The 57,671-nt window shown below is 27.5% G+C and carries 59 protein-coding genes (2 of these 59 cut by a window edge); all 59 read right to left on the bottom strand.

What is annotated here, in order from left to right:
* On the bottom strand, window positions 1–122 hold the start of the coding sequence (locus AC11VW_RS13595) for a putative DNA-binding protein (protein WP_484301967.1). The gene continues 247 nt to the left of window position 1, outside the view; 122 of the gene's 369 nt are visible here — the first part of the coding sequence; it begins with the start codon at window positions 120–122; its stop codon lies off the left edge, out of view.
* Between the two features lie 148 nt (window positions 123–270).
* Window positions 271–1,647 carry a signal recognition particle-docking protein FtsY gene (gene ftsY, locus AC11VW_RS13590; RefSeq protein ID WP_484301966.1) on the bottom strand — a complete coding sequence of 459 codons (1,377 nt, stop codon included), beginning with the start codon at window positions 1,645–1,647 and terminating at the stop codon, window positions 271–273.
* Between the two features lie 90 nt (window positions 1,648–1,737).
* Complete coding sequence (gene smc, locus AC11VW_RS13585) at window positions 1,738–5,292, bottom strand: chromosome segregation protein SMC (RefSeq protein ID WP_484301965.1); 3,555 nt, start codon at window positions 5,290–5,292, stop codon at window positions 1,738–1,740.
* 26 nt (window positions 5,293–5,318) lie between these two features.
* Window positions 5,319–6,389 carry an elongator complex protein 3 gene (locus AC11VW_RS13580; protein WP_484301964.1) on the bottom strand — a complete coding sequence of 357 codons (1,071 nt, stop codon included), beginning with the start codon at window positions 6,387–6,389 and terminating at the stop codon, window positions 5,319–5,321.
* Between the two features lie 37 nt (window positions 6,390–6,426).
* Entirely contained in the window at window positions 6,427–7,128 is a 702-nt protein-coding gene (gene rnc, locus AC11VW_RS13575; protein WP_484301963.1) for a ribonuclease III, read from the bottom strand.
* A gap of 199 nt (window positions 7,129–7,327) precedes the next feature.
* Window positions 7,328–7,762 carry a CD1247 N-terminal domain-containing protein gene (locus AC11VW_RS13570; RefSeq protein WP_484301962.1) on the bottom strand — a complete coding sequence of 145 codons (435 nt, stop codon included), beginning with the start codon at window positions 7,760–7,762 and terminating at the stop codon, window positions 7,328–7,330.
* An 86-nt stretch (window positions 7,763–7,848) separates the two neighbouring features.
* The gene (efp, locus tag AC11VW_RS13565) at window positions 7,849–8,406 is read right to left on the bottom strand and encodes an elongation factor P (protein WP_484301961.1); all 558 of its coding nucleotides are present in this window, start codon (window positions 8,404–8,406) and stop codon (window positions 7,849–7,851) included.
* A 302-nt stretch (window positions 8,407–8,708) separates the two neighbouring features.
* The gene (locus AC11VW_RS13560; RefSeq protein WP_484301960.1) at window positions 8,709–9,215 is read right to left on the bottom strand and encodes a shikimate kinase; all 507 of its coding nucleotides are present in this window, start codon (window positions 9,213–9,215) and stop codon (window positions 8,709–8,711) included.
* Window positions 9,212–9,760, bottom strand: a complete 549-nt coding sequence (locus AC11VW_RS13555; RefSeq protein ID WP_484301959.1) for a hypothetical protein — start codon at window positions 9,758–9,760, stop codon at window positions 9,212–9,214. Before AC11VW_RS13555 ends, AC11VW_RS13560 begins: the two co-directional genes overlap by 4 nt.
* Window positions 9,750–10,172, bottom strand: coding sequence for a pilus assembly FimT family protein (locus AC11VW_RS13550; protein WP_484301958.1), 423 nt, complete (start codon window positions 10,170–10,172; stop codon window positions 9,750–9,752). The genes AC11VW_RS13555 and AC11VW_RS13550 overlap by 11 nt, the downstream gene beginning before the upstream one ends.
* 20 nt (window positions 10,173–10,192) lie before the next feature.
* Window positions 10,193–10,765, bottom strand: coding sequence for a hypothetical protein (locus AC11VW_RS13545; RefSeq protein WP_484301957.1), 573 nt, complete (start codon window positions 10,763–10,765; stop codon window positions 10,193–10,195).
* 22 nt (window positions 10,766–10,787) lie between these two features.
* Window positions 10,788–11,150 carry a hypothetical protein gene (locus AC11VW_RS13540; protein ID WP_484301956.1) on the bottom strand — a complete coding sequence of 121 codons (363 nt, stop codon included), beginning with the start codon at window positions 11,148–11,150 and terminating at the stop codon, window positions 10,788–10,790.
* Window positions 11,151–11,211: 61 nt separating this feature from the next.
* Window positions 11,212–12,069, bottom strand: a complete 858-nt coding sequence (aroE, locus tag AC11VW_RS13535) for a shikimate dehydrogenase (RefSeq protein WP_484301955.1) — start codon at window positions 12,067–12,069, stop codon at window positions 11,212–11,214.
* 55 nt (window positions 12,070–12,124) lie between these two features.
* The gene (locus AC11VW_RS13530) at window positions 12,125–14,596 is read right to left on the bottom strand and encodes a sensor histidine kinase (protein ID WP_484301954.1); all 2,472 of its coding nucleotides are present in this window, start codon (window positions 14,594–14,596) and stop codon (window positions 12,125–12,127) included.
* Window positions 14,597–14,623: 27 nt separating this feature from the next.
* Entirely contained in the window at window positions 14,624–16,573 is a 1,950-nt protein-coding gene (locus AC11VW_RS13525; RefSeq protein ID WP_484301953.1) for a sensor histidine kinase, read from the bottom strand.
* A 750-nt stretch (window positions 16,574–17,323) separates the two neighbouring features.
* On the bottom strand, window positions 17,324–17,974 hold the full coding sequence (gene sigK / locus AC11VW_RS13520) for an RNA polymerase sporulation sigma factor SigK (RefSeq protein ID WP_484301952.1): 651 nt from the start codon (window positions 17,972–17,974) through the stop codon (window positions 17,324–17,326).
* A gap of 88 nt (window positions 17,975–18,062) precedes the next feature.
* Entirely contained in the window at window positions 18,063–19,730 is a 1,668-nt protein-coding gene (locus tag AC11VW_RS13515) for a peptidoglycan D,D-transpeptidase FtsI family protein (protein WP_484301951.1), read from the bottom strand.
* Window positions 19,731–19,819: 89 nt separating this feature from the next.
* Window positions 19,820–20,449 carry a uridine kinase gene (gene udk, locus AC11VW_RS13510; RefSeq protein ID WP_484301950.1) on the bottom strand — a complete coding sequence of 210 codons (630 nt, stop codon included), beginning with the start codon at window positions 20,447–20,449 and terminating at the stop codon, window positions 19,820–19,822.
* A 37-nt stretch (window positions 20,450–20,486) separates the two neighbouring features.
* Window positions 20,487–21,413, bottom strand: a complete 927-nt coding sequence (locus AC11VW_RS13505) for a peptidase U32 family protein (RefSeq protein WP_484301949.1) — start codon at window positions 21,411–21,413, stop codon at window positions 20,487–20,489.
* Window positions 21,406–22,074, bottom strand: a complete 669-nt coding sequence (locus AC11VW_RS13500; protein ID WP_484301948.1) for an O-methyltransferase — start codon at window positions 22,072–22,074, stop codon at window positions 21,406–21,408. The genes AC11VW_RS13505 and AC11VW_RS13500 overlap by 8 nt, the downstream gene beginning before the upstream one ends.
* 104 nt (window positions 22,075–22,178) lie before the next feature.
* The gene (gene mltG, locus AC11VW_RS13495) at window positions 22,179–23,237 is read right to left on the bottom strand and encodes an endolytic transglycosylase MltG (protein WP_484301947.1); all 1,059 of its coding nucleotides are present in this window, start codon (window positions 23,235–23,237) and stop codon (window positions 22,179–22,181) included.
* Window positions 23,238–23,515: 278 nt separating this feature from the next.
* Window positions 23,516–24,841 (bottom strand): pyrimidine-nucleoside phosphorylase, encoded by a 1,326-nt coding sequence (locus AC11VW_RS13490; protein WP_484301946.1) that lies wholly within the window; start codon window positions 24,839–24,841, stop codon window positions 23,516–23,518.
* 125 nt (window positions 24,842–24,966) lie between these two features.
* Entirely contained in the window at window positions 24,967–25,779 is an 813-nt protein-coding gene (locus tag AC11VW_RS13485) for a purine-nucleoside phosphorylase (protein ID WP_484302010.1), read from the bottom strand.
* A gap of 25 nt (window positions 25,780–25,804) precedes the next feature.
* The gene (locus AC11VW_RS13480; RefSeq protein ID WP_484301945.1) at window positions 25,805–26,977 is read right to left on the bottom strand and encodes a phosphopentomutase; all 1,173 of its coding nucleotides are present in this window, start codon (window positions 26,975–26,977) and stop codon (window positions 25,805–25,807) included.
* A gap of 21 nt (window positions 26,978–26,998) precedes the next feature.
* On the bottom strand, window positions 26,999–27,874 hold the full coding sequence (locus AC11VW_RS13475; protein ID WP_484301944.1) for a tyrosine-type recombinase/integrase: 876 nt from the start codon (window positions 27,872–27,874) through the stop codon (window positions 26,999–27,001).
* 11 nt (window positions 27,875–27,885) lie between these two features.
* Window positions 27,886–28,491, bottom strand: coding sequence for a stage II sporulation protein M (locus AC11VW_RS13470; RefSeq protein WP_484301943.1), 606 nt, complete (start codon window positions 28,489–28,491; stop codon window positions 27,886–27,888).
* Window positions 28,492–28,552: 61 nt separating this feature from the next.
* Entirely contained in the window at window positions 28,553–29,080 is a 528-nt protein-coding gene (locus AC11VW_RS13465) for an NUDIX hydrolase (RefSeq protein ID WP_484301942.1), read from the bottom strand.
* The gene (locus tag AC11VW_RS13460) at window positions 29,052–30,149 is read right to left on the bottom strand and encodes a DUF3866 family protein (protein WP_484301941.1); all 1,098 of its coding nucleotides are present in this window, start codon (window positions 30,147–30,149) and stop codon (window positions 29,052–29,054) included. Before AC11VW_RS13460 ends, AC11VW_RS13465 begins: the two co-directional genes overlap by 29 nt.
* A 4-nt stretch (window positions 30,150–30,153) precedes the next feature.
* Window positions 30,154–30,978 carry a glycosyl transferase gene (locus tag AC11VW_RS13455; protein WP_484301940.1) on the bottom strand — a complete coding sequence of 275 codons (825 nt, stop codon included), beginning with the start codon at window positions 30,976–30,978 and terminating at the stop codon, window positions 30,154–30,156.
* A gap of 7 nt (window positions 30,979–30,985) precedes the next feature.
* Window positions 30,986–31,678, bottom strand: a complete 693-nt coding sequence (locus AC11VW_RS13450; RefSeq protein ID WP_484301939.1) for a glycosyltransferase family 2 protein — start codon at window positions 31,676–31,678, stop codon at window positions 30,986–30,988.
* Window positions 31,679–31,694: 16 nt separating this feature from the next.
* The gene (locus tag AC11VW_RS13445; protein ID WP_484301938.1) at window positions 31,695–32,570 is read right to left on the bottom strand and encodes a copper transporter; all 876 of its coding nucleotides are present in this window, start codon (window positions 32,568–32,570) and stop codon (window positions 31,695–31,697) included.
* Window positions 32,571–32,586: 16 nt separating this feature from the next.
* Window positions 32,587–33,708, bottom strand: a complete 1,122-nt coding sequence (steA, locus tag AC11VW_RS13440; RefSeq protein WP_484301937.1) for a putative cytokinetic ring protein SteA — start codon at window positions 33,706–33,708, stop codon at window positions 32,587–32,589.
* A 223-nt stretch (window positions 33,709–33,931) separates the two neighbouring features.
* Window positions 33,932–35,239: a CCA tRNA nucleotidyltransferase gene (locus AC11VW_RS13435; RefSeq protein WP_484301936.1), complete on the bottom strand. Its 1,308-nt coding sequence runs from the start codon at window positions 35,237–35,239 to the stop codon at window positions 33,932–33,934.
* Window positions 35,240–35,356: 117 nt separating this feature from the next.
* Window positions 35,357–36,184 carry a sporulation transcription factor Spo0A gene (spo0A, locus tag AC11VW_RS13430; RefSeq protein ID WP_484301935.1) on the bottom strand — a complete coding sequence of 276 codons (828 nt, stop codon included), beginning with the start codon at window positions 36,182–36,184 and terminating at the stop codon, window positions 35,357–35,359.
* Between the two features lie 125 nt (window positions 36,185–36,309).
* Entirely contained in the window at window positions 36,310–37,350 is a 1,041-nt protein-coding gene (locus AC11VW_RS13425; protein ID WP_484301934.1) for a SpoIVB peptidase S55 domain-containing protein, read from the bottom strand.
* A 100-nt stretch (window positions 37,351–37,450) separates the two neighbouring features.
* Window positions 37,451–39,133 (bottom strand): DNA repair protein RecN, encoded by a 1,683-nt coding sequence (recN, locus tag AC11VW_RS13420; protein ID WP_484301933.1) that lies wholly within the window; start codon window positions 39,131–39,133, stop codon window positions 37,451–37,453.
* 79 nt (window positions 39,134–39,212) lie between these two features.
* Entirely contained in the window at window positions 39,213–40,025 is an 813-nt protein-coding gene (locus AC11VW_RS13415; protein ID WP_484301932.1) for a TlyA family RNA methyltransferase, read from the bottom strand.
* Between the two features lie 17 nt (window positions 40,026–40,042).
* The gene (gene dxs / locus AC11VW_RS13410) at window positions 40,043–41,899 is read right to left on the bottom strand and encodes a 1-deoxy-D-xylulose-5-phosphate synthase (RefSeq protein WP_484301931.1); all 1,857 of its coding nucleotides are present in this window, start codon (window positions 41,897–41,899) and stop codon (window positions 40,043–40,045) included.
* 299 nt (window positions 41,900–42,198) lie between these two features.
* Window positions 42,199–42,636, bottom strand: a complete 438-nt coding sequence (locus AC11VW_RS13405; RefSeq protein ID WP_484301930.1) for a divergent PAP2 family protein — start codon at window positions 42,634–42,636, stop codon at window positions 42,199–42,201.
* A 9-nt stretch (window positions 42,637–42,645) separates the two neighbouring features.
* A complete protein-coding gene (locus AC11VW_RS13400; protein WP_484301929.1) occupies window positions 42,646–43,533 on the bottom strand; it encodes a polyprenyl synthetase family protein in 888 nt (295 codons plus the stop codon).
* A 2-nt stretch (window positions 43,534–43,535) separates the two neighbouring features.
* Window positions 43,536–43,751, bottom strand: a complete 216-nt coding sequence (xseB, locus tag AC11VW_RS13395; RefSeq protein WP_484301928.1) for an exodeoxyribonuclease VII small subunit — start codon at window positions 43,749–43,751, stop codon at window positions 43,536–43,538.
* 2 nt (window positions 43,752–43,753) lie between these two features.
* Complete coding sequence (gene xseA, locus AC11VW_RS13390) at window positions 43,754–44,959, bottom strand: exodeoxyribonuclease VII large subunit (RefSeq protein WP_484301927.1); 1,206 nt, start codon at window positions 44,957–44,959, stop codon at window positions 43,754–43,756.
* Window positions 44,931–45,917 carry a Kae1-like domain-containing protein gene (locus AC11VW_RS13385; RefSeq protein WP_484301926.1) on the bottom strand — a complete coding sequence of 329 codons (987 nt, stop codon included), beginning with the start codon at window positions 45,915–45,917 and terminating at the stop codon, window positions 44,931–44,933. Before AC11VW_RS13385 ends, xseA begins: the two co-directional genes overlap by 29 nt.
* Complete coding sequence (gene nusB / locus AC11VW_RS13380; protein WP_484301925.1) at window positions 45,898–46,401, bottom strand: transcription antitermination factor NusB; 504 nt, start codon at window positions 46,399–46,401, stop codon at window positions 45,898–45,900. Before nusB ends, AC11VW_RS13385 begins: the two co-directional genes overlap by 20 nt.
* A gap of 78 nt (window positions 46,402–46,479) precedes the next feature.
* On the bottom strand, window positions 46,480–46,842 hold the full coding sequence (locus AC11VW_RS13375) for an Asp23/Gls24 family envelope stress response protein (RefSeq protein WP_484301924.1): 363 nt from the start codon (window positions 46,840–46,842) through the stop codon (window positions 46,480–46,482).
* Window positions 46,843–47,066: 224 nt separating this feature from the next.
* Window positions 47,067–47,705 (bottom strand): SpoIIIAH-like family protein, encoded by a 639-nt coding sequence (locus AC11VW_RS13370; RefSeq protein ID WP_484301923.1) that lies wholly within the window; start codon window positions 47,703–47,705, stop codon window positions 47,067–47,069.
* Window positions 47,706–47,731: 26 nt separating this feature from the next.
* Window positions 47,732–48,277 (bottom strand): stage III sporulation protein AG, encoded by a 546-nt coding sequence (locus tag AC11VW_RS13365; protein ID WP_484301922.1) that lies wholly within the window; start codon window positions 48,275–48,277, stop codon window positions 47,732–47,734.
* A gap of 14 nt (window positions 48,278–48,291) precedes the next feature.
* Entirely contained in the window at window positions 48,292–48,873 is a 582-nt protein-coding gene (locus AC11VW_RS13360) for a stage III sporulation protein AF (protein WP_484301921.1), read from the bottom strand.
* A gap of 10 nt (window positions 48,874–48,883) precedes the next feature.
* Window positions 48,884–50,071 (bottom strand): stage III sporulation protein AE, encoded by a 1,188-nt coding sequence (gene spoIIIAE / locus AC11VW_RS13355; protein ID WP_484301920.1) that lies wholly within the window; start codon window positions 50,069–50,071, stop codon window positions 48,884–48,886.
* 14 nt (window positions 50,072–50,085) lie between these two features.
* Window positions 50,086–50,463 carry a stage III sporulation protein AD gene (spoIIIAD, locus tag AC11VW_RS13350; RefSeq protein ID WP_484302009.1) on the bottom strand — a complete coding sequence of 126 codons (378 nt, stop codon included), beginning with the start codon at window positions 50,461–50,463 and terminating at the stop codon, window positions 50,086–50,088.
* Between the two features lie 24 nt (window positions 50,464–50,487).
* On the bottom strand, window positions 50,488–50,685 hold the full coding sequence (gene spoIIIAC, locus AC11VW_RS13345) for a stage III sporulation protein AC (protein ID WP_438650120.1): 198 nt from the start codon (window positions 50,683–50,685) through the stop codon (window positions 50,488–50,490).
* Window positions 50,686–50,695: 10 nt separating this feature from the next.
* Window positions 50,696–51,217 (bottom strand): stage III sporulation protein AB, encoded by a 522-nt coding sequence (locus tag AC11VW_RS13340; protein WP_484301919.1) that lies wholly within the window; start codon window positions 51,215–51,217, stop codon window positions 50,696–50,698.
* The gene (spoIIIAA, locus tag AC11VW_RS13335) at window positions 51,207–52,175 is read right to left on the bottom strand and encodes a stage III sporulation protein AA (RefSeq protein ID WP_484301918.1); all 969 of its coding nucleotides are present in this window, start codon (window positions 52,173–52,175) and stop codon (window positions 51,207–51,209) included. Before spoIIIAA ends, AC11VW_RS13340 begins: the two co-directional genes overlap by 11 nt.
* A gap of 167 nt (window positions 52,176–52,342) precedes the next feature.
* The gene (gene fabF / locus AC11VW_RS13330) at window positions 52,343–53,578 is read right to left on the bottom strand and encodes a beta-ketoacyl-ACP synthase II (protein WP_484301917.1); all 1,236 of its coding nucleotides are present in this window, start codon (window positions 53,576–53,578) and stop codon (window positions 52,343–52,345) included.
* Between the two features lie 14 nt (window positions 53,579–53,592).
* Window positions 53,593–53,817, bottom strand: coding sequence for an acyl carrier protein (acpP, locus tag AC11VW_RS13325; protein WP_484301916.1), 225 nt, complete (start codon window positions 53,815–53,817; stop codon window positions 53,593–53,595).
* A gap of 226 nt (window positions 53,818–54,043) precedes the next feature.
* Window positions 54,044–54,793 (bottom strand): 3-oxoacyl-[acyl-carrier-protein] reductase, encoded by a 750-nt coding sequence (fabG, locus tag AC11VW_RS13320; protein ID WP_484301915.1) that lies wholly within the window; start codon window positions 54,791–54,793, stop codon window positions 54,044–54,046.
* Window positions 54,790–55,743, bottom strand: coding sequence for an ACP S-malonyltransferase (gene fabD, locus AC11VW_RS13315; protein ID WP_484301914.1), 954 nt, complete (start codon window positions 55,741–55,743; stop codon window positions 54,790–54,792). Before fabD ends, fabG begins: the two co-directional genes overlap by 4 nt.
* 15 nt (window positions 55,744–55,758) lie before the next feature.
* A complete protein-coding gene (gene fabK / locus AC11VW_RS13310) occupies window positions 55,759–56,688 on the bottom strand; it encodes an enoyl-[acyl-carrier-protein] reductase FabK (protein ID WP_484301913.1) in 930 nt (309 codons plus the stop codon).
* A protein-coding gene (locus AC11VW_RS13305) for a beta-ketoacyl-ACP synthase III (protein WP_484301912.1) crosses the window boundary here: on the bottom strand, window positions 56,681–57,671 show its 3' portion. It continues 14 nt past the right edge of the window; the window shows 991 of its 1,005 coding nt (coding positions 15–1,005); its start codon lies off the right edge, out of view; the stop codon is at window positions 56,681–56,683. The genes fabK and AC11VW_RS13305 overlap by 8 nt, the downstream gene beginning before the upstream one ends.

Here is a 57,671-nt window from a genome sequence, read left to right as displayed (position 1 = left end):
ATTTCACCTAAAGAATAATCTTCTTCATAATATAATGAAACTATTTCTTTTTGCTTTTCAGTTAATAATTCTTTGTATTGTTCAAATAATAATCCAATCTCAACCATTTTTTCTATATTCATTTGCTACACTTCCCAGTGACATACTGTAAAGGTTATTTACTTTACACATTGTATTTTATATCATATAGATCATCTTGTCAATAAATTAATTCAATTAGTTTCTAACTCGTTTATAGTATGTTGTTAACATTTTATTTTCAAATGCTAATTACTTCCCAAATAAAGCATCAGAAAATGCTTTTGCATCAAAATCTTGTAAATCTTCTACTTTTTCTCCTACTCCTATAAGCTTAACAGGAACATCAACTTCACTCTTAACCGCAATTACAACTCCACCTTTGGCAGTACCATCAAGTTTAGTTAAAACTATACCAGTTATATCTGCTACTTCCTTAAATGTTTTAGCTTGAACTACTGCATTTTGACCAGTTGTTGCATCCACTACTAATAATACTTCTCTTTTTGCTTCAGGGAATTCTCTATCTACTATTTTAAATACTTTTCCAAGTTCATTCATAAGATTAGCTTTATTATGTAATCTACCTGCAGTATCACAAATTAATAAATCTACATTTCTAGCCTTAGCAGCTTTAACAGCATCAAATATTACTGCTCCAGGATCTGCTCCTTCTTGGTGCTTTATTATATCAACATTACTTCTTTGTGCCCATACTTCTAATTGTTCTATAGCTGCAGCTCTAAATGTATCTCCTGCTGCGATTAATACTTTCTTTCCTTCTTGTCTATATCTATTAGCTAACTTACCTATTGTAGTAGTTTTTCCTACTCCATTTACACCTATCATAAGTATTATAGTTGGAGAATGTGTAACATCTAGTGTTGAGTTTTCATTGGTTAATATTTCTTCTACTATTGCTTTAAGTTCCACTCTTACATCCATTGGATTTGTAATACCCTTTTGTTTTATCTTATTTCTAAGTTGCTCTACTATATTCATAGTGGTATTTACACCAACATCTGCAGTTATTAGTATTTCTTCTAATTCTTCTAATAATTCTTCATCTACTTTTGTATATGATTTTAATACATCATCTATTCTATCTGTTATTCCTTGTTTAGCTTTTGTTAATCCTTGCTTTAATCTGTCAAATAGACTAGCTTTCTTTCCAGCTTCTTCTATTGGTTTTTCTACCACTTCTTGATTATCTATTGCTTCTTCATTTTCTGTAATTTCTTCATTCCCTTTTACTTCAATTATTTCTTCTTCGCTATTATCAAGTTTTTCTATATTTTCTTGTTTTTCAATAATATCTTCATTAACCAATTCTTCTATTTCAGCTTCCTCTTGTTTCTTATCTAATTCAACTAAATCTTCTTCTACTATTTCCTTGATGTTTTCTTCTATAACTTCTTCTTTTTGTTCTTCTACCATTTCTTCTATTTGTTCATTGTCAGAAGATATATTTTCCTTTTGATCTTCAACTTCAGAAACTTCATCTACTGTAAGGTTTTCTTTATTCTGAGTATCTTCTTCATTACTTTCAACTTCATTTAATTTTACTTCTTCTTCAATTTCTTTATTTTCTTCTTTTTTCTTACCAAATTTAAATAATTTTTTAAACACTTATTTGCCTCCTAAGTTTAATGCGACATTTATTTTTTATTGTATATGTAATTTATTAGCAAGTAGAATTTTTTCTACTTGCTAATAAATTTAAATTATGTCTGCTATATCTTGTGCTTCATCTAATTTTAAGCTTAAAACTTTAGATATTGCTTTTTCTTGCATAGTTACACCATATATATAATCTGATGCTTCCATAGTACCTCTTCTATGGGTTACAGATATAAATTGAGTATCTTTAGATAATTCTTTTAAGAATTCTCCAAACCTAAATATATTTGCATCATCTAATGGAGCTTCTATCTCATCTAATATACAAAATGGTGTTGGCTTCGCTAATAGTATCGAGAAAAGTATACTTATTGCTGTAAGAGCTTTTTCTCCTCCTGATAATAGATTTAAGTTCTTCATTTTTTTACCTGGTGGTTGAGCTGTTATTTCAATATCACTTTCTAGTATATTTTGCTTATCTAAAATAGTAAGTTCTCCGTAACCACCACCAAATAGTCTCTTATATACATATTTAAAATTTTCATTTATTTCATTAAATTTAACTATAAATTCAGATTTCATATTTTCCTCTAAATCTGATATAAGTTTTTCTATAGCTTCTATTGATTCCTCTAAATCTTGCTTTTGTTCACTATAAAAATCATACCTTTCTTTTACTTCTTCATATTCTTTTATAGAGTCCATATTTATGTTACCAAGACTTACTATTTCTCTTTTTAAACCTTCTAACAACTTCTTATCTATGTCTATAGTATCATCTTTAATTTCTATAGCTTGTTCTACTGTGATTTCATACTTTTCAAACAGTTTGTTAGTATAAGTTTCTTGAGTAGATTTAAATCTTTCCAATTTTCCTTGAATTTTAAATAAACTCTCTTTTAAATGTAGGTATTGTCTATCTGTAGTTTTTAATTCTCTATTTAAGCCTTCTAATTTTTGCTTTAAATCTTCTTTAGAAATTTTTTTATTTTCTAGGTTTTTACCATTATCTCCTAATTGTTTATTTAAATTTATTTTTTCTGTTTCTTCTATAATTATTTCTTCCTCTAGTTTAGAAGTTTCTACTTCTTGATTTTTCAAAGCTTCTTCTATATAATTTGATTTTTCTTTTAATTCTATATTTTCTTTATTAATTCTTTTTAAATCAGTTAATATATTTTCATATATTTGGTTATATTTTACTAATTCTAGGTTTAATTCGTCATATTTTAGCTTATCACTTTCATAAATACCATTTGATTCTTTATACTCTATGCTTAATTTTTCTATTTTTTCTTTATTTTGCTTATGCTTATTATCAAGCTCTAGTATATCTTTTTTAACTATATTTGTTTTTTCTAGTGTATATTTCAAGTTATAATCTAAACCTTGTTTTTCATTATCTAATTTATCAATATTAATTTGTAAAGATTGCATCTCTGCTTCTACTCTATTTATATGAGAGCTTTCAATTATTACAGTTTTATCAAGTTCTTTTATATCTTGATTTAACTGATTTATACTATTTCGTGTTACACTCATATTTTGGTTACATTCTTCTTTTTTATTTATTAATAATGTAATTTCTTTTTTAATCTCTTGAATTTTTTCAGAGTATTCACTTATAAGTCTTTTTCTAGATAGTATATTCCCATTAGTTCTAAAACTTCCCCCTGTTAAAGAACCTCCCGGATTTAATATCTCTCCATCTAATGTAACAACTTTATATTTATGATTTGTTTCCTTTGCAAATTTAATACCATCATCTATATTATCAATTACTATAGTTCTTCCAAGTATATTTTCAATTATATTTCTATACTTTTCATCATAAGATATTAAATCACTCGCCACACCTATAAATTTAGTATTAGACCTAATGTTTCTTACATCTATTTTATTAGATTTGATAATATTTAAAGGCAAGAAGGTTACTCTTCCTAAATTATTTTTCTTTAAATAATCTATAGCAAATTTAGCACTACTTTCATCACTCGTAATTATATTTTGCATGTATGCACCAAGTGCTGATTCTATTGCCTTTTCATACTTAGCATTCACACCTACAACCTGTCCTAATGCTCCATGTATACCTTGTAAGTTTTTATTCTTAAGAACTTCTTTTACGCCTTTATTGAAGCCTTCATTATGATTTTCCATTTCAATGTAAATACTAATCTTAGAGTTATAGTCGTTTAAACTATATTTATTATCTTGAACCTTTTTCTCTAATTCATTATTTATCATAATTAAATCATTTAAATTTTTATTTATTTCGATTTCTTTAATCTTCAACTTAACTAATTCTTCTTTTTTAGCTTCAAATTTAGACTTAGCTTCATTTAAATCTATATTTTTCCTACCTAGTTCATTATTTATTTCTTTTATATCCAAATCTATATTTTCTGTTCTAGAATTTATATTTTCCGTATTGGCAGTAAGAGTAGATAATTTACTACTAGCTTCTTGCTTTTTATTTAAAAGACTTATTATATCATCCTTTAAATTTTCTACATTGTTATTTATATCCTCAATTTTATCTTTTTTATCGCTATTTAATTCATCTAATGAACTTATCTTTTCTTCTAAACTATTTAATTTATCTTTATTTTCGACTTTTTTAACTTCTAAATCATTTATGATTTCATTGTTATTACTTAATTTTTCTTTTATTTCACTTAATTCTTTATAATTTCTTTCTATCTCATTTTTATGATTTTTTATTCTTTCATTGATAATATTTACTTGAGACTCTTTTTGAGATATTACTGATTTAATGCTATTTATGTAATCTTGAGCTTTATTAATACTTTCATCCATGTCTTCTATTTCTTTATTCGTATCATTAAAGCTTTTTTCTATGAGTAATTTTTGTTTTTCTATTTCATTAGATTGATTCTCTAATAATTGACTATGCTTATTTACTTCATCTAATTCTCTTTCTAATTCTTCTATTTCTCTTATATAGCTATTTACTTCCATAGTTTTTAACTTGTCACTAATTTCTATATATTTGTTAGCTTTTTCTTGCTGATTAAAAAGTGGCTTTAATTGGTTTTCAATTTCCACATAAATATCATTTATTCTCTCTAAGTTTTCCTTTGTATTTTTTAGATTTCTTTCAGCTTCTTGCTTCTTATATCTAAATTTAGATATCCCACAAGCTTCATCAAATACCTTTCTCCTATTTACAGGGTTATTACTAAGTATTTCATCAACTTTACCTTGCTCTATAATTGAATATCCATCTTTACCAATACCTGTATCTAATAGTATTTCTTTTATATCTTTAAGTCTACAACCTTTATTATTTAAGAAAAATGCACTTTCTCCATTTCTATAGGCTCTTCTTTTTATAGTGACTTCATTAAAGTCTAACTCTAATTTATTATCTGAATTATCTATTGTAAGAGCGACTTCGCAATAATTCATTGGTTTTTTAGTGTCAGTTCCTGCAAATATTACATCTTCGAGTTTGTCTCCTCTAAGACTTTTTATACTTTGCTCCCCTAAAACCCATCTAACAGCATCTGATATATTACTCTTACCACTACCATTAGGACCTACTATAGCCGTTATCCCTTCCTTAAATACGATATCCGTCTTTGTAGGAAAGGATTTAAATCCTTTTAATTCTAATCTTTTTAAATACAATTCTATCTCTCCCTTCAATGCTAAAACTAAAGGTTGTAAATGTTATATAAAGTTGCATAGATTTCCTTAAAATCAGTCTTAACTATTTTGTCATTATCTAATACAATTTCTAATTTATCTATATCAATATGTTCTTCTTGTGTTTTTAAATTTACACTTAACTCATTTTTCATATAAACACTATTACACTTTTTGTTTCCTATTATTTTAGATACATTTTTTTTATTTGTTTTTATTAATATATTACTTGTAACTTTATTTTCTATAACAATATGTTTTAAATAATCCTTTATCATCTCACCTTCAACTAATTCTCTAAATGCTGGATGATATGGACCATCAACTACTGCTTTTCCTAATTGTATATCTTCAGTAGCTTGTAGCCCTACTCTTATTACATTTATATTATTAACATAAAATAAAGCTAAAAGTTTCTTTACTATTTCTATACTTTCTTGTAGTGAAAATGGATTATATTCTTTTCTACTTAGTAAATCTTCTAAACCAGTTTCTTTAACTACTAATGTAGGATATATTCTTACACAGTCAGGATTTAGTTCTATAAATTTTCTAGCTGTATTTATACATTTTTCCTCTGTATCTGATGGTAATCCAACCATCATTTGAAGTCCTAACTGTATTTTATTTTCTTTTATTAGTTTAGAGCTCACAAATACTTCATTTGCTTGATGTCCTCTTATACTATCTCGTAAAACATCTTCATCAAGAGATTGTACTCCTAGTTCAATTATGCTAACTTTATATTCTTTTAACATAGAAAGTATCTCTTGGTTTATACAGTCAGGTCTTGTTGACATTCTAATATCATGTACAACACCCTTATCTACATATTCTTTTGCAATAGATAATAAACTTTTTTGTATATCTACATCTATTGCTGTAAAACTACCACCAAAAAATGCAATCTCAACAACAGCATCTTTATCTATTGTCGTCAAATATTCATCAACAATATTTCTTACATCATCACTTGTCATATCTGTACTTACACCTGTGATTTTTTTTTGATTACAAAATATACAATCATGAGGACATCCTCTATGTGGTACAAATATTGGAATTATTCTTTTTTTCATTTAACATCATCCTTTTGATAATATTTATTAATGTTATTTATACTATATCTTTTAATGCTATTCTTGCAGCTACTTGTTCTGCTTCCTTTTTACTTTTACCTTCTCCTACTCCTAATACTTCTTCATTTATACCAACTTGCATAACAAATCTTTTATTATGATCTGGACCTTTTTCTTGCACTAATCTGTACCATATATTGCTTTCGCCTTTTCCTTGTAACACTTCTTGAAGATGTGTTTTGTAATCTCTAAATATTTTTCCTTTTCTAGAGTCACATATTATATTTTCCATATAGCTTAGTATGAATTTTCTAGCACTTTCTAAACCGCCATCTAGGTATATAGCTGCTATAACTGCTTCAAATGCATCTGCAAGAATTGATATCCTTTGTCTTCCTCCAGTTGCTTCCTCTCCTTTACCTAATAGCATATGTTCACCAAGGCTTATTTCAATAGCTGCATCACTTAATGACTCTTCGCATACTATATTTGCTCTTAATTTAGTTAACTCCCCTTCTGGAAGATTAGTTTCTTTTTTAAATAGGTATTCACTCACTACTATACTTAAGACCGAGTCACCTAAAAATTCAAATCTCTCATTAAAATCATATTCTTTATTTTCGTTAGAATATGAACTATGAGTAAGCGCTTCTAATATATATTCTCTATTTTCAAATTTATAATCTATTATATTTTCAAATTCATCTATTATATCTGATATTGTTTTATTTATTTTCATACTACTACCTCCGAGTTAATTATCTCTAGATTATAGTGTACTATTTTTCTAGAAGTATTGCAAAATAAAATTAGTTTTATTCATGTCCTCCTCGATGTGGCTTAAAAATACGTTATAGTAATGTCGCTTATGCTATGACTTAAAATTTAGTTATAGAAAAGCCTATGAGATTTATATCTCATAGGCCTCTATTATTTATTTAATTTTCATCTAAATCATCACAACAATCTATACACATACTATCATCATCGTCATCCGCTGATAATATAATTGCTTGGCAATTTGGGCAAACTACATCAACTTCATCATCATATAGTAACTCTTCGTCTACTTCAACTAAATCTGCACAATTGGGACATTCCATTTCTATGAAGGTAAGTTCTTCATCTTCCTCATCATCTTCATCTTCATCTTCATATAGATCGTCTTCTACATCTGATAAATCTTCATCAATAGATTCTACATATTCTACTAAATCAGCTTGTTCTTCATCTAACTCTACTATCGCATCTGCAAAACTTTCTAAGACATCTACTATCTTGTGGATTATTTTTCCTTCTTTGGTTTCAGTGCTTATCTCTAATCCTTCAGCTAATCCTTTTAGGTATGCAACCTCTTCATATAAGTATTTCATAGATACCCCTCTCTTTCTTTTGTATATAAATTAAAAGCCCATACATCTTTATTATTAAGATATACAAGCTTTTTATACATAAATTCTTAAACTCTTGATAAATAATCTCCAGTTCTAGTGTCTATCTTTATTTTATCGCCTTGATTTATGAATAAAGGAACTTGAACAATTGCTCCAGTTTCAACTGTAGCTGCTTTAGTTACATTATTTGCTGTATCACCTTTTATTCCTGGCTCTGTTTCTACAACTTCTAATTCTGCAAAGTTTGGAGCTTCAACTTGGAAAGCTTTCCCCTGGTAGAATCTTATTGTAGCAACTTCATTTTCTTTTAAGAACTTTATAGCTTCTTCAACTTGAACATAGTTTAAAGGCACTTGATCAAATGTTTCTTCATCCATAAAGTAGTATAATTCTCCATCACTGTATAAATATTGCATTTGTCTTGTATCTATGTGAGCTTTAGGGAATTTATCACTTGGATTAAAAGCTTCTTCTCTTATTGCTCCACTTTTTAAGTTTCTGTACTTAGTTCTTACGAACGCTGCACCTTTCCCTGGCTTAACGTGTTGAAAATCAACTATTAAACATGGGTGTCCATCTTTTTCAAATGTTACGCCTTTTCTAAAATCACTTGCTGATACCATTTTTGTCCCTCCATATAAAAATAATTTTATGTTATTATTCTTTGGCAATACTCACGATTAAATCATTCATATTATATCTTATAATTAAAACTTCAATTTTAATCTGAGTCAAATACTTCCGTAAAATTTATATTTTACTAATATGTATATGTTATCACCATACCTTTTTCAATTATATATCCTATTGTAATCTTGTCAAGTTATATTAATATAATTAATTTATGTAATTTGACTTAATATAAAGTATTATTTACTCTCTACTATTTAATTACAAATTTTTACTATTATAATAATATCATATATTATGTAGTGTGAACAAGTATTTCACTAACTACTTCATTTATATTTTTATCATTTATATTTATTTTTATGTCATATATATTATTATATTGATCTAATCTTTTTTCTAAAAGATTATTTATTGTTTCATATATATTTTTACTTTCTTTTAGCAAAGGGCGTGTACCTATTTCTTTAGATACATTTCTTTGTATCTTCTCTGCGCTTGCATCTAGAAAAATGACTCTTTCTTCTCCTTTCAGTAGTTCTATGTTTTCTTGTTTTGTTATTATTCCACCTCCTGTTGAAATTACTATATTGTCTTCTTTTAGTAGTTCTTTTAGTAGATTACTTTCTAACTGCCTGAAATAATCTTCTCCACAGTCTTTGAATATATTAAATATAGTCTTTTGCTCTCTTTTTTCTATTTCATTATCCATATCTATAAACTTTGTATTAAGTTTACTTGATAATAATTTGCCAACTGACGTTTTTCCTGTACCCATAAACCCAATTAATATTGTCTTCATATATCATTTTCTCCCTCAAAATTCCTTACATTTACTTTAAATTCTGTTTGAAACTTTTCATCGTGCTTTGATAATTCTAATTTTATTTTTATAAATTTGCCTTGTTCATATATAGATATATACATATTATCTATATAATCTCCTATTTCATATCCTCCCTGCTCACTATTTCCCATACTATTAAGAGTATTTATAAAAAGCTTATTTGAATTTTTTTTCAAACTAATTTCTTTATTTTTTACATCTTTATCATTCATTCCATCTTTATATTTACATTTTATAGATGTTATATTTATTAAAACATCTTCACTTTCATAGTTCGGATATATTGTATTTACACTCATTACCCCTTTAGAATTACCTATTACGTCTTCTACGTACTTCTCCATTTCATTAGCTTGTTGCTGTAGTTCTACTTTATCTTCAAGTTTAGATTTAATATTATAACTAAAAAACAATGAATAGTATAATATGGATATTAGTATTAATATAACTGATAGTGAAACCACACTTTCTAAAAGTAAATATCCATTTCTATGTTTCATATTCACCTTCTTTCAAAAGCACTCTTCCACTTACAGGAACTATTGTTATTTCTTTTTTTATTTTATCGTTATATACTTTTATAGTTTGTCCTTTAGGATCTGGTGATCCATCATTTCTAAATACTATTTTACTTTGTCCATATTTTAAAGTTATATCATTGGGCAACTTAATTTCTTTAATATCATTTCCACTAGATCTTATCACGTAGCTACTACTTTCTTTGTCTTTTTTATAATATATATATGTACTTAAATCTCCTAACATATTGCATTTTCTTACATATCTTATATCTGAACAGAGTTGTTTTGTAAATGAATCTATTTGATGTTTATTTACATCATCTTTTGAAAAGCACAGTGTTGATATTAATAGCATTATACTTATTGTTATGACTAATTCTACTAATGTCACATTCCTTCTCTTTTCATATTTTATATCTCCTTGTAGTTATATACTATAACTGTTTCATTTATATTAAATTCTCTTGATTCCTTTTTGGATTCATATAGTAGATTCTTATCTAATATATCTAAATTTGTACTTTTTTCTTCTTTATCATCTTCTTTTACACCTTCATTTTTCTCACTGACTATTTGAGTAAAAAAAGGATTTTTTATTTTCACACTAGCTTGAAATTTTTTGATATAAACATCATCTTTGACCATACTTACAATGTCAAATTTTAAAAACCCATTTATATTGTCCACTTCTATTTTTTTCGGTATACTCACTAAAGTTCCATTCAGTTCACTTTTTGATATATCCTTTATGTTACTTAAAAAGTTATTTCCTAAGAAATAATTGTTAAATTCATCTTTATTAGAGGTATTTTGTAATATAAATTCAACTTCTTTTAGTATATTGCTATGTACTATATCAATAGTACCATAACCAGCTTCCTTTATATTAGCTTCTTTATATTCTAAGTTAAAAATATTAGAATTGCTATAATGTAATCCTATACAAGTCATTGAAATTGTTACTATAATAGAAAATACTATCAATGTGGTTACCAGTATAGACCCTCTATTGTTGTAATACATAACTTTTAAGTTTTATATTATTTTTACTATTTGATACATTTACATCTACTTTATAACACTGATAATAATATCTATCTTTTTCTATAATTGTATTTATTGTATAACCACTCTTATCTTCTACATTATAACTATTTTCTACTATTAATAATTTATTGCTTTTAATGTTGTATTTAGTTTCTTCTATTTTTGTCTTGGCTATATTTAACATTTCAAATTGTTCTTTATTATAGTTTATAAAATCGTAACTATTATATAAAGAAGTTGAGATAATATATATACCCATGCATATTATAGACATACTAATTATGCATTCAATAGATGCAAATCCATCTCTTTTTAATTTCAATTTTTTCTCCTCTATTAAGTAGTTTCAAACTACCGCGTGGACGATATAAGTGAAACAAATTTTATTTTTCAATAGTTTTCTTATAAAGATCTTTTATGTATTCTTCATCATCTTTGCTTGGTTTAATTCCTGTCCATATATGAAATGCATTTAATGCTTGATTTATAAGCATATCTATTCCATATATAACCTCTAATCCATTATTTTTAGCCCATTTTATAAAAGCAGTGTTATGAGGTTTATAAACTACATCACATACTAACATGTTTTTACTTGGAATAATTTTTTCATTAATAGGACATAATTCATTTTCCATACCTATAGGTGTTGTATTTATTAATATATCTATATTATTTAAATCTTCCTCTTCTATAGGTTTAGTTGAGCATAAAGTACTTGTCTTAAAATTATTTTTTATTATATCAACAATTTCATTAGCTTTATTTATACTTCTATTTCTAATTTCTATTGATGAAGCATCTCTTGAAGCTAGTTCTACAGCTATACTTCTACATGCTCCTCCTGACCCTATTATCATTATTTTTTTATTCTTTAAGTCATACCCTTTTCTTAAAATGGATTTCACAAATCCTAACCCATCAGTATTATATCCACTTAAAATTCCATTTTCATTTTTTATAGTATTTACAGCTCCTATTAATCTTGCGCTGTTATCAATATTATCTAGATACATCATTATATTAACCTTATGGGGTATAGTGACATTACAACCGTCTATACCTAATGCTTTTATACCATCTATACATTCCTTTAATTTTTCTTCCTCTACATCGAAACAGCAATAAATATTATTTTGACTATATTTTTCAAACAAATAATTATGTATATTTGGTGAAAAACTATGTTTAACTGGATGTCCTAAAAGACCTATTATTTTAGTTGTTGAATTTATTTTCATATCTACTCCTATCTGTTTTTATTCTCATTTATTTGTTAATTTATACCATAAATTATTAATAATTACACATTCTCAAGTATTCTGTGTAGATAAAGTCATCTCCATTTAATTTTACTCTCTTTTTATAATTATCTATTTCTTCATTAATTTCTATTTCTACATTTATTTCAATATCATTCTTAGATCCTGTCTTTATATCGATGTTCCCTTTATATAATTCTATCATTGACTTAGCTACAGTTACACCAATATCTAAACTTCTTCTTCCCTGATCATTTATATATCTATTATAATCATATCCACCCTGATTTTTAATAGTTATCACAGTTTTATTTTTGTCACTACTTAAATCAACGGATATAACGCTATCTGGATACGAATATTTTATAACCACAGATAATAATGTTAAAACTATTTTTTCAATATCATCTGGATCTACATTAGCTATTCGTTCCTCTTCATCTGTATCAAATAAAATCTCTATGTTATTTACCTTTATATATTTATTAAATTGTTCACATACATCTTCTACAACACTAATTATATTATAGTAATCCATCTTAGATTCATGAAATTGAGATTCTAACTTAGCTAAATCCATTATATTATTAATTAATCCCATTAACATATATGAGTGTTTATTGACTATCTTCACAGCTTTAGAAATTTCACTACTTGGATTTTTCTTTATGTAATCCTTATTCATTACTTCTAACAATTGATTTGATGATGATATAACATTTAATGGTGTCTTTAATTCGTGCGATATATTCACAAAAAACTCTGTCTTTATTTTATTTTCTTTTTTCTTTATTTCAATTTCTCTTTCTATTTTTTCTCCCTTTACTTGTTCTGTTATATCTCTTATAATACCAACTATTTTAAGTCTTTTATTTACCTCTATCAACATTGCACCACACTCAATATTAATTTCTTGGCCATGTTTATTTGTTATAACTTTTCTTGTAAACTTAACATTATCATTATTTTTCCCTAATGTTACAACCATATTTTCATCTATATAATTAGATTTAATTTCCTCTAAAGTAGTCATGCCTATCAACTCTGAAAATATTTGATTAGAATAGGTTATCAGTTTATTTTCATAATTAGATATATATATTCCCTCTGGTATTACATTTACTAAAGATTCATATTTTTCTTTACTATACTCTACATCTTTCAGTATTTTTTTATGATTAGTTATATCCCTTATAACTACTAAATCTTTTTCACTTTCTCCATCATCAAAACTTACTCTATCAATGTTTAAGCATACTTCATTTTCATTTTCACAGGTATAATATAATTCTCCACTTGTAGATGTGTCTATTATAATATTTTTTACATCTTCATTATAAAAATCTATTTCATTATTTTTATCATTATTGTACAATATATTATTTTCATCTGTTATCAATATAGAGTATGGTATATTATCTACTATTTTTCTATATTTGGTATTATTTTCTTTGATTTTTATTTCGCTATTTTTTTTATATGTAATATCCACCATTGAGCAGATAACACCTATATTTTTATTATTTATTATAAAAGGTGCATAAGTACATTCAAAAAATTCATCATTCTTCCCTCTTAATTCTGCATGCACTTCTATACCTTCTTGATTTACTTTATTTATACTCTCTAAAAAATAATTTGCATTTTTTATACTATCATCTAAGAAAGTATTTAAATTTATTTTATACTTATATTCCGAATAATTTTTCCACATTTTAGAAAAACTATTATCTTCGTTTAATATATGTCCTTCTCTATCTATAATAAATGTACATCTATTATACTCTGCTTCTATAATTTGTAGTAAACTTTGCTTTTTATCTAAGCTTTCGTTTATTGTACTAGTTATATTTTTATTGATTTTTAATTTTTCATTATGAATATTTATTGTTGTATTGCTTATGCTTAATTTATTTTTTATTTTTTCTTTTCTATTACTTGTATCTATAATATTTTCCTTAAATATTTTCAAAAATATATATATAGAAGATATTCCGTCTAAAATATTATTTATAGTTATAATGCTTTCATTTTTATTTATTAATAATGATATAAATAAGTAAAAATATATTAAATTTATTACTATAATATCCTTCTTATTTATTTTTTTTTCATCCATTATTATAAAATTCAAATACAAAGTGGTCATTAGCATATACCCAGTTATTATTGTAGTATATACATTAAGACTAGTACTTATAGTCATCGCCAAAGATATAGACCCTAATATATAATTTATAGTAATTAATATTCTAGAGATTTTGCTTTGATTTCCTTTTATACTTATCTGAATGATTAATAGTATTATAATTATTTCATAGGTATAATTTAAATTTATAACCTTTTCATTCATTAGTAGACATAAAATTTTTGAACTTATAATCGTGACTAACATTCCTAATAAAATAGCATTTCTTTTTATTTTGTTTATACTCCAACTTGCGTATAGTGTATATAAACTCATAAGAAAAATCGATACACTGAATGCATTTATATATGTATACATACCCCTACTCCCTTTATAAATCATACTTTAATAACTACAATCGAAATATATGTCTGAAAATTCTATGTCTATTTTTTCATTATCACTAAAATCATATCCACTATCTACTTCGTTAATTAACTGTTTTTGGTCTAGATTATCCTTTAATATAACCGTAAATTCACTTCCTTTATCTACTTCGCTTTTTACAATTATTTTAGCATTATGTGCATCTATAAGTTTTTTCACTAAAGATAATCCTATTCCACTTCCTTCTGCTCCCCTAGATAATGTCCTATCAACTTGTTCGAAACTCTCAAATATAAGACCTATCTTATCTTCTGGTATACCTATTCCTGTATCTTTCACACAAACGTATAATTCTTCATTTTCACTAACGACTGAAATAGTTATACTTCCTCCTTTTTCAGTGAACTTTATTGAATTTGATAAAAGATTCAATATGATTTTTTCTATTTTATCCTTATCTACAGCAAATATCTTTTTATGTATATTAGATTCAAACCTAATAATTAATCCTTTTTCATCTGTATATACTTTAGACTTTTCAACTAAGTCTTTTATTAGCCTTACTATGTCATATTTTTTGATATTCATTGTATATGTTCCATTTTCTAAATTTCCTATTTCCTGAATATTATCTAATAACCTCATTAGCCTATAGCAGTTTTGCTTAACCAATCTAGTATAGTTATCTATATGTTGCGAATCATACTTATCTTTATTTATATAAAGTATTTTATTCGTTTCAAATATAGTATTTATTGGCTTCTTTATATCATTAGCTAAATTAGCTAAAAATTCAGTTTTAAATCTATATTTATCACTTATTTCAGCTAAAGTTTCTTTCATTTTTTTAGCTTTATACTTATCATCTAAAGTTCTTACAACTACTACAAAGGCATTTTCTTCAGCTCTATCTATTATAGCTACATCTATATCTCCTATCCCTCCTTCATCAATAGTAAACTTTTTAAATCTTCCATATTGATATTTATTTAAATATTTCTTTATTATATTATTTAGATTTTCTACACCTATATTTTTTAGTATTTTTATTATAGCCTTATTTCTATAAATATAATTGTTAGTTTTTTTATCTATTATTATTATCCCTTCTGGTAAAGTTTGTAACAATAGCTTGTACATTTTCTCGCTTTGTTCTATATCCGTAAGAGCATTTTCTAATGTACTTATATCTACTGCTATACTAAGTAACATATTAGCATTGTTTAAATCTATACTTGTTGTTATAAATTCTACAGTTTTTCCTTCTTTAGTTTCTATCTTAGTTGTAGCTTTGTCTTTCTTTCCTAATTGAACTAAATTCATATTTTTTATTAACGTTTTTCTAAATTTTTTGCTTATATTTTCTATTACATCATCTATTAAAACTATTTCTTTTGTATATTCCTCTAGATTAAATAGCTGTATGGCTTTATTATTTATATAGTTGATAGTGTTCATATTATGAATCATTACACCATCATTTAATATATCCATTAAATTTTTATATCTTTCTTCACTTTCTTTTAATTTACTTTTTATTAATGTGCTTTCTGTTATATCATTTAAAATACATATTAGGATGCTTTTACCATCAATTGTATCTTTTGTACATATAAATTTATATACTTTACCATCATAAGATTTAACCGCCTTACTAGAGTTTATATTTATATCTTTTATTCTTTTTATAATTTCATTACTATCAGCAAATTTCCAATTTAAATATGAAAATATATCAATTTCATATTCATTTACTTTGTCTAATTTTATAAAATCTTTAAATGCTTGATTACTGCAAATGTATTCTTTCTTGGTATTTAAGATGAATATAGGATTGTCTGATTTTTCTATTGATTTATTGATTTTAATATTTAAATCTAGCATTTCATTTTTATATTGATTTTGTAAATCACATTCTAGATTTATTTGTTTTATCGATGATGATATGTGTTTTTTGTTTATATTCAATTTATGTTTATCTTTTTTTAGCTGTATCCCAATTTTTTTCATATAATTGATAATTGATAATTTTATTATTATCAAATTTAATATTATATAAAAAAATAAACTATTCTCATACCTACTTATTAAATTAACCATTCCTAATATGCCTACCCCTATTAATAAAACAAATGAATTATTTTTAATTTCAAGTTTATTCCTAAGTATTGTCACTGAGATCATTTTTATTATTGTAGCAATTAATAACCAATATAAAATATTTATTCTATTTTTATTTATAAAGAATAATATTTCTATACTATATATAGACAATAAATATAAAAAAAGTCCATTTTTATATATTTTATATAGCATAAAAGCAATAAAAGGTACCGAAATAATAATAGCTAAATTTAAGAATTCTAAAATTTCTATATATTTATATAAGTCTATCACTGCAGTCACCATCCTTTTCTATTTTATTCCCTTATAATCTAAAATTATTATTTTTATTCTTATTTAAGATATATATTTTTGTATAGATTTATAATACTATTTTTTTTTACTATATATTCTATATTAGCATACTCTTTTCAATATTTTTGTCAGTTTTTGAATAGTTTCAAGTAAAATTATTTGCTATAAATTAATAGATTTTGTTATTAAATGTGATATTAAATATATTTTTTTTAAAGTAATATTAAACATTAAAATTCACATCACTAACCACGTCGTTTTATAAATATATATGTATATTAATATTTATAAAAAAAAAGCCTATATAAGGCTTTTTTCTGATTTCAATTCTTTCCTAAGTTTTTTAAGAGCTCTTTTTTCAATTCTCGATACATAAGATCTAGATATATCAAATTTTTGTGCTATTTCTCTTTGTGTTTTATATCCACAAGTAGTTAATCCATATCGTAGAAGTACTATTTCTTTTTCTCTTGTCGTCAATATTTTATCCAATTGTTCATATAGTTTTCCAATTTGAACTTTTAGTTCTACTTGATCTAGTATATAATCAATATCTGTACCTAATACATCAATTAAACTAATTTCATTTCCCTCTTTATCCATTCCAATTGGGTCTTGAAGAGATACTTGAACTTTATTTTTCTTGTTGGTTCTTATATGCATCAATATCTCGTTTTCTATACATTTTGATGCATATGTTGCTAATCTCGTACCTTTCTCTACGTTATAGGTTTCTATAGCTTTAATTAATCCTATTGTACCAATGGATATAAGATCATCTTGATCTTCACTAGAGTTATTATACTTCTTAGCAATATGTGCTACTAATCTCATGTTTCTTTCAATTAAAACTTCTTTTGCATTTTCATCTTTGTCATCTTTAAATTTTATTAGATACGTAACTTCTTCTTCAGGGGTTAATGGTTTTTCAAATGATTTGAGAATAGTCAACAGTCCACCCCCTCTTTCTGATGTTTCATTTTAAATTATATGAACATCGGACTGTTAACTTGCTTGTCTTCTAGATATTTATTTTTATTTATTCACTTATATTTTGGCATATTTTTTTAAATATAGGTAATGCTGATTTGCTATTTTGCTGTGTTCCTTCTACTAATACTGTTATAGCATATTTAGGCCTTTCTTCAGGATAAAATCCAGTTATCCATCCATGGTCTACTTTAGTTCCATTAGAAGTACTTTGTGCCGTTCCTGTTTTCACTCCACATCCACCTTTTAAATCTTTTAAATCTTTTCCTGTTCCGTCCTTAGACACACCCTTCATCATTTCTTTTACTATAGTTATAGTGTATGGAGATATCATTTCCTCAGATTTAGAAGACCTAAAGCTTTTCACTATATTTTTATCATTATTAACTATACTATCATATAAATATAGTGGCTTATATGTTCCATTATTTGCAACTATTTGAGTCATTTGATTTATTTGTAGTGGTGTAAATCCAATACTGCCTTGACCTATAGCTAAATTACGTATAGGTATTTCTGTAGGTATTTCTCTATATTTTTCTTCATCTATACCTATATCAACAGGTTCATCTAAATGAAGTTTTTTTGCATATTCTATTATTTTATCTTCTCCCACTTTATTAGCTATATCAAAAAATGCTGTATTACAAGAATTAGAAAATGCTTGTTGTAAGTTTTCTATTCCATGTCCTTCTTTTTTATGGCAGTTTAAGATTTCTCCATTGCTACCTACTTTGGTTTTTCCTGTACAATTGTAGGTATAATTTTCATCTATTACTCCTTGTTCTAAGGCTGCATATAATACGACTATTTTAAATACAGATCCTGGAGGATATATACTTTGTGCAGTTCTATTTACAAGTTCGCCTTTTTTACTTTGTATATATTTAGCTATATTATTTGGGTCAAAATTTGGTCTTGAACTCATGCATAATATTTCCCCTGTATCTACATTAGATATAACTACTGATGTTGGATTTTCTTCTTTGTCTACTATTTGCTCTACTTTTTTTTGGATATTTTTATCTATAGTTAATTTTATATGTCTTGCATCTTCCACTTCATTCACGGTCTTTATACTTCCTTTTAATATACTTATATTTTCAGTATTTCCCGATGCCCCTGCTTTAAATGCTGATACATATTTTTCATTAGAATTTTTTAGTATATTATTCATAGCTTTTTCTATTCCTGATTTTCCAACTTTATCTGAACGTTCAATATAACCTATAGTATGCGATAATAACTCGTCTGATGAATATCTTAGTGTTCGTTCTTCTACTATAATATTTTTTTCTAATAATTTTTGTTTCATACCATCACTTAAATCTTTTACTTTAATTTGAAATACTTGTGATTTTAGTTGCTTTTCTATACTTAAATATATATCTTCTATTTTCATTTGGCTACATTCTTCTACTAGTTTTCTAACCTCTGAATCATTTATAAATTTTTCTTTTTCAACTATCATTACTTCTTCTTTTACATTATCTGTTAAAAGCTTTCCATTTCTATCATATATAATTCCTCTTCCACTATTTAAATCAACTTTCTGAATACTTTGTCTAGCAGCTCTTTCTTTATATTTATCAGCTTCTAACATTTGTATATTTGATAGTCTATAAATTAAAATTGAATATATTATTATAGAAAAGAAAAACATCACCCACATTCGTCTTTCAATCTGTTTAGGCAAATCACCTTTTTTTCTTGACATAAAATCACCCCTTAGATACTTGTCATTTTTGACAATTTCTAAGGGGTTAATACTAAATTCACAAATTCTTCATATCAAATTTTTGTAATTTAATCTAATTGTGTTCTTATTTTACTTATAACTATATCTATTGCTACTTCATTTTGACCACCTTCAGGCATTATTATGTCTGCATACTTCTTGTATGGCTCTATAAATTGGTCATGAGCAGGTTTTACTGTAGATAAATATTGCTCTATAACAGAGTCTACAGTTCTTCCTCTTTCTCTTATATCTCTTTGTATTCTTCTAAGAATTCTTATATCATCTTCTGTATCTACATATATTTTTATATCTAGTTTATCTCTTAAATCTTCATCTTCTAGTATCATTATACCTTCAACTATTATTATATCTTTAGCCGCAATGTTAACTGTTTCATTTCTCTTTCTTGTATGAAGTTCATAATCATATATAGGTTTTTCTATAGATTCACCTTTAGATAAGTCTTCTATATGTTTTATAAGAAGTTTATTATCAAAAGAAAGAGGATGATCGTAATTAGTCTTTAATCTTTCTTCCATTGTTAAGTGAGTTTGATCTTTGTAATAAGCATCTTGTTCTAAAGTTGCTATTTTTTCTTCCGGTATATTTTCTATTATTGCTTTACAAACTGTGCTCTTTCCCGAACCAGTTCCTCCTGTTATACCTATTATTAGCGGTCTTTTTTGATTTTTCATGTTGTAATACTCTCCTTACTAATTCAGATTCTTATTTTTATTTTTCATCACTTGGATTATCTAAATAGAACCCAGATGTAAATTGTCTATTACTTATTTTTCTTAATTCGCCTAGCCCTATGCTATTAAATTGCCACTCCTGTGGATTTTTATAGAATTCATCTATCGCCATTCTATACGCCTTAACAACTTGTCCTATATATTTAGAGTCTTTCATTCTTCCTTCAATCTTAAAACTTGTTATACCAGCTTTAAATAATTGTGGTATATACTCTATCATGCACAAATCTTGTGAATTGAATAAAAATGTTCCTCTTTCATCTTCGTAAACTGGGAAATATTCTCCTGGTCTTTTTTCTTCTACTAATTTATAACTTCTTTTATTTATTTCTTTATCACTATTTTGGCCTGTTATATAATTACTAATTAAACTTCTTCCTGAATATGATATAGTCATAACTCCATGTATAAATGCTTCTATATCCATGTCTAAAGGGGTATTCGCTCTTATCTGTCCTATTTCTTCACATGATAATTCTCTTGACACTACTACTCTTTTTATTCCTTGTTTATGCCAAAATTTAGCTGTAACATAATTAGTAGTATTTGCTTGGTCACTTAAATGAATTTCCATATTAGGTATAGTGTTTTTAACTATAGTAAGCATACCTGGGTCTGATATTATAACTGCATCTACTCCAATTTCTTCTAGTTGCTTTAAATAAGTTTCTACTGCAACAAAATCTTCATTATGAGGAATTATATTAACCACTACATATACTTTACGTTCTCTCTCATGTGCAAATTCTATACCTTCTCTCATTTCTGCATTAGAAAAGTCCTTATTTTGAGATTTTATCCCAAACACTTCTCCACCTACATAAACGGCATTTGCTCCGTTATTTATATTTACTTTTAATTCTTCTAAATCTCTAGCCGGTGCTAAAAGTTCTACATTATGCATTTATATCCCCTCTTTCACTTTGCTTGTAGCTAAGTGCTACACCATCTGCAATTGGTATAAGAGACGTATTTAAATAGTTACAGTTGCATATATAATCTAAGTAATTTCTCATTCTTTTTACTATTGTTATCTTTCTTCTTACAACAAAATCATCATGTGCTACCATACCTTGATATAAGATATTATCAGAGATTAAAAGACCATCTACTTTTAACTTATCTATAACTAAATCATAGAATAATTGATATTGACCTTTAGCCGCATCTATAAAAATCATATCAAATTCGCCTTCAACTTCTTTGAGTTTTTCTTCTGCATCGCCTTCTAGTATAGTTATATTTTTTTCAAATCCTGCTAATTTTATGTTTTCTTTAGCTTTTTCTATCATTTTTTCATTTCTTTCTACCGTTATTATTTCTGCGTCATCTCCTATTGTAGATGCAAATAATATTGAAGAGTATCCTATCGCACATCCAACTTCTAATACTCTTTTAGGTTTTTGAACCTTAAGCAATACTTTTAAAAACTCTGAAACTTCTTTATGCACTATTGGAACTTTATGCTCTGCTGCATAATCTTCTAATTCCTTTAGAAGCCCTTCTTTCTCTTTTAATGTATTTCTTATATAATCTTGTACTAATTCATTTACTATATTACTCATTAAACTCACTCCTTAAGTGGCAAAAAAAATTAATACAGGATTACACCTTAATATTTTAAAGCATAATCCATATTTTTAACTCTTTCCTTAAAATAACTTTCAATTTATTTTTCTTTCGTATTAGTTTGATTTAACTTTGCTCTTTCATCTTTGTATTCTTTTACATATTTAAGATGATCTTCATATTCTACGCTGTAATTATTACCTCCATTTATCTTCGCTACAAAATATAAATACTTTGTATCATCAGGATATAATGTACCCTCTATAGACTTTACTCCTGGATTTGAAATCGGTGTTGGTGGTAATCCTTTGTTTCTATAACTATTGTATGGAGAATCTATTTTTAAATCATTATATGTTACTATTTTTTTTCGTTCTTTAAAAATATATTGTATTGTAGCATCAGATTGTAATGGCATATCAATTTCTAATCTGTTATAAAATACACTTGCTATTGTCGGTCTATCTTCATCTAAAACAGCTTCCTTTTCTACAATTGAAGCTAGATTTACAACCTGCTGAATAGTCATGTTTAATTCTTTTTGTTTCTCTTTTAATTTATCACTATAAATCCTATTAAATTCTGATAGCATTTTACTTACTATTTCTTTTTCCGAAGCATCTTCATCAAAATAATAAGTTTCTGGATATAAGAATCCTTCTAAAGATGTTATATCATCTTCTTTTAAATATGAAAACTTATCATAAAATTTTTTAGGATTTTGTATTAGCTCCTCGTAATTTTCTTTATTTCCAAGTTTTTTAGATACTAAAGTATCTATTATTTCTTGAGATGTAGACCCTTCTTTAATAGTTATTTTAATTCCATCTTGGTATATCTTACCTGAAGCTAAAAGATTTATTATATCATTATTTGAATACGTTTGATTAATTAAATACTTACCCGCCTTAATATTAGGTGCTTTCTTACTTACTTTCGATACTACTTTAAATAAAGTTTTATTCTTTATTAAATTATTTTCATATAATATGTCTGATATTTTGCTAACTGTTGATCCCGAAGGAACATCAACTATTATATCTTTTTTATTATTTTTATTATATGGACCTATTTGTGTAAATATAAAAATGCCTATAAAACCTATTAATATAATAGAAGTTAATGCTATTACCTTCCATTTATTTTGCTTCAAATTCATAGGGTTATCTACTCCTCATATATATTTATATCCTTTATATTATAAATCTAAGAATGAAAATTTTCAATGAAATTGTCGAATAATTTTAATTTAGGAACATAAATGTCATTTTTATTATTTTTTAATAACTTATAAACTGCATTTATTATTTTTTTACTTTAAAATATAAAGCTTTACTTTACTCCTATCACTAAGTGGTTTACCCACATATGACTCAAATTACCTAAAAAAAAGTCTAACGTTATTGTTTACACGTTAGACTCTTTATAATCACTTTTTTAGAATTTTTTCACTTCATTCTTAGTTACAACACCGTATACTAACTTTTTAGAAGCTACTTTTTCTTCAACAATTTTGTAAGCACCTATAAATCTTTCCTTAGCTTGTTGCAATTTTTCTTCCTTATTTAAATGCATATAGGCTAATATATCACCTTCTGCTACATATTCTCCAACTTTTTTTTCTAGAACTATTCCAGCTGATAAATCTAGTTCATCTTCTTTAGTTTCTCTTCCAGCACCTAATATCATAGCTGAAACTCCAACTTCTTCCGCTTCTATCTTACTTATAAATCCACTTTTAGGTGACTTTATTTCTATTATCTTTGATGCGGTTGGTAATAATGAATAGTCATCAACTATCCTGTTATCTCCACCTTGATTTTCTATAAATACTCTTAATTTATCAAGTGCTGCACCTGATGTTATTGCTTCTCTTATTTTTTGTACACCTTCATCAAAATTACTTGCAGCTTTAGCTAACACTAGCATATACGCACCTAAGGTCTCACATAACATAACAAAGTCTTTAGGACCATTTCCTTTTAATGTTTCTATTGCTTCTATAACTTCTAATGAATTTCCTATTGCAAATCCTAGTGGTTCATCCATATCAGTTATTATACCTATAGTTTCTCTGTCCATCCCACATCCTATATCAACCATAGCTTTTGCCAGCTCAAAAGAATCATCTAAAGTTTTCATAAATGCACCATCACCAGTTTTAACATCAAGTAATATTGCATTAGCTCCAGAAGCTAATTTTTTACACATTATACTTGAAGCTATAAGAGAAATATTATCAACTGTAGCTGTTACATCTCTTAATGCATACATTTTTTTATCTGCTACTGCTATTGATGCTGTTTGTCCACATACTGCTATTTTATGTTTATTTACAGAATCTATAAATTTTTCAGCTTTTATATCTATAGAAAATCCTGGTATAGCTTCTAGCTTATCTAATGTGCCTCCTGTGTGCCCTAGTCCTCTACCTGACATTTTAGCTACAGGTGCCCCACAAGCTGCTACAAGTGGAGCTAATGCTATAGTAGTCTTATCACCTACTCCTCCTGTACTATGCTTATCTACTTTTATTCCATCTATATCTGATAAGTCTATTACATCTCCTGAATTCATCATTGCTTCAGTAAGATATACAGTTTCTTGCTTATTCATTTTGTTTAAATATATAGCCATTAATAATGCTGAAGCTTGATAGTCTGGTATTTCACCCTTTGAATATTTATCAACAAAAAAATCAATTTCTGCTTTACTTAACTCATGATTATCTCTTTTTTTTCTGATTATATCATAGATTCTCATTTTAATTCTCCTTCATAAGTTCTTAATTATTAGTCTTATATATTATTTACTATCTCTAAATTTTAATAAGCTTAATATTAATTTATAAATTAATATTAAGCTTATATTTCAAAAGTTATTTTAAATTATATCTTATTAACTACAGCCTTTACTAAACTTAAGAATTCAGCTTTTACTTTTTGAGTAGTTTCTATTACTTCCTCATGATCAAGAGGTTGGTCTAATATTCCTGCTGCCATATTAGTTATACAAGATATTCCTATTACATCCATATTTGAATGAGACGCTACTATAACTTCAGGAGCTGTAGACATTCCAACTGCATCTGCACCTAATATTTGTGCCATTCTTACTTCAGCTGGCGTCTCATATGTTGGTCCACTAAAAAATGCATAAACTCCTTCTTGTATATTCATGTTTAATTCTTTTGCACATTCTTTTACTACTTCTACATATTTTGGCTTATATGCAGTAGACATATCTGGGAATCTTGGCCCAAATCTTTCATCATTTTTTCCAATTAGTGGATTATTTCCACTAAAATTTATATGATCCTTTATTACCATTAAATCTCCTGGTTTAAAGTTTGTATTAGCTCCTCCAGCAGCATTAGTTACCACAATAGTGTCTACACCTAACGCTTTCATAACTCTAACTGGGAATGTTATTTCTTGCTGAGAATAACCTTCATAGTAGTGGAATCTACCTTGCATTGCTACAACTTGTTTTCCTTCAAGATTTCCTATTACAAGTTGACCCGCATGACCTTCAACTGTTGATACAGGAAAATTCGGTATATCATTGTATTTTATTTTAACAGCATTTTGTATTTCATCTGCTAGTACTCCAAGCCCTGATCCTAATATTAATCCCACTTTAGGCGATATATTACTTTTAATTTTTATAAAATCTGCACTTTCTTGTATCTTATCAAACATATTATTCATTAGTTTTCCTCCTAAATTATTTCATAATGTCTTTTTTGAAACTTTGTCCATTTTTAGGTGCATCTACATTTAATATATCTGCAACAGTCGAACCTATATCTGCAAAGCTACTTCTTATTCCTAGATTTAATCCTTCTTTAACATTTTTCCCATAAACTAATAAAGGTATATATTCTCTTGTATGGTCTGTTCCTTTATATGTTGGATCATTACCATGATCTGCATTTATTATTAGTATATCATCATCGTTCATAGCCTCTATTATATGAGGTATTCTAGCATCGAATTCTTCTAATGCCTCTTTATACCCCTTAGTGTCTCTTCTATGACCATATTTCGAGTCAAAATCAACTAAATTAGTAAATATTAATCCATTGTTATCTCTTTTAATATAGTTTATAGTTTCATCCACACCATCCATATTATCTTTAGTATGTATTGCTTCCGTTATACCTTGTCCATTAAATATGTCTTCTATTTTTCCTACTCCTATTACATCTAATCCAGCATCTTTTATATTATCAAGTACTGTAAGCTCAAATGGATTTAATGAGTAATCTCTTCTATTAGATGTTCTTGAAAATGCCCCTACTTTTTCTCCTACATAAGGTCTTGCTATTATTCTAGCAACTGCATTATCTCCCATCATAATTTCTCTGGCTATTTGACACATTTTATATAACTCATCTAAAGGTATTATTTCTTCATGTGCAGCTATTTGGAATACACTATCTGCAGATGTATAAACTATTACATCTCCAGTTTTCATTTGGTGTTCTCCATATTCATCTAATATAGTTGTTCCTGAAGACGGTTTATTTCCAACCACTTTTCTACCTGTTTTCTTTTCAAATTCATCTATTATCTCTTTAGGGAATCCATTTTCAAAAGTTTTAAATGGTGTTTCAACTAATACTCCTGTCATTTCCCAGTGACCTGTAGTAGTATCTTTTCCTTGAGATACTTCTAAGCATTTACCAAAAGCACCTGTTGGATTGTTTATATTTTCTATAAAATCAACTTCATCTATATTTCCCATTCCTAATTTTATTAGATTTGGTATTTTTATATCATTATGTGATTTAACTATATTTCCTAAAGTATTTACACCTTCATCTCCAAATTTTTTAGAATCAGGTAATTCTCCTATTCCAACACTGTCTATTATAACCCATATTACTCTGCTCATAGTTTGTGCTCCTTTTATTGTTTATTTTCTAGGATGCTTTTCTTTTATTTCTCTTCTCATGTTTTTATTTATATGATTTAAGTATGATTGTAAGCTAGATAAATTAGCATTTCCTAATATTTTACTAACTACTGCAATATTTGCCCCTTCATTTAGTAAATGAATTGCAAATGAATGTCTAAGCATACTTGGGTTTATATTTTTATTTATGTTAGCTAAGCTAGCATGTTTTTTTATAAGTTTCCATAAACCTTGTCTAGTAAACCTTTGCCCTAGAGAACTTACAAAAAGTGAACTCTCGCCTTCATTTGCTAGCTTAGGTCTTGATTCTTTTATATATTTCTCTAAATAGAATCTAGTTATATCTGAGAGTGGTATAATTCTTTGGTTTTTATTAGTATTACAACATATATAATCCATCTCTAACTCTACACTATCTATGTCCATTTCAGCGAGTTCCGAAACTTTAATTCCCGTGCCATATAGTACTTCGAATATCGCTTTATCTCTTATTTGCTTAGGTGTTATTAATTTTGGGAAATCTAACAGAGCCTCTATTTCTACTTCTGTTAATATCTCTAAATCATTCTTTTCTACTTTAGGTTTTTTTATACTTTTTGCTGGATTATTTTTGCTTATATGGTTTGAAAATAAGTAATCATGAAAAGACTTTATTGAAGATATCATTCTAGATACTGTGGCTACCGATATATTATCTTTTTCTAATTTTATCAAGTAGCCTATAATATCATTTTCTACTACACCACTTATTTTTATTTCATTTTGCTCTAAGTATTCTATATACTTTTTAATATCTATAAAATAAGATGATACAGTATTTTCTGACAACTTCTTCTTATCTTTTAAATAACTTATATATTCCTTTACAACTTCCATGGTAAACTCCTTTATCTGACTAGGAACTTAATAATACCTATACTTATAGTATTTAGTATTGATTGCAAACCAACTGTTATAGCTAGGACAATTAAGGCATTTAATAAATATCTTTTTCCTAAAAATAATATATTCTCTTTTTTTCCTTTTTTCAACTCATATATTGCCTCTTTTAAATAATTAAATGAAATTAATAATAGTATAATTCCACCCGGTATAATGATTAAATTTTTAAGTAAAATGATAAATATCATTTTTGTAGCTTTAAATTTCAATGCTATTATAACACTATTTATAGTATAGCCGATTGATAAACCTTTTATCATAAATATTATGACTATAGCAGGAAAAGTTACAATTAATAATGTTAATATACTTATGGATATCATAAATAGCAAATCTGATTTTAAATTAGATATTACTGCCTCTTTTGTTCCTGTACTTAAATTATAATATTCTATGGTTGGATTAATATTGTTCATTATATTACTTTGAGAACTTGGCCATATTTTATTTATATATGTACCAAGTACTATAAATGTTATAAATACAACTCCAATAACTATTATTTGTTTGTTTAGTTCTTTAAAATTCCCTTTTCTATATGTTCTTCTCAAATTTATAACCCCCTCTTATACCTTACAAAATAGTATGTACAAAAAGAGGCGGTTATGCATTTTATATTAATTCTTTAGCTAATAAAATTCCTATTAAAGTTTTTGCATCTTCAATTTCATTTTTTATAACCATATTATAAGCATCTTCTAAATCTATTTTGTAAACTTCTAAACTTTTATCATCAAAGCTATGCTCTGCAACAGTAAGTCCAGTAGCTAAATATATATATATCTTTTGATTAGAAAAACCTGGTGATGTGAAAAATTTATGTATTAATTTTAAATTTTCTGCCTCATATCCAGTTTCTTCTTTAAGCTCTCTTATAGCACATTCTTTAGGATTTTCTCCAACTTCAAGTTTGCCTGCTGGAATTTCCCAGATAACTTTTTCTATAGCTTTCCTAAACTGTTTTATTAGTACAACTTCATTATTATCATTTATGGCAACTATACCTACGGCACCACAATGTTCTACTATTTCTCTTTTTTGATACCCTTGATTTTCTACCTCAACAGTATCTACTTTTAAACTAATTACTTTTCCAGTATATATTCTATCACTACTTATGGTTTTTTCTTCTAACATCATCACAAACCTCCATTAAGTAATATGCAGCTGTACTAGCAGCTTCAAAAAATTCCTTATCTTGTTCGTAATTTCTACCCATACTTCTTACTTTTAATCCGAAGCAATCTAAATCAGCTTTAGTGTTTTTATTATCTATAAATACAGCATTATGTTTATCTTCTAGTTTATTTTCTTTTATTTGTGACTTTATTACATTTAACTTTTCATTTTCATAATTCGTTATAGGTATATTTACATCAACATTTACAATATCTTTAAATACAGTAATACTATGATGAGATATCCCTACATGTCTATCTCTTTTATCTGCAAAGCTAATTCTAGGTATAGCTATAGGATTACCACCTAATTTTTTAATTGCATCTAATATTGGACCCTGTTCTATGCCTGTAAACCCATATTTAGTTCCGGTTCCAGCAATTCCTGGCCCCATACTAATAAATACACAGTCTGCCTTTAAAATTTCTTTGGCTGTTATTAGTGCTGTATATATATTTATACATTCATAATCTCCACCAAATGCATTTCCTATAGTAATAGTATCATCAATTAAACCTTTGCTTTTTAACATATCTACATTTTTACTTAAATATATTGGAAGAGCTGCTCCGTCAGTCATTATATATGCCAATTTTTTATTACAGTTGTTTTTCTTATACGATGCTACAAATGGAGTTAACATACTATGTAGTGTACCTACCACAACTGGCATATTATCTAAACTCTTAAAGTTTTCTATTTTATCATGGTTGATACTATCTTGTTCTTCTACTGAGTCAACTTTAACTTGAAAAGGAGTATATCTTAACTTCATGATATGTCCACCCTCTGTTAAATTTGATTCTGCATTATTTAAATTAGCTATTACAAAGTGATATCCACCCGTACCTAGACTAAGCTCGACTGCAGTAGTATTTAAAACTACCTCATCTCCTACATTTATTTTTCCAGTCATTTTAGAATAATTATAAGCCCTTTGTATATCTCCATTTATATTTACCCTTATATCATCTAAAGTTTCACTTTGATCTACTATAGAGTCAACTATTCCTACTCTTTTACTTATCATAAGTTTACCTTCCTAATTTATCTATAAAATTCAAAAATTTATTTTTTTCTATTATTTTTGTTAATGAATACTTTTCTGTTAGTATATGTATGAATACTAACAATGCTAACCATCCAATTCTAACTTTTATTGAGTAACCCATGACAACAAGCATACCAATTGATATACCCAACACATTAGAACCCGTATCTCCCATCATAGCTTTTGCCTTTAAATCATAATTGAAATATGCAAGTACATTTGGAACGATAAGAAGCATTAAAGATTTTATGTATCCTGTTAAAGTTAAAAATAAGACTACAGATATTGATATATATACCTTTATTGCTCTTCCCGGTCTTAAATCTAATAAGTTCATTAAATTAGTTGATAAAGCAATTATTAATGTATTTATAATTATATCACCTATATTTTTAGATACTGCAATAGATATAATAACTCCAACAAATCCTCCAAATAAAGCTTTAAATCCTCCAGTTGTAAGATTCCCTTTCAGTAAACTTTTAAAATGTCCTTTTAATCCACTTACATCTCTATTTCCTATGATATCATCTAAAATACCTGCAAAAAACATAGATATGATACCAAATATAAACATAAATAGGTATAATAAATTCTTATAATCTTGCGTAAAGAACGCTAATATTATACCATTTATAATTATCATTGGTAGAAAAACTATACCCATACTCACAGGTATCATATCTTTTTTATAATTTGGCCTTAATACATTACTCTCTATTAATAAATTCTTAAATAAAGGTATTATTGCATATGTTCCAAGTAATCCTGTTAAAAGTAAAATAGTGTAAAGTATATAATTTTCCACTTACATACTACCTCCATTCTTTTCTTTTCTGTTTTAAAACTTTCTTTATATGGTAGTATTGTTTCCCTCTATGAATAAATCCTTTTAAATTTCTTCCAGTCTCACTATGAGTCATATTAACTAGCACTTCTTTTATTTTATATCCATGCTTTAACATATCTATAGTCATACCTACTTCTACACCATATCCAAATGGAATTTCATCAAATTTTTCTAATACTTCTTTTTTGAATATTCTTTGCCCAGATAGTGTCGCCTCTAGTTCTACACCTGTCATCTCTAAAACTGATTCTTTAGCTAATCCTTTTACAAACCCTAATCCACCCTTTTTCTTTGCAGGAGGAAATTTAGCAATTGTTACGTCAGCTTCATCATTTAGTATTGGAGTTATAAGTTTTTGTATTTCACTAGATGAACTGCCTAAGTCGCCATCTAAAAAACCTATAATATCCGCATTTTTCATAGCACTTTTTAATCCATAATTTAATGCATATCCCTTACCACGATTTTTATCTAATTTTAATATTTTTATTTTATCATTTTTTACCTTTGATGCAATTTCTACAGTATTATCACTTGATCCATCATCTACTACAATAATTTCATTTATCTCTTTTATCTCTATAATATTTTCTAATGTATCTTTTATTTTATTTGCTTCATTATAAGCTGGTATTATTATACTTATATAAGGATTCATATATTTTCTCCTCTAGTTATTTTTTATATGGCAATAATCTGTCTGCACTTTCTAGTCTTCCAAAGTTGCCTGTTATTCCCTTTTCATTTAATAATATTACTAATGATACTTGTCCTATTCCTTCATCTATATTGTCAATAGTTGTAACTTTATTTTTAGAGTATAAATCTATATATGAGAATTTAGTATTACTCTTTTGAACTCCTACAATATTTTTGTTTTGTTCTTTTAATTTAGTTACTAAAACTTCGTCAATTTTACTAAACTCGTCCTTACCATTTTTAACTTCATTTCCACCTGTTAAAACTACAGAATCATAGTTTAGATAATCACTTGAAATAGAGTTTATCTTTATTAATTCAAGACTTTGAAGAGTTTGTAGTTTAGTTGCTCCACCTTCATCTTTTAGACATTCTGCTACATATTTAACTACATCTTGCGCACTTTTAAACTCTATTTTTAATTTAGTAGATGCTTGTTCTAACTTTGTTTTATTCTCTATGTTGTCAGTTAATACTATGTTAAATGATAATGTTCCACTAGCTTTTGTTATAATTTCTTCTATTTCTTTAGTATAATCATTACTTTCATTAGTAGATATTATTCCTATATTTTTTTCTAATAGTCCATCTACTATTATTTTATCTGAATTTTTATTTATAAATTCTATTGATTGATCATAATCTGAACTTAAATTTGATAAACTTTCTTCTAAATTATCATTCGTAGTTTTTAAATCTTCAAATTTACTATCTAAGTCATTTATAACATTTGCTTGTTGCTTACTAAGTTCTTGGTCATAGTTCAAGTTAAATCCTACTAGTATACCTATTCCTAAAGCTATAAATATAGCTCCTATAGTAACTATGTAATATTTCATATTTATATGCATTTTAATCCTCCTAAATCTACATCTGTAGTAATAACTTAAGCTTTATTTGCATTAAGTGTATAAATTGTTGAGCGCTCGGCGATAGTGATGCAAGTATTAATACTGGGAATAATGCCGTTGCTATTAATGCCCATATATATTTTATTTTTAATTTACTTCTATATAATAAATTAACACCCTTCGCATCTATTAACTTTGAACCTATTTTTAATCTAACTAAGAAAGTACTTGCCATTCCTTTTCTTCCTTTTTCTAAGAAATCAATCATATTTGAATGACTTCCTAGCGCTACTATAAGTTCTGCCTTGTATTCATAGGCTATAAGCATAGCTATATCTTCACTAGTTCCTGGCGCAGGGAAAACTATAGCATCTAAACCTAAGTCTTGTACTCTCTTAAGCCCTGGTGCTCTTCCATCAGTATATGCATGCACTATTATTTCTCCGGCCTTTTTTAATGCTTCATCACTTACACTATCCATATCACCAACAATCACATCTGGAGTATATCCAAATTCTAAAAGCGCGTCGGCACCACCGTCAACACCAACTAATATTGGTTTCATTTCCTCAATATAAGATAATATAGTACTTAAATCTTGTTTATAATCTTGTCCTCTTACAACTATTAATACATGTTTATTTGCGTAATCTGTACTAACCTTAGGTATTTCTACTTCTCCTAAGATAAATCCTTTTTCTTTTTTAGCATACTCTATAGTATTATCTATAAATCTATCTAATTCTACGGCTAAATTTTCATAGGCCTCTTTTAATTTAACTGATACTTCTTCTTTTCCTAAAACTTCACCTTGTCCTATGAGTTCACCGTCTCTATATATCTTCCCATCTATAACTTCAATTATTTGACCTTCTGATAATTCATGAAATAATTCTTCTCCTATATTATCAATTATCAGTATATTTTTTTCAGTTAATATTCCCGGACCTTTATTCGGATACCTTCCACTTATAGAAGGTGATGCGTTCATTACAAGTTTTATTTTACCTTCTACTAAAGAGTTTGCAGCAACCTCATCAATATCTATATGATTTATTACTGCTATCTCTCCACCTGTAAGTCTATTCGCAAGCCTTTTTGTTTTTCGGTCTACCTTAATAGGGGCTTCGACTCTCATATTTTAAACCTCCGACATCATTTATAAAATCACATTCCATTATAGCATTATTTAGCAATAAAAGAAATATTTAAAGTTCATTTTGAATTTTTAAGTAAATTTTGTATATTATAATTAAATTTTTATGCTTTCACTATATCGTGATTTTTTAAGTTATTTGTTTTATTGTAGTTTTATTTATTTAGCTAACATAGATTATCTTTTAGAACATATATAATATAGTTTATAGTAATTTTATCAAATTTTCTCTTTTGTTAAGATACGGATTTTTTATAACTTCTTCTAATAAGTAATTTAATTTATTACCTACATCTTTTCCTTTATATCCTAATTCTTCTATAATTTTTCCGTTTATATCTAAATCTTTTATACTATAACATTCTTTATTTTTTTGTAATTCTATTATTTGATTAATATAATTATCTAATAAATGATATTTTATTTTTAAATCTTCTTTATTTATATTATTTTTATAGTTGTATTTATAATATATTTTTTTCAAATTAAATACTTGTTTTAAATTATCACTACCTATTTTATTTAAAATTCTCTTTATTGTTATCAAATCTATATCATTTTCATCCATAAACATATATTCAATTAATTGATTACAGTGATTAGTTATACATTTCGAATATTTCAATTTATTTACTATATTTTTTGATTGAATATTTTCTTTATAGTATTTAATATTTTCATTTTCTCTGTTACTTATCTCCATTATTTCTTTATTGCTTATTAAATATTCTAACGTTAGTAATCTTTCTTCTAGATTTTTGCTACATTTCGTTAATATATCTAATTGTTTTTCAAACCTATTATATTCATTTCTATTTAAATTGCAATAAATTCCCAATTCCCGGAAAATATTTGTTTTATATAAAAGTATTAGTTGTCCAGGGTTTTCACTTAATATTATCTTATTAACTTCTTCAGTTATTCTCTCTTTACTTATTTTTTTTACTATATCTGAATTTTTATATATACTTTTTAAAGTTTTATTTTCTATATTAAATCCTAATTTACTGCTAAATCTTATTGCTCTTATTATTCTAAGCCCATCTTCATTAAATCTTTCATCTGGATCACCCACTGTCTTAATTACTTTTTTATGTATATCATTTACTCCGTTAAACTTATCAATCAATCCTCTTTTATAATTGTAGGCAATAGAGTTCATTGTAAAATCTCTTCTTTTTAAATCTTCTACAATACTAGATGTAAATTTAACTTCTCTAGGTCTACGATTATCTTCATACTCACTTTCAATTCTATATGTTGTTATTTCATAAACATCTTTATCTATAATCACACCCACTGTACCATGTTTTATTCCATTGTTGATTATCTTATACTCTTTAAATATTTCAATTATTTGATTTGGTTTAGCATCGGTTGTTATGTCATAATCATTTGGTTCAATTCCTAATATAGAATCTCTTACACATCCTCCTACTATAAAAGCTTCATGACCATTTTCATATATCTTATTAATTATAAATTCAACTTTTTTAGGTAGGTTTATATTCATTATATTTCTCCTTAATTATAATTTACTATTATCTATAAAATAACCAATTTTCAAATACTATAACACAAAATAAGCCTTCTTTATTTTAGAAGGCTTATTTTTGTATTGATTATATAATTATTTTACCATACTATGTTCTAATCTTAATTTATCTGCTATCATTGCTATAAATTCAGAATTTGTAGGTTTTCCTTTTGTATTATGAACCGTGTATCCGAATAATTGGTTTATTGTATCAACCTTACCTCTACTCCATGCTACTTCTATCGCATGTCTTATAGCTCTTTCTACTCTACTTGGAGTAGTATTAAATTTCTTAGCTATACTAGGATATAATTCTTTTGTTACAGCACCTAATAATTCTACATTTTCTATAACCATTTTTATAGCTTCTCTTAAATATAAGTATCCTTTTATATGAGCTGGTACACCTATCTCATGTATTATATTTGGTATTTCTGTTTCTATATTTCCTACATTCTTTACAAAATCACTTCTTGTCATTTGTATATCTGCATGCATTCTTGGTCTCATTTGCATATGACCAGTTGTATTTAAAACTAATTCTCTTATTCTGTTTATGAATATAACAAAGTCAAATGGCTTAACTATATAATAGTCCGCTCCTAAGTTAATAGCACTTTGTGTTATTTTATCTTGACCTACTGCTGATAATACTATTATTTTTGGCATTTTAGGTATATCCATTGCATTTAATTTTTCTATAACCCCTAAACCATCTAAATGTGGCATTATAACATCTAATACTAATAAATCTGGTTGAGTCCTTTTCACTAAATCTAATGCTTCTATTCCATCTTTTGCGATACCTAATATTTCTATATCACTTTCATTAGATAAGTATTCTTTAAGTACTTGACAAAAATCCTTATTATCATCTGCTAAAACTATTTTAATTTTCTCGTTCACTAAAATTCCCCCCATTAATAAAACATCTTCTTTTTTATATTATAATATCAAAAGTTTTTCATACTAAGCATATTCGACATACTAAAATTGTATTCCTTCAATTTATTTAAAAATTTATTAAAATATGTATTAAAGTTTTATTATCTCTTATCTAATTGTATCATCTCATCTATAAAATTACCATATCCTTTTTTAGAATCTTCTCTAAATACATGGGTTATTGCACCAATAATCTTATTATTTTGAATTATAGGGGCTCCGCTCATACCTTGAATTATGCCTCCTGTATAATTCATCAAATCTTCATCAACCACCTCTATCACCATGTCTCTATCACTTTTTCTATCTTCTACAAAACTTTCTATCTGTATATCATAACTAATTATATTTCTATCTTTATCTTCAAAAAGAATATATGCTTTTCCTAACTTTATATCTTTCTTTTTCCCTACTTCTACTAATTGTCTCTCAGTATTTATTTCTCCTGTCATATTTCCACTTATTCCAAAATTTGAATTATTATTAAAATTACCGATAGAATTTTCTGTACTAAATTCTCCTTTTATCTGTCCTACTTTATTGTCACTTGCCTTTATTATTTCAATACTCGTAGGGTTATATATATTCCCTTGTTTTATTTTTAAGAACCCTTTTGTGTCTGTATCTGTAATTGCATGCCCTATAGCTTTAAATTTAGAGTTTACTGGGTCATAAAATGTTACAGTTCCTACTCCAGATATTTTGTCTCTTACCCATAACCCAAGTTTCGATTTTCCATCACAGTGTTTTATTTTTATTGTTTGTGTACTATATTTATTATTTCGCTCAAATGTTATATCTACATCATCTTTTTTTAATTTTTCTAAAATATTAGTTATATCTTGGCTATTATTTATTTTTTCTCCATTTATTTTTACTATATTGTCTCCCTTTTGTATTCCACCTATATATTCTATATTTTCTTCTTCATAACCTACCACTAATACACCATCTGTGGTAGCCTTAATTCCTACAACTTTACCAAATGGATAAACATATTTTGTTTCATTCTCACTACTATTCACCATAGTTTCTATTGCTGGATCTCTGTACTTTTCTTTTAATATTTTAGTACTCAATAAAACTAAACTTATAGCAGCTATTATTACTACAGTATTTTTACTCTTGAAATTTTCGAACATAATACTGTCACTCCCTACTTATAAAATATATACTTATAATTCCTTTATAGGAAAAATATTATTCATATTAAATTTATAAATAGCATAAAAAAAGAAGCTCTTAAAAGCTTCTTTTTGCTAAATCTATTATTTCACTAGCATGTTCCATTGTTTTCTCTGTTATATTACTTCCTGCTATAAGCCTAGCTATTTCATCTCTTTTTTGACTATGATCTAACTTTCTTATAGTTGTAAATGTTCTTTCATTTGATGTACTCTTTTCTATGCAGTAATGTGTATCTGCATTAGCTGCTATTTGTGGTAAATGTGTTATACATATAATTTGCTTTTTCTTACCTATATTACTGAGTTTTTCACCTACAATTTGCGCTGCTATTCCACTTATACCTGTATCTATTTCATCAAATACTAATGTATCAATTTGATCTATATCTGCTAATATAGTTTTAAATGCTAGCATGAATCTAGACATTTCTCCACCCGATGCTACCTTATATATAGGTTTTATATCTTCTCCTAAGTTAAATGATATCATAAACTCTAAATCATCTTGTCCTTTTTGGGTAAATGCACTTTTTTTGAAATCAACTTTAAATACTACATCTTTCATATTTAAGCTTTTTAACTCTATAAGTAAAACCTCTTCTAAATTAGATGCAACTTTTATTCTAGCTTGTGTTAAATCATCTGCTTTAACAGATAATTTTTTTTCAAGTTTAAGAACTTCTTCTTTTAGTTCTTCTACTCTTTCATCTCTATTTAGTATTTCATCTAATCTAGTTTTTATTTTATTATAATACTCAAATATATCTTCTATAGTTTCTCCATATTTTCTTCTTAAGTTATTTATCTCATCAACTCTAACTTCTATTTGTTCTAATTCGTAAGGTTCAAAGTTTATATTTTCTTTATAGTTTCTTATCTCTCTAGAAATATCTTGAAGTTCATACATAATTCTTTCGATATCATTATTGTAATCATTTAAAGATTTATCATATTCAGCTATAGCTCCTAATTCTTTTACTGCATTACCAATTAAGTCTACTGCATTAACAGAACCATCATATAAATGCTGATAGCTTAAATTTAAGTTGCTATAAATTTTTTCACTATTCCTATAAACTTCTCTTTGCTTAAGTAAATCTTCATACTCATCTTTACTTAAATTAGCTGATTCTATTTCGTTTATTTGAAATTTTAATAAATCTATCTCTCTTTGAATTTGCATATCATCTTTATTTTCTGTCAATGTGCTTAATAATCTTTTAACTTCACTATATTTATCATATATAGTCTTGTATTTTCTTTTAAAATCTATTAATTCAATTTCTCCAAATAAATCTAAAAATTCTAGATGTGTTTCTTTGTTGAATAAAGCTTGTGTTTGATGCTGTCCATGTATATCTATTAGTGTAGATGCTATTTGCTTTAGAACTGCCATTTTAACAGTTCTACCATTCACTCTAGCAACACTCTTTCCATCACAATAAATTACTCTAGTAATTACTAACAAGTTGCCTTCATCTAACTCTAAATCATTTTCTTCTAGTACTTTGTTTAAATGACTATTCTGTGCATAAAATACAGCTTCAACTAAACCTTTATCCGTACCTTTTCTTAAGAATGATCTATCATACTTTTCTCCTAAACATAATCCTAAAGCATCAATTATTATAGACTTTCCTGAACCTGTTTCTCCTGTTAATATATTTAGGTTTTCATCAATATTTAGCCTTAATTCTTCTACTAAGGCACAATTTTTCATATACAACTCAAGGATCAATCTAAATCCCCCTCTTTTTTATATAAAAATCCGAACCACAAACACCGTCCGTTTTAAATTTTAGAATGTAAAATCAAATCTACTTACTTAAATTATGAGAAGCTTCAACTACCTCTACTATTTTATTATTATGTTCTTCGCTGTTAAATGTATATCCATCATTTCCATTTCTTAAATGAATTAAATACTCTATATTTCCTTCTGGACCTTTTATAGGAGAATAATCTAACCCTAATATTTCAAATCCATTTTCAACTGCAAAGTTTGATATCATTTCTATTACTTCAATATGTGTAGATTTTTCTCTAACTACACCTTTTTTACCAACCTTTTCTCTTCCTGCTTCAAATTGAGGTTTTATTAATGCTACTACTTCTCCATTTGGTATTATAAGCTGCTTACACTTTGGAAGAACTAATTTTAAAGATATAAATGAAACATCTATAGATGCAAAATCTGCAAATTCCTTTGTTTGTTCTATAGTTACGTATCTTATATTTGTTCTTTCCATACAAACAACTCTTTCATCTTGTCTTAATTTCCAAGCAAGTTGTCCATACCCTACATCTATTGAAAATACTTTAACTGCTCCATTTTGAAGCATGCAATCTGTAAATCCACCTGTAGAAGAACCTATATCCATACATACTTTTTTATCTAAAGTTAAATCAAAGTTTTTCATAGCTTTTTCAAGTTTTAATCCACCCCTACTAACATATGGTATTGGATTTCCTTTTACTTCGATTTTAGATTCTACATCTACATCCGCTCCAGCCTTATCACATCTCTGATTATTGACAAATATAAGTCCTGCCATTATAGCTTTTTTTGCTCTTTCTCTGCTCTCAAAGTGACCTTGCTCTACTAGTAATACATCTATTCTTTTTTTCATAAAATTACCTTTCTTATTTATAGACTTTTTATTTTGTCTGCTATTTTATTTGGTGACAAGCCTACACTCTCATATATCTCTTCTGCACTTCCATGAGGTACGAATTCTTCTGGAAGAGCTATATTTGTTATTTTTATATTATAATTATTATCTACTATAAATTTGTTTATTCTACTTCCAAATCCACCTATTATAGTATTATCTTCTATTGTAACTACATTTTTGTATTGCTTAAATAAATTATTTAATAAGTCTTCATCTATCGGTTTTAAAAATCTAGCATTCACTATAGTTGGATTTATATTGTAATTTAATAAAATTTCCTTAGTTTTAATTGCATGTTTCACCATGTTTCCTATTGCTAGAATGACAGTCTCTTCACCACTTGATAAAATTTCATAGCTACCTAATTTAATAGGATTATATTCTCCTGTTTCTAAATAATAGCTATTTCCTCTTGGATACCTTATAGCTACTGGTGATTCTAAATTTAAAGATAGATCCATCATTAAATTTAGTTCTTCACTATCTTTTGGGGCCATAACTACTATATTAGGTATTGAGTTTAAATAACTTAAGTCAAACATCCCATGATGAGTTTCTCCATCGTTCCCAACAATACCCGCTCTATCAATAAGGAATGTTACTGGCTTCTTAGTAATACAAACATCATGTATAATTTGGTCATATCCTCTTTGTAAAAATGATGAATATACCGCAAAATATGGTTTCATTCCATTTTTAGCTAACCCTGCTGCAAATGTAGTAGCATGTTGTTCAGCTATTCCTACATCATAATATCTATTTGGATAAGCTTGTTCAAATATATTTAATCCTGTTCCTGATGGCATAGCTGCAGTTATGGCTACAACCCTATTGTCTTTATCTGCCATTGAAGCAAGTTTTTCTCCTACTGATGCTGATATAGATTTACTACATGAACTTTTTACACCTTCTTTTATATCAAATTTTGATACTCCATGATATTTATGCGGTTCGTTCTCTGCGTATCTATATCCCTTTCCTTTTTTAGTTATTACATGTAATAGTACTGGTCCTTTTCTATTTTTAACTTTACTTAGTATTTCTATTAGTTCTTTAGTATTATGTCCATCTATTGGTCCATAATATTTTATTCCTATAGCATCGAAGAATTCACATTCTTGAGGTGTAAATTTACTTATAATACTGTCTTTAACTTTATTCGCTGTTTTTGATATTAAGTTTCCACCTGGTGCCACACTTAATATTTTTTCTACTTCATCTTTAACCTTATTTGCCGTTGAATTTCTTATTATGCTAGATAAATGTTTAGACATTCCTCCAACATTTTTATCTATAGACATTTCATTATCATTAAGAATAACTATCATATCTGTATTTATATATCCTAAATGATTTAGTGCTTCAAGAGCCATACCTCCAGTTATAGATCCATCTCCAATTACTGCTATAACACTTCCATCTTCTTTTTTTATATCTCTTGCACAAGCAATACCTTCTGCCACTGAAATAGAGGTACTACTATGACCTGTATCAAATATATCATGAGGACTTTCATTCTCCTTTGGAAATCCACTTAATCCATTAAATTGTCTTAAAGATACAAAATCATCTTTTCTTCCTGTGATTATTTTATGCACATAAGATTGATGTCCTACATCCCATACTATTTTATCTTTAGGGCTCTCAAATACTTTATGTAGAGCTAATGTCAATTCTACTACACCTAAGTTAGATGCTAAATGACCTCCTGTTTTAGAAACAGATCTTACTAAAAATTTTCTTATGTCTTTTGCTAACATGTCCATTTCTTCAGTATTCATCATTTTTACATCATTTGGAGAATTTACTTTATCTAAATATTTATACATATTATCCTCACCTTTTGTTCAGTAAATTTTTATTTACTCTGATTTATAAAACTGCTATTAATATAAAAAATGAATATACCTTAGTATTGACTAAGTTATATTCATTTTATAACTACATTAAAACATTTGCTTATCTAATATCATCGACGTAGTGATTTTAAATTTACTTTCTTAATTCAAAATTGTAAGATATTCGTTTAGCTTATTTTGTTTATAAAAATAGAAGTTATTAATGAGTACTAACCTTTATAATACCTTGGTAAATAAAAATTATATCATATACTACATCCTTTTTCAATTTATGCCAAAATTATTGCAATTATAATTCCTAGCATTGCACCAAATAAAACTTCTTTTGGAGTATGTCCTACTAATTCTTTTAACCTCTTTTGTTCTATATGCTTTTTATTGTGTAAATCATCTAACATTTGGTTTATTATAGTAGCTTGCTTCCCTACAGCACGTCTAACACCCGTTGCATCATACATTATTATTAGTGCAAACACACATACTATTGCAAAGTCAGTTGAAGCAAAACCTCTTTCAATCCCAACTAGAGTGGCTAGGCTTGTGACAAAAGAGCTATGAGAACTTGGCATTCCACCAGAAGTAAATATTCTAGCTAATTCTACTTTCTTATGTTTGCCAGTAAATATTTTCATGAATTGTGCTAAGAAACAAGCAAATATACTTATTCCCAAAACCTTGTTGCTGAAAATTTCAAAAAAAACGTTCATTACTCCTCCTTAGTACTCTCTAGCTATTATATATTCAGCCAGTCCATTCAAAAACTCAACATCATCAGAAAGTTTATTTATACTTTCTTTAGCATCATTTATTAATTGATTTGCAATTTCTTTAGATTTTTCTAAACCTAATAAAGATGGATATGTAGATTTATTATTCTCTATATCACTTCCTACATTTTTCCCTAGTTTAGATTCATCTCCCACTATATCTAGTATGTCATCTACTATTTGGAAAGATAGGCCTATATTCTTTGCATATCTTGTTATTTCATCTAAATGTTCTTCACTTGCATTTCCAATTATAGCTCCTGCTCTCATACATCCAATCATGATTGCCGCAGTTTTATTGTTGTGTATATAATCTAATTTTTCCTTAGATATTTGTTGATCTTCACTTTGAACATCTACAACTTGTCCACCTATCATTCCATATATACCTGCAGATTTAGCTATTTCGTTTATTGCTCTCAAATATTTTTCTGGGTCTTTTTTTCCTAAAGAATTTGAAAGCATAATTTCAAAAGCATAATTTAAAAGAGCATCGCCAGCAAGTATAGCCATATTCTCCCCATACACTATATGATTAGTTTTTCTTCCTCTTCTTAAATCATCATTATCAAGGGCTGGTAAATCATCATGTATTAAAGAGTATGTATGTATCATTTCTATTGCCACTGCAAAAGGTATAGCGTCCTTTTCATCTCCACCTACTATTTTACATGCTTCTAGTGTTAATATAGGTCTTAACCTCTTCCCACCTGCACTTAAGCTATAATTCATAGCTTCCATTATAGTCTTTTGATATCCCTCTTCTTTAGGCATATATTTATTTAATAATTTTTCTACATAACTAGTTTTTTCCTTTAGAACTAATTTAAATTCCACTTTTATTCCTCCCCCATATCAAATTTTTCTTCTAATCCTAATTGAGTAAATTTACTTATTTTTAGTTGAGCATTTTCTAAAAGGTTGTTACAATGTTTGTAAAGACTTATTCCTTCTTCGTACAAACTTAATGATTCATCTAATCCAGCACTTTTAGATTCTAACTTTTCTAGTATATTTTCTAGTTTTTTATAGGCTTCTTCATATGTTAAATTCATATTTATACCTCTTTATTTTTAATTTTTTCTACACTACATTCAATATTTCCGTCCTTTAGTATTATATCTACATTGTCTTTAAATTTTAAATTTTTTATGCTATTTATAACTTCCCCATCCTTTTGAACTATACTATAGCCTCTATCTATTGTAGCTAGTGGACTTAGACTATGTAATACAGCTCCAGTACTTGAAAGTCTTTCTTTTTCTATACTTATATTATTTTCTGCCTCAGAAATTATTTTATCATATATTTTGTCTAATTGTATAATTTTATCTCTTATTGTGTATGCACTTAAATAGTTATTTATTTTATCAAATACTGAATTTAATTTGTATTCATTAACTTGCAATACATTTGTTAATGATTTATTCATTCTATTTAATATATTTTCTAATTTATAATAAATTTCCTCTAAAGATGGAGTTGCTATTTCTGCTGCTGCTGAAGGGGTTGGTGCACGCATGTCTGCTACAAAATCACAAATAGTAAAATCTGTTTCATGACCTACTGCAGATATTATAGGTATTTTAGATTTAAAAATAGCTCTAGCTACTATTTCTTCATTAAAAGACCAAAGCTCTTCTATAGAGCCTCCTCCTCTTCCAACTATTATAGTATCTACATTACTTCTTTCATTAAAGAATTTAATTCCTTCACATATATCATACTTTGAATTTGTTCCTTGAACATTTACCGAATATAGCTTTATATCTATTTTAGGATATCTTCTTTCTATGACATTTATTATATCCCTTATGACAGCCCCTGTTTGAGAAGTTATTACACCAATAGCTTGAGGCCTTTTAGGTATAGGCTTTTTATACTTAGTGTCGAATAATCCCTCTTTACTTAGCTTTTCTTTTAGTTTATTAAACTCTATATATAGATTTCCTATCCCTTCTATCTCTATTGAATTTATATACAATTGATATGATCCATCTCTTTCATAAACAGATATATATCCATTCGCGATAACTTTAACTCCATTATTTAATTGTAAATCTTTATTATAGTTATTTTTAAAAATAACACAGTTTATTTTAGAGTTTTCATCCTTTAAAGATAGGTATACATTTTTGCTACTATGTACTTTAAAGTTAGATATTTCTCCTTTAACCTTTAAATTATATAATATTGGATCATTGATTAAGATTTTTTTTATATATGAATTCGCTTCACTTATGTTTAACGCTCTTATTTTCAAATTTATTCACCCCTATTATAGCACATCCTACTGCATTATCTGTACAATACTCAGTATTGGTAAAATAAGCATTTATTTTATACTTTCTTAATTTTGATACTAATTCATTTGATATATATTTACTTGCAGATACCCCTCCTGCAAATACAATTTCATCAATATTGTACTTTCTACTTATATATACAATTGATTTGACCATATTCCTAACAACTGAATCTAAAACTAATTTACAAATATATTCTTTACTTTCTTTGTTTAAAATTTTATCAACTTGATTTTCTAATCCCGATAAATTCATATAACCTTCTTTAACAGATGTTTTTAATCCTTGCTCTATTTTTGTAATACATTTTATGGCATTTTCATCTACATATTTACCTGCTGGAAAGTTATATCCCATTTTTACTCCAACTCTATCTATAAGTTGTCCAAAACTTATATCTTTGCTTCCTCCGACTATTTCTACGCTATATCCCAATTCATCTTTATTTTTCTTACATAAAAGTATTTCTGTTGTACCACCTGACATATGAACAGACAGAAACTCTTCTTTATTTTTTATATTGTTAGTAAGTAAACTTGCTTCTATATGATTTTCTTGATGAGTAGTTTCATATAACTCGCACTTCATCATAGTTGAAGAAAGTTTTGCAAAATTATATCCCACTGTAAATACTGGCATGTATGAATCTTCTATCGGTCTTGGTTTTTTTGATACACATATGGCTGCGATATTATAATCTTTTATAATATCTTTTATTTGTAGTTCAATTTCTCCTAAATTCTTTATATGTTGGAAAACAGCTTCACTTTGCCTTAAGCCTTTGCTGTTATTTTTTACCTCAAGCATTATTTTTTTATTGAATATAACTTTTTTACCTAAAGATATAGCTGCTATAGAGGTTGTATAGCAGCTAGTATCTATTCCGATTATTATATTATTTTCCTGAAAGCTCATTAACTACGCTTCCTAATATTCCATTTATAAATTTAGGAGTTTTGTCATCACAGTATATTTTTGCAATTTCTACGGCTTCATTTATAGAAACCTTATCAGGTATTTCTTCTACAAAAAGTATTTCACATATAGATAACTTTAATATAGATACGTCTACCTTTGGCATTCTCTCTATAGTCCAGTTATTTGCATACTTATTGATTAATTCATTTATCTTCGCTGAATTTTCTTTTAAACAAGTACATATTTGATTCATATATTCTTTGTCTACAACATCGTCCATTTGTAGATTTTCAAGTTTTAATTCTGGATTATTTGAGTATTGTAATCTAAGTTCTTCATATCTATTAGCTATATATTCAAAATTATTATTTAAAAATTTATCTAATACACCTTCCATATCTTCTTTAGTTACATCCGATTGGTATATTAATTTCATCATATACTCTCTACTAGTTACTTTTTTTGCTTTGTCGTTCTTCATTGGCTGTAATCCTCCTTCAATTCCTATTATGCACACATTGAGCAAGAAAAAACCCTCTGATTTTTCAGAGGGCATATATTAACTTTTTTTGATTTGCTTAGCTTCTTCCTTCTCAGCTTTTTCTCTTTTAAAGCTGATTCCTTGAACATGTATATTCACTTGAGAAACGTTCAATCCTGTCATTGTCTCAACAGTATTTTTTACATTTTCCTGGATTTTAAAAGCTATGTCTGGTATAGATACTCCGTACTCTATCATAACCATTACATCTAAGTTAACTTCCTCTTCTTCTATTTGTATTTTTACACCGTTGTTTTTAAGTAATTTATCTGTGAATGTTGTGTTTGTTTCCACACCTTCAACTTCTAATGCTGCAAGTCCTGCTATAGTAGCTATTACTTCATTAGATATTTTCACTTGTCCAAAATTGTTATCTTCCATGATAAATTCTACCCCCTTATTTTAAGGAACTATTTTTATAATTATAATAATACCAAATACAGAACAACTTTGCAAGAAAATAACCTCAGTTAGGCCCTGAGGTTTTATAAAAAGTCAACTTATATTAAATATTATCCAATCCTTATATATTTTAATCAACTATTTGTAGTATATTAAAATATATTTTTAGCATCCAATTTATTTTTCCGTATTCTTAAATAATCCTATTTATTATTCATTAATTTTATATCTTCATATTTTACTTTTGCTTGTTGTGCTACTAAATCAAATATCTTAGTAGCATCTGCCTTTTCTAAATTTTCTTCATCTACTACTACATTTACACTACTATTATTTATGTACACTAATGCATCTTCAAATCCTTTAGTGCTTAAAAGATTTTCTATCTTAAGCTCTGTTTCTTGGTCTTTAACTAATTGTAATTTCATAGCAGACGCTTCTTTTCTAGATTCTTCTGCTGTAGATGGGTTGTTTATCATTTCATTTAAATCTTGAGTTAACTCATTTCTTTGTTTCTCTCTAGTCATCTTCATATCCAATATGTATGTAGTCTTTTTCATATTCTTTTGCGAAGTTAATTGCTCTTTTATTTCTTTACTAGTTTCAGTTACCTTTTCATCAATATTACTAGTTTTGCTATCAACAACTTCCACTTCCTCTTCTTTAGTAGCTTCTTCTTTATCTTCATTTTTTTTCATTTGAGTTTGTTCGTATGCCTTTAATTCTTTACTTGTTTCTATCGCTGATTTTTCGCTTAGTTTATAATTTACAGTTCCTACCACTACTAACATTACTGCTAAGCTTAATACTACAAATCCTCTTCCCTTATAATTAAATTTCATTTTTATCCCCCCAAGTTTAATATAATTTATTTAGTATATATTTCTACTTGATGTCCTGATATCTGAAGTGCTGTTTGTACTGCACTATATAAAGTTTCTTTAACTTTTGCATCATTAGCCCCAGTTGCTACTACTATCACACCCTTAATTTTTGCTTCATTAGTTTTTATAACTACAGGATTACTTGAACCTGATGTTATCATAGTTTTATTTTCACTTGATGTTGTAGTTGTTCTTTCTCCACCTTGAGAATCTACTTCTTTTGTATTTTCTGTTGTTGAATTAGAATTATACGCAGGTTGTATTTCTTCACTTGACTCAAATGTTATCATTACATCAAGTTCTCCAGCTCCTTCAATCTGGGATAATACATTTTTGAGCTTTCCTTCTAAAGAACTATTGTTATTTGTTTGTTCTACTTGTGCTTGCTTATCAACACTTACTTTTTTCTCTTCTTCACTTTCTTTCTTCGAGAAACTTGGCATTACTATAAGAGCTATTGCACAAATCACTCCTAAAGATAATAGTGAGTATATCTTTTTCTTATCTTTTTCATTTAAGTTTTTAAACATTCACCCAACCCCTATTAATCAATTTCTATAGTTTCGATTGATACGTCTAATATTTTTACTAAGTCTTCTTTAAGTTTGTCTTGATTTAAATTTAGCTCATGTTCTGATTCTTTACTCTCATTCTTGTCTTTAAATACTTGTTCAACATTTTCTTTGTCATTAGATTGTATGTCCTCTTTTTTATCTTTATTACTATTTTTTTCTTTTACTTTTATATTTCCTATTTCTGATCCATCAAACTCTACATCTTCTAATTCATAGTTATATTCATCTAATTTTAACTTTAATACATCTTTTAGCCCATCTTCATATCCTTTAGCCAAACTATTATTACCAGTCTTGTCTGCTAACTCATTTATACTATCCACATATTCCTTATTATATTTTCCCATTGACTTTAGTATCGTGTCCTCAAGGCTCATATCATTTGAAAATAAGCTTATAATCGGAGTCAGTACAATAAATACAAATATAAAGTTAAGTACAAGATTTATATATGGTTTTATTTTAGATGAAGGTAGCATCATATCAACTATATTGACTATAAATGCTCCTACTAATATAGTTACAATCCACATTTTTATATTATCCAACATATCACACCTCTTATCCTTGAGAGACTACACTTATTGATGTTAATATTGCCACTGTTACGAAAAACATTATTGTTATTGCTATTATACATGCAAGCATTATTACCATTAAATTCGCAACTTCATTCAAAAAGCTTGATATACTTTCTTCTCCGATAGGTTCTACAACTATCGCTGAGACCTTATATACAACTATTATGGATAAAATCTTTATAACAGGCACTAAACATATCCCTACTAATAAAACAAGCCCTATACCACCAAATACTCCTTTTATAAGCTGTGATGATGATAATAGTATATCAACAGAATCTGATACAAATCCCCCTACTACCGGTATAAAGTTTCCTATTGCAAATTTAGCTGTTTTTGCAGTAAAAGTATCAATACCTTTTACATATAATCCTTGCATAGATACAAGCCCTAAATAAATAGTAAACATCGCTCCTAAAGATACTAAATTTATTTGCTTTATAAATGATGATAATTTTTTTAATTTGATATTTTTTGATAAGTTATTTATGACAAGTATTGCAAATGCAACTGCAATTGATACAAATAGAAATTTTTTAAATACAACATTTATAAATGTTACTCCACCTATAAATATTGGATTTAATACTGTTGATGTGATTGGAAATCCTATTAAGACCAATAATGTTATAAGTATTGGCATTAATACTTGCATCAGCCCTACTATAGAATCTATGGTAGTATTACATATTGCTAATACATCCTTAAATCCAACTAAAGTTAGTGATACCATTGTTATGAATATTATGTAAGTGGTTATTTGGCTTACTGCACCTGATGAGAATGAATTATCTAAGCTTTTTAATACCGATGATAAAAGTGCTAGAACAAAGATTATCACTGCCACCTTTAAACTAGATTTTACTTCATCAAAGAGCATAAGTTTTATACCTTCTTTATTAAATAAATCTAATATAGTTTTTTCTCCACTAATAAGTTCTTTTATAAATATTTTTAAATTTACATCTTGAAGTGCTGAAGATTCTTTTATAAATCCTTCTATTTGTCCTATATCTATCTTTTCTAATTGACTGTCTATATAGCTATCTATGCTTTGTTTAGTTTCATCATAGCTTTTGCTTTCTTTTTCGTCATTACCAAAACATACTACTAAGGATCCTAGTACCAACAACAACGTTAGTATTGCTCCTAAAAATTTTTTTTTCATACGTAATCAGTCTCCTATGGGATAATATTTATTATCATTTCTACAATGGATAAAAGTATAGGGAATGACATTGTCATAACTATTATTTTGCCTCCAAACTCTAGTTTAGAAGCTATATTTCCTTCCCCACAGTCTTTACAAAGCTGTATCGCAAATTCCATAAGATATGCTATCCCAATTAATTTTATTATGAGCGTTATGTACATAGAAGGTATGTTTGCTCTTTCAGCCAAGCTTTGTATACTTTCTATTATAAAATTCAACTTAAATATTACTGCTAATAGTATTGCTACTCCTGTAAGTATTCCTATAAACATTGCTATTTCTGGTCTGTCTTTTTTTATTACTAAACAGAGTGTTGTTGAGATTATTGCAACTCCTACTAATTGCATTACTTCCAAAATATATCCTCCCCTTTAGTAAAGTTGAAACATTGTTCTTACTGTATTAAATAAATCACTTATTTCTGTTAATACCATTCCTAAAACTATTATTACTCCTGCTAATGTTGTTAATGATGCCCAATCTTTTCTATCAGTTTTTTCTAGAAGCATGTTAAGTACTGATATTAATATTCCTATGCCTGCAACTTTTATTATTAAAGATATATCCATATTCATCCTCCTATATCAAAATTATTCCTATTACTAATCCTATAACTGTAGATAATTTTCTATAAACCTGGCCCTTTTTATCTATATCTTCTTTTGTTTCACTTGTTAGTTTTTTTAGATTTTCAATAGATAAATCAATCATTCTAGTTTGAGATTCTATATCACTTTTCCCCAATGTAAGTATAAGTTTTTTTAATTCATCAACCTCCTTCTCTTCTAAATACGTTTCTTTTATCAACATCTGTATATTGTCATTTAAAATTTCGTCTAGCACTTTACTTTGGTTGTTATGTAGCTCGTCTTCTACTTTCTTAAAAAAATTAGAAGTACAGTATTCTGTTTTATCTCCAACTCTTTTGAAGATTTCTTCTAATGTATACATCCCAAAGGACAAATCCATCCTTATTATCTCTAATATTCTTATGAGATCATTTACCTGTTTATGTCTATTTGTATAAGCTTTGTAAATATATTCACCTATCAAGTAGCTACAAGCTACTAAGATTCCTATTATAATTATTTTAATTTGCAAAATACCATCTCTTTTCTTCTAAATCATATATTTTTTCTATTGTTCCAGGTCCTTTTTTAGCCGATAATATTATCACTTTTTTAAATAAATCTTCCTCTAATAATTGGCTTAATTCCTTTCTATTTCTGATATCTTCAATAGAATCCCCATGTACAGTTGTAATCAAGCTTACACCGCCATTTAAAGCCGTATATAAGGCGTTTATTTCATCTATATTACCTATTTCATCTGTTACTATAAGATTTGGTGACATAGACCTTAAAAGCATCATAATTCCTAGGTTCTTTGGACAAGTCTCTATTATATCAGTTCTTATTCCTACATCCATTTGGGGTGAACCTAAATAAGACCCTGAAATTTCATTTCGCTCATCTATCAAAGCTACTTTTATTCCTTTAAATCCATATTCTTTATTTCCATTACTTAAATTTCTTACTATATCTCTAATTAAAGTTGTTTTCCCACATTGGGGTGGTGAAATTATTAACGTGTTATTTACTTGGTTGTCTCCTTTTATTATGTGAGGTAAAACTTTATTTGAACATCCTATGATTTCTCTAGAAACCCTTATGTTTAATGATGATATATGCTTTATATTTTTAACTTGTCCATCTTCTACTATTGCTTTTCCAACCAATCCTACTCTATGTCCACCTCTAAGAGTTATAAATCCTTTTTTAATATCATCCATGAATGAGTGAATAGAATATTTACATATTATCTGGAAAGTTTGCTCTACATCTTCTTTACTAACGATATATGAATTATCCATTTTTGTGTCTAATTTGTTTGAATTTAGATTATAAAAATAATCTTTATTATTTGCATTTAATATAAGTGGCTTTTGAGAACGAAGTCTAATTTCTTCTATATTTATATTGTCCATTGAAATTTTTTTAATTTTTTCTCTTAGATTAATTGATAATGAGTTAACTATTTCATCACTAAGTTTATTCATACCTTGTCCTCCTCTTTTGTTTATATAACTATTCTATTAATGAGTTATGAAAAATATTACAAAAAAAAGAAGTCATTAGACTTCTTTTTTATAAATAATATTGCCTTATTATACTTAATCAATCTAAAAAAGCTCCCTATTTTCATAGGAAGACTCTTTTAGATTGATTAATATTTTTTTAGAACTATAGTTGCATTATGACCACCAAATCCTAAAGAATTTGACAGTGCATATCTAACTTCTCTTTCTTTACCAGTATCTAGTACATAATCTAAGTCAAGCTCTTCATCAACTTCTTGAACATTTATAGTTGGAGGTATAAAATTATCTTCTATACTCATAGCACAAACTACTGCTTCAATAGCGCCTGATGCACCTAATAAATGTCCTGTCATAGATTTTGTTGATGAAACGCATAAATCATATGCTTTATCACCAAAAACATTTTTTATAGCTTGAGTTTCTAATCTATCATTATATGGTGTAGATGTTCCATGTGCATTTATGTAATCCACTTCATCTAAAGGTACATTTCCATCTTTTAATGCCATTTGCATAGCACGAGTTGCACCTTCTCCACCTTCTGCTGGCGTAGTCATATGATAAGCATCTGCTGTTGCTCCATATCCTACAACTTCAGCGTATATCTTAGCATTTCTATTTAATGCATGCTCTAATTCTTCTAATATAAGAATTCCAGCACCTTCTCCCATTACAAATCCATCTCTGTCTTTATCAAATGGTCTTGATGCAGTTTTAGGATCATCATTTCTAGTAGACATTGCTTTCATATTACAGAACCCTGAAAAAGCAAGAGCTGTTATAGGCGCTTCGCTACCTCCAGCTACCATAACACTAGCATCTCCTCTTTGAATAACTTTAAAAGCATCTCCTATTGAATGTGTACCCGATGCACAAGCAGTACATACATTAGTATTAGGTCCTTTAGCTCCTAAAAATATAGAAACCTGACCAGCTGCCATATTTCCTATCATCATAGGAACAAAGAATGGACTTACTCTCTTATTTCCTTTGTTTAAAAGTATCGTGTGTTGTTCTTCTATAGTTGCAACTCCACCTATACCTGTTCCTATTATAACCCCCATACGTTCTTTGTTAATAGTATCTAAATCAAGATTGGCATCATCTACTGCCATCTTTGCAGAAGCTACTGCGTATTGAGTAAACCTATCTAATCTTTTAACTTCTTTTTTATTTATATAATCTTCAGCATTAAAATTTTTAACTTCTCCAGCCATCTGTGATTGAAAATTACTAGCATCAAATCTAGTTACAGTGTCTATTCCACACACACCAGATTTAATATTATTCCAAAATTCTTCTTTTCCATTTCCTACAGGTGTAACACACCCAAGACCTGTTATTACAACTCTCTTTTTCATAGAGAATACCTCCACTATTTATTAGCTTCTATATATTTAACTATGTCACCTATACATTTAAAGTTTTCAGCTTCAGTATCTGGTATTTCAATGTTAAACTCATCTTCTAATGCCATTATTATTTCTACTGCGTCTAATGAATCTGCTTCTAAATCTTTCATTAAAGAAGTTTCCATTGTTATTTCTTTATCCTCAACACTTAATTGCTCTCTTACTATTTCTACAACTTGATTAAACATATTTATTTCCTCCTGAATTTTTAATTATAGTTTTATAATTTTAATTTATTTTAAAAATTTTTAAATATATATTTATATAACTATTACTCTTTATACTTATTTTTTATGAAAAATTTGCTTCGTTCATGTCGCTAATAACCTTAAGAAACAGGTCTGTTGCTTGAACAATGTATTGGCTAACTACTTCAAGCTTATAAGAGTAATAATTTTAAAACTTAAATTATTTTTATTGCATTACCATTCCACCATCTACATTTATAACCTGACCTGTAACATAACTTGACATATCACTAGCTAAAAATGCTACTACATTAGCTACATCTTCTGGCTTTCCAAAAGCATTTTTAGGAATATTATTTAACATACTTTGCTTTATATCATCACTTAATACCTTAGTCATATCTGTGTCTATAAACCCCGGTGCAATTGCATTTATATTTATATTTCTTGATGCTAACTCTCTTGCTGCTGATTTAGTAAATCCTATTACTCCAGCTTTTGATGCACAATAATTCGCTTGTCCTGCATTTCCTATAACACCTACAACAGATGCCATATTTATTATTTTTCCATATTTACTTTTCATCATGGGTTTAATTACTGCTTTAGTACAGTTAAACACACCCTTTAGGTTTATTTCTATAACCTTATCAAAATCTTCTTCTTTCATTCTCATAAGTAAACCATCTTTAGTTATACCTGCATTGTTTACTAGTATATCTATTTGACCAAATTCTTTTAATGCCGAATCTATCATTTGATTAACTTCTTCAGATTTTGATACATCACATTTTAAAGTTATACATTTTACTCCTAAATCTTCTATTTCAGCTTTAGTTTTTAGCGCTTCTTCTTCTTTTGATGTATAGTTTATAACCAAGTTTGTTCCAAGAGTTGCTAATTTTTTAGCTACTTCTTTTCCTATACCTCTAGAACCTCCAGTAACTATAGCCACTTTTCCATTTAAATTTATCATACAATCTCTCCATTTCTGTAAACTTTCACAAATTCATCTAATGAATCTGCATCATCTATATTGTAAATATTTACATCCATTTTTTTGTTTGAAGATATCTTTTTTATGAAACTTTTTAATGTCTTTCCTGGCCCTATTTCTATAAAAGTATCATATCCTTCATCTAATAATCTTTCTATAGAATCTTCCCAAAGTACTGAAGAGCTAACTTGCTTTATAAGTAACTCTTTTCCTTCGTCTTCATAATATTTAGCATTAACATTTGAAAGCACTGATACCTTAGGCTTACTTAAGCTTACTTTATCTAACTCTTTAGATAATTTATTTCCAGCATCCTTTAACATTGATGAATGGAATGGTCCACTTACATTTAATTTTACAACTCTTTTAGCACCATTTTCCTTCAACTTTATCATTGCCTCATCTATTTTGTCACTTTGTCCAGATATTACTATCTGACCTGGAGAATTATAATTTGCAACTTCAACAATCCCATTTTCTATACTCTTTATAGTATTTTCTACCTTATCTCTATCTAATCCTAGTATTGCAGCCATAGCGCCTTCACCTACAGGCACAGTTTCTTGCATAAACCTGCCTCTTTTTTTAACTAAAGATACGGCATCTTTAAAATCAATAGCATCTGCTGCAACTAATGCACTATATTCTCCTAGAGATAATCCTAGACATGCATCATACTTTAAGTCTATCTTTTCATTTAGTGCTTCTAGAACTGCTATACTATGCGTTACTATAGCTGGTTGAGTATTTTCTGTTTTTGATAACTCCTCATCGCTACCTTCAAACATTATGTTTTTTAAATCTATCTCTAAAGCATCACATGCTTTATCTATTACTCTTTTAGCCGTTTCATTACTTTCATATATATCCTTTGCCATTCCTACATATTGTGAACCTTGGCCAGGAAATACTAATGCTATCTTTCCCATAAAATACCTCCTATTTTATAGCTCTATATTTGGCATGATGTTTTTTGCTTGACTTACCATATCCTCAAGAATTTCTTTACAAGGTTTTATGTCTTTTATAATTGATGCTATCTGTCCTGCCATAAAAGAACCATTATGTATATCTCCATCTACTGTAGCTACTCTTAGAGAACCTATACCTCTTTTATCTATTTCTTCTGCTGGTTGACCTTCTTTTTCCATGTTTAGTATTTCTTTAGCTAACTTATTTTTTAAAGTTCTAACTGGGTGTCCTGTGCTTCTACCAGTTACTATAGCATCTCTATCTTTTGATTTTAAAACCATATTTTTATAGTTTTCATGTACATTACACTCATCACTACATATAAATCTAGTTCCTATTTGAACACCTTTTGCCCCTAGTGCAAAAGCTGCAACAATCCCTCTTCCATCTGCAATTCCTCCTGCTGCTATTACAGGTATATTAACAGAATCAACAACTTGAGGAGTAAGAACCATTGTAGTTAATTCTCCTACATGTCCACCAGCTTCTGTACCTTCAACTATTATAGCATCTGCTCCTAACTTTTCCATTCGCTGAGCTAAAGCTATACTCGGTACTACTGGAATTACTTTGACTCCAGCTTCTTTTAGTCTATCTATATACTTTGCAGGATTACCTGCTCCAGTTGTTATTACTGGTATTTTTTCTTCTATTATCAAATCTATTATTTCATCTGCAAATGGAGACAATAGCATAACATTTACACCAAACGGCTTATCTGTTAGCTCTCTACACTTACGTATCTGTTCTTTTATAATTTCCTTAGGTGCATTTCCTCCTGCAATAAGACCAAGGCCACCTGCATTTGAAACTGCACTTGCTAAAGAAGAATCTGCTACCCAAGCCATGCCGCCTTGAATTATTGGGTATTTTATATTTAATAATTTACAAATTTTATTCATTTATTCCTCCTTGTATACTCCAATTTATTACTGAAGCGCCCCAAGTTAGTCCGCCACCAAATCCTACTAAAACTACATTGTCACCTTTGTCTATCTTTCCTTGTCTATATGCTTCATCCAGCGCAACAGGAATTGATGCCGCTGACATATTTCCATATTTATTCAGATTAACATAAACTTTATCTATATCTAAATTTAGCCTTTTTGCTGATGCTTCTATTATTCTAATATTAGCTTGATGTGGTATAAGGCAGTCTATTTCAGTTGCATCTAAGTTTGCCATTTCAAGGGCTTTTAATGATGCTTCCTCCATTATTCTTACTGCAAACTTATATACGTCATTTCCTGACATTGTTATAGCGCGTAATGTATTTTCTACTGTCTTTTCGCTGGTCGGAATTTTAGAATCTCCAACTGGTAGGCTTAGAACGTCTTTACCTTTTCCATCGGAACCTATGTATGTAGATAATATTCCACCTTCATCAACATTTCCTATTACAACTGCACCTGCACCATCGCCAAATAGTATTGCAGTAGATCTATCATTATAATCTAAAACTCTTGAAAGAACTTCTGCACCTATTACAAGAACGTTTTTATACATTTTAGTTTCAATAAATTGTTTAGCTATAGTAATACCATATATAAAGCCTGAACATGCTACTGATATATCAAATGCAGCTGCATTAGTCGCGCCTATATTTTCTTGTACTATACATGCTGTTGCTGGAAATGACATATCCGGAGTTGCTGTAGCTACAATTATTAAGTCTATATCTTCGGGAGTTAAATTTGCGCACTTTATTGCATTTAGCGCTGCTTTTGTAGACAAATCTGAAGTAGTTTCATTTTCATCTGCCATTCTTCTTTCACTTATTCCAGTTCTAGTTTTTATCCACTCATCACTTGTGTCCATTATTTTTTCAAAGTAAAAATTATCTATCACCTTATTCGGTAAATAGCTTCCTACCCCTAATATACCA

This window comes from Romboutsia sp. (assembly GCF_056995035.1).
Note: the sequence above shows the minus strand (reverse complement) of the source record. Positions and strands in the feature narration are given on the sequence as shown.

Coding starts and splice junctions, on each gene's coding strand:
- AC11VW_RS13580 (WP_484301964.1), bottom strand. CDS start 6,389: ATGAAAAAAAGAATAATTCCAATATTTGTACCACATAGAGGATGTCCT.
- rnc (WP_484301963.1), bottom strand. CDS start 7,128: ATGAAAATAAATAAAACAATATCAGATATAATAGATGAATTTGAAAAT.
- AC11VW_RS13570 (WP_484301962.1), bottom strand. CDS start 7,762: ATGAAATACTTATATGAAGAGGTTGCATACCTAAAAGGATTAGCTGAA.
- efp (WP_484301961.1), bottom strand. CDS start 8,406: ATGGTATCAGCAAGTGATTTTAGAAAAGGCGTAACATTTGAAAAAGAT.
- AC11VW_RS13560 (WP_484301960.1), bottom strand. CDS start 9,215: ATGAAGACAATATTAATTGGGTTTATGGGTACAGGAAAAACGTCAGTT.
- AC11VW_RS13555 (WP_484301959.1), bottom strand. CDS start 9,760: ATGAAACATAGAAATGGATATTTACTTTTAGAAAGTGTGGTTTCACTA.
- aroE (WP_484301955.1), bottom strand. CDS start 12,069: ATGAAAATAAATTCAACAACTAAAATAATAGGTCTTTTAGGACATCCA.
- AC11VW_RS13530 (WP_484301954.1), bottom strand. CDS start 14,596: ATGTATACATATATAAATGCATTCAGTGTATCGATTTTTCTTATGAGT.
- AC11VW_RS13515 (WP_484301951.1), bottom strand. CDS start 19,730: ATGTCAAGAAAAAAAGGTGATTTGCCTAAACAGATTGAAAGACGAATG.
- udk (WP_484301950.1), bottom strand. CDS start 20,449: ATGAAAAATCAAAAAAGACCGCTAATAATAGGTATAACAGGAGGAACT.
- AC11VW_RS13505 (WP_484301949.1), bottom strand. CDS start 21,413: ATGCATAATGTAGAACTTTTAGCACCGGCTAGAGATTTAGAAGAATTA.
- AC11VW_RS13500 (WP_484301948.1), bottom strand. CDS start 22,074: ATGAGTAATATAGTAAATGAATTAGTACAAGATTATATAAGAAATACA.
- mltG (WP_484301947.1), bottom strand. CDS start 23,237: ATGAATTTGAAGCAAAATAAATGGAAGGTAATAGCATTAACTTCTATT.
- AC11VW_RS13490 (WP_484301946.1), bottom strand. CDS start 24,841: ATGAGAATCTATGATATAATCAGAAAAAAAAGAGATAATCATGAGTTA.
- AC11VW_RS13485 (WP_484302010.1), bottom strand. CDS start 25,779: ATGTTTGATAAGATACAAGAAAGTGCAGATTTTATAAAAATTAAAAGT.
- AC11VW_RS13480 (WP_484301945.1), bottom strand. CDS start 26,977: ATGAGCAGAGTAATATGGGTTATAATAGACAGTGTTGGAATAGGAGAA.
- AC11VW_RS13475 (WP_484301944.1), bottom strand. CDS start 27,874: ATGGAAGTTGTAAAGGAATATATAAGTTATTTAAAAGATAAGAAGAAG.
- AC11VW_RS13465 (WP_484301942.1), bottom strand. CDS start 29,080: ATGATGTTAGAAGAAAAAACCATAAGTAGTGATAGAATATATACTGGA.
- AC11VW_RS13460 (WP_484301941.1), bottom strand. CDS start 30,149: ATGATAAGTAAAAGAGTAGGAATAGTTGACTCTATAGTAGATCAAAGT.
- AC11VW_RS13450 (WP_484301939.1), bottom strand. CDS start 31,678: ATGAATCCTTATATAAGTATAATAATACCAGCTTATAATGAAGCAAAT.
- AC11VW_RS13445 (WP_484301938.1), bottom strand. CDS start 32,570: ATGCATATAAATATGAAATATTACATAGTTACTATAGGAGCTATATTT.
- steA (WP_484301937.1), bottom strand. CDS start 33,708: ATGAGAGTCGAAGCCCCTATTAAGGTAGACCGAAAAACAAAAAGGCTT.
- AC11VW_RS13435 (WP_484301936.1), bottom strand. CDS start 35,239: ATGAATATAAACCTACCTAAAAAAGTTGAATTTATAATTAATAAGATA.
- spo0A (WP_484301935.1), bottom strand. CDS start 36,184: ATGGGGGGAATTTTAGTGAACGAGAAAATTAAAATAGTTTTAGCAGAT.
- AC11VW_RS13425 (WP_484301934.1), bottom strand. CDS start 37,350: ATGTTCGAAAATTTCAAGAGTAAAAATACTGTAGTAATAATAGCTGCT.
- AC11VW_RS13415 (WP_484301932.1), bottom strand. CDS start 40,025: ATGAAAAAAAGAATAGATGTATTACTAGTAGAGCAAGGTCACTTTGAG.
- dxs (WP_484301931.1), bottom strand. CDS start 41,899: ATGTATAAATATTTAGATAAAGTAAATTCTCCAAATGATGTAAAAATG.
- AC11VW_RS13405 (WP_484301930.1), bottom strand. CDS start 42,636: ATGAACGTTTTTTTTGAAATTTTCAGCAACAAGGTTTTGGGAATAAGT.
- xseB (WP_484301928.1), bottom strand. CDS start 43,751: ATGAATTTAACATATGAAGAAGCCTATAAAAAACTAGAAAATATACTA.
- AC11VW_RS13385 (WP_484301926.1), bottom strand. CDS start 45,917: ATGAGCTTTCAGGAAAATAATATAATAATCGGAATAGATACTAGCTGC.
- nusB (WP_484301925.1), bottom strand. CDS start 46,401: ATGAAGAACGACAAAGCAAAAAAAGTAACTAGTAGAGAGTATATGATG.
- AC11VW_RS13375 (WP_484301924.1), bottom strand. CDS start 46,842: ATGGAAGATAACAATTTTGGACAAGTGAAAATATCTAATGAAGTAATA.
- AC11VW_RS13370 (WP_484301923.1), bottom strand. CDS start 47,705: ATGAAATTTAATTATAAGGGAAGAGGATTTGTAGTATTAAGCTTAGCA.
- AC11VW_RS13365 (WP_484301922.1), bottom strand. CDS start 48,277: ATGTTTAAAAACTTAAATGAAAAAGATAAGAAAAAGATATACTCACTA.
- AC11VW_RS13360 (WP_484301921.1), bottom strand. CDS start 48,873: ATGTTGGATAATATAAAAATGTGGATTGTAACTATATTAGTAGGAGCA.
- spoIIIAE (WP_484301920.1), bottom strand. CDS start 50,071: ATGAAAAAAAAATTTTTAGGAGCAATACTAACGTTGTTGTTGGTACTA.
- spoIIIAD (WP_484302009.1), bottom strand. CDS start 50,463: ATGCAATTAGTAGGAGTTGCAATAATCTCAACAACACTCTGTTTAGTA.
- spoIIIAC (WP_438650120.1), bottom strand. CDS start 50,685: ATGGATATATCTTTAATAATAAAAGTTGCAGGCATAGGAATATTAATA.
- spoIIIAA (WP_484301918.1), bottom strand. CDS start 52,175: ATGAATAAACTTAGTGATGAAATAGTTAACTCATTATCAATTAATCTA.
- fabF (WP_484301917.1), bottom strand. CDS start 53,578: ATGAAAAAGAGAGTTGTAATAACAGGTCTTGGGTGTGTTACACCTGTA.
- acpP (WP_484301916.1), bottom strand. CDS start 53,817: ATGTTTAATCAAGTTGTAGAAATAGTAAGAGAGCAATTAAGTGTTGAG.
- fabG (WP_484301915.1), bottom strand. CDS start 54,793: ATGATAAATTTAAATGGAAAAGTGGCTATAGTTACTGGAGGTTCTAGA.
- fabD (WP_484301914.1), bottom strand. CDS start 55,743: ATGGGAAAGATAGCATTAGTATTTCCTGGCCAAGGTTCACAATATGTA.
- fabK (WP_484301913.1), bottom strand. CDS start 56,688: ATGAATAAAATTTGTAAATTATTAAATATAAAATACCCAATAATTCAA.